General features: G+C 61.7%; 62 protein-coding genes (1 of these 62 running past the window's edge). 51 read left to right on the forward strand and 11 right to left on the reverse strand.

The genetic code is table 11. From position 1 onward, the window contains the following. From tuf to AC1D2G_RS32475, 38 genes are all read left to right on the forward strand, one after another. Positions 1-1,175: elongation factor Tu (gene tuf, locus AC1D2G_RS32290; protein WP_477419107.1), on the forward strand; the 1,175-nt coding region annotated here is incomplete at its 5' end. A 69-nt stretch (positions 1,176-1,244) separates the two neighbouring features. Beyond that, entirely contained in the window at positions 1,245-1,553 is a 309-nt protein-coding gene (gene rpsJ / locus AC1D2G_RS32295) for a 30S ribosomal protein S10 (protein WP_010909272.1), read from the forward strand. Positions 1,554-1,614: 61 nt separating this feature from the next. Next, positions 1,615-2,328 (forward strand): 50S ribosomal protein L3, encoded by a 714-nt coding sequence (gene rplC / locus AC1D2G_RS32300; RefSeq protein ID WP_095089677.1) that lies wholly within the window; start codon positions 1,615-1,617, stop codon positions 2,326-2,328. After that, entirely contained in the window at positions 2,328-2,948 is a 621-nt protein-coding gene (gene rplD / locus AC1D2G_RS32305) for a 50S ribosomal protein L4 (RefSeq protein ID WP_006333366.1), read from the forward strand. The genes rplC and rplD overlap by 1 nt, the downstream gene beginning before the upstream one ends. Further along, positions 2,945-3,238, forward strand: coding sequence for a 50S ribosomal protein L23 (locus AC1D2G_RS32310; RefSeq protein WP_010909275.1), 294 nt, complete (start codon positions 2,945-2,947; stop codon positions 3,236-3,238). The genes rplD and AC1D2G_RS32310 overlap by 4 nt, the downstream gene beginning before the upstream one ends. Before the next feature lie 22 nt (positions 3,239-3,260). Next, on the forward strand, positions 3,261-4,094 hold the full coding sequence (gene rplB, locus AC1D2G_RS32315; protein ID WP_095089679.1) for a 50S ribosomal protein L2: 834 nt from the start codon (positions 3,261-3,263) through the stop codon (positions 4,092-4,094). A gap of 16 nt (positions 4,095-4,110) precedes the next feature. Continuing rightward, complete coding sequence (rpsS, locus tag AC1D2G_RS32320) at positions 4,111-4,389, forward strand: 30S ribosomal protein S19 (protein WP_006205463.1); 279 nt, start codon at positions 4,111-4,113, stop codon at positions 4,387-4,389. A gap of 2 nt (positions 4,390-4,391) precedes the next feature. Further along, positions 4,392-4,781 (forward strand): 50S ribosomal protein L22, encoded by a 390-nt coding sequence (gene rplV, locus AC1D2G_RS32325; protein WP_006205462.1) that lies wholly within the window; start codon positions 4,392-4,394, stop codon positions 4,779-4,781. After that, a complete protein-coding gene (gene rpsC, locus AC1D2G_RS32330) occupies positions 4,781-5,506 on the forward strand; it encodes a 30S ribosomal protein S3 (RefSeq protein ID WP_013895697.1) in 726 nt (241 codons plus the stop codon). Before rplV ends, rpsC begins: the two co-directional genes overlap by 1 nt. A 27-nt stretch (positions 5,507-5,533) precedes the next feature. After that, entirely contained in the window at positions 5,534-5,947 is a 414-nt protein-coding gene (rplP, locus tag AC1D2G_RS32335; RefSeq protein WP_013531427.1) for a 50S ribosomal protein L16, read from the forward strand. Positions 5,948-5,960: 13 nt separating this feature from the next. Next, the gene (rpmC, locus tag AC1D2G_RS32340; protein ID WP_006205459.1) at positions 5,961-6,161 is read left to right on the forward strand and encodes a 50S ribosomal protein L29; all 201 of its coding nucleotides are present in this window, start codon (positions 5,961-5,963) and stop codon (positions 6,159-6,161) included. 11 nt (positions 6,162-6,172) lie between these two features. After that, positions 6,173-6,412, forward strand: a complete 240-nt coding sequence (rpsQ, locus tag AC1D2G_RS32345) for a 30S ribosomal protein S17 (RefSeq protein ID WP_010909280.1) — start codon at positions 6,173-6,175, stop codon at positions 6,410-6,412. 71 nt (positions 6,413-6,483) lie between these two features. Continuing rightward, positions 6,484-6,852 carry a 50S ribosomal protein L14 gene (gene rplN, locus AC1D2G_RS32350; protein ID WP_006205457.1) on the forward strand — a complete coding sequence of 123 codons (369 nt, stop codon included), beginning with the start codon at positions 6,484-6,486 and terminating at the stop codon, positions 6,850-6,852. Positions 6,853-6,864: 12 nt separating this feature from the next. Beyond that, on the forward strand, positions 6,865-7,179 hold the full coding sequence (gene rplX, locus AC1D2G_RS32355) for a 50S ribosomal protein L24 (RefSeq protein ID WP_013531428.1): 315 nt from the start codon (positions 6,865-6,867) through the stop codon (positions 7,177-7,179). Then, entirely contained in the window at positions 7,172-7,771 is a 600-nt protein-coding gene (rplE, locus tag AC1D2G_RS32360; protein ID WP_095089681.1) for a 50S ribosomal protein L5, read from the forward strand. The genes rplX and rplE overlap by 8 nt, the downstream gene beginning before the upstream one ends. Before the next feature lie 27 nt (positions 7,772-7,798). Beyond that, positions 7,799-8,104, forward strand: coding sequence for a 30S ribosomal protein S14 (gene rpsN, locus AC1D2G_RS32365; RefSeq protein WP_013895695.1), 306 nt, complete (start codon positions 7,799-7,801; stop codon positions 8,102-8,104). 12 nt (positions 8,105-8,116) lie between these two features. Further along, a complete protein-coding gene (rpsH, locus tag AC1D2G_RS32370; protein WP_006205453.1) occupies positions 8,117-8,515 on the forward strand; it encodes a 30S ribosomal protein S8 in 399 nt (132 codons plus the stop codon). A gap of 90 nt (positions 8,516-8,605) precedes the next feature. Beyond that, positions 8,606-9,139, forward strand: coding sequence for a 50S ribosomal protein L6 (gene rplF, locus AC1D2G_RS32375; protein ID WP_095089683.1), 534 nt, complete (start codon positions 8,606-8,608; stop codon positions 9,137-9,139). A gap of 140 nt (positions 9,140-9,279) precedes the next feature. Then, positions 9,280-9,639 carry a 50S ribosomal protein L18 gene (gene rplR / locus AC1D2G_RS32380; protein ID WP_477419109.1) on the forward strand — a complete coding sequence of 120 codons (360 nt, stop codon included), beginning with the start codon at positions 9,280-9,282 and terminating at the stop codon, positions 9,637-9,639. A gap of 86 nt (positions 9,640-9,725) precedes the next feature. Beyond that, positions 9,726-10,289, forward strand: coding sequence for a 30S ribosomal protein S5 (rpsE, locus tag AC1D2G_RS32385; RefSeq protein ID WP_006333394.1), 564 nt, complete (start codon positions 9,726-9,728; stop codon positions 10,287-10,289). 24 nt (positions 10,290-10,313) lie between these two features. Then, positions 10,314-10,511, forward strand: coding sequence for a 50S ribosomal protein L30 (gene rpmD / locus AC1D2G_RS32390; protein ID WP_023736690.1), 198 nt, complete (start codon positions 10,314-10,316; stop codon positions 10,509-10,511). A gap of 22 nt (positions 10,512-10,533) precedes the next feature. Next, entirely contained in the window at positions 10,534-11,007 is a 474-nt protein-coding gene (rplO, locus tag AC1D2G_RS32395; RefSeq protein WP_027028844.1) for a 50S ribosomal protein L15, read from the forward strand. A gap of 184 nt (positions 11,008-11,191) precedes the next feature. Further along, positions 11,192-12,532, forward strand: coding sequence for a preprotein translocase subunit SecY (gene secY / locus AC1D2G_RS32400; RefSeq protein ID WP_379097713.1), 1,341 nt, complete (start codon positions 11,192-11,194; stop codon positions 12,530-12,532). Then, a complete protein-coding gene (locus AC1D2G_RS32405) occupies positions 12,529-13,125 on the forward strand; it encodes an adenylate kinase (RefSeq protein ID WP_095089687.1) in 597 nt (198 codons plus the stop codon). Before secY ends, AC1D2G_RS32405 begins: the two co-directional genes overlap by 4 nt. A 192-nt stretch (positions 13,126-13,317) precedes the next feature. Next, a complete protein-coding gene (rpsM, locus tag AC1D2G_RS32410; RefSeq protein WP_006205445.1) occupies positions 13,318-13,686 on the forward strand; it encodes a 30S ribosomal protein S13 in 369 nt (122 codons plus the stop codon). A gap of 125 nt (positions 13,687-13,811) precedes the next feature. Then, complete coding sequence (rpsK, locus tag AC1D2G_RS32415) at positions 13,812-14,201, forward strand: 30S ribosomal protein S11 (protein WP_006205444.1); 390 nt, start codon at positions 13,812-13,814, stop codon at positions 14,199-14,201. A gap of 104 nt (positions 14,202-14,305) precedes the next feature. Further along, on the forward strand, positions 14,306-15,316 hold the full coding sequence (locus AC1D2G_RS32420; RefSeq protein ID WP_013531438.1) for a DNA-directed RNA polymerase subunit alpha: 1,011 nt from the start codon (positions 14,306-14,308) through the stop codon (positions 15,314-15,316). A 37-nt stretch (positions 15,317-15,353) separates the two neighbouring features. After that, positions 15,354-15,785, forward strand: a complete 432-nt coding sequence (gene rplQ, locus AC1D2G_RS32425) for a 50S ribosomal protein L17 (RefSeq protein WP_056588614.1) — start codon at positions 15,354-15,356, stop codon at positions 15,783-15,785. A 199-nt stretch (positions 15,786-15,984) separates the two neighbouring features. Further along, positions 15,985-17,472 (forward strand): DegQ family serine endoprotease, encoded by a 1,488-nt coding sequence (locus AC1D2G_RS32430; protein ID WP_477419111.1) that lies wholly within the window; start codon positions 15,985-15,987, stop codon positions 17,470-17,472. 42 nt (positions 17,473-17,514) lie between these two features. Further along, on the forward strand, positions 17,515-18,822 hold the full coding sequence (locus tag AC1D2G_RS32435) for a replication-associated recombination protein A (protein ID WP_457153433.1): 1,308 nt from the start codon (positions 17,515-17,517) through the stop codon (positions 18,820-18,822). 5 nt (positions 18,823-18,827) lie between these two features. Further along, positions 18,828-19,502: a DUF930 domain-containing protein gene (locus AC1D2G_RS32440; RefSeq protein WP_477419113.1), complete on the forward strand. Its 675-nt coding sequence runs from the start codon at positions 18,828-18,830 to the stop codon at positions 19,500-19,502. A 160-nt stretch (positions 19,503-19,662) separates the two neighbouring features. Beyond that, on the forward strand, positions 19,663-20,493 hold the full coding sequence (locus tag AC1D2G_RS32445; RefSeq protein WP_477419115.1) for an aspartyl/asparaginyl beta-hydroxylase domain-containing protein: 831 nt from the start codon (positions 19,663-19,665) through the stop codon (positions 20,491-20,493). Positions 20,494-20,777: 284 nt separating this feature from the next. Then, complete coding sequence (locus tag AC1D2G_RS32450; protein WP_477419117.1) at positions 20,778-22,436, forward strand: hypothetical protein; 1,659 nt, start codon at positions 20,778-20,780, stop codon at positions 22,434-22,436. Positions 22,437-22,576: 140 nt separating this feature from the next. Continuing rightward, the gene (gene crcB, locus AC1D2G_RS32455) at positions 22,577-22,951 is read left to right on the forward strand and encodes a fluoride efflux transporter CrcB (RefSeq protein WP_095091657.1); all 375 of its coding nucleotides are present in this window, start codon (positions 22,577-22,579) and stop codon (positions 22,949-22,951) included. A gap of 59 nt (positions 22,952-23,010) precedes the next feature. Further along, positions 23,011-23,991 carry an RluA family pseudouridine synthase gene (locus AC1D2G_RS32460; RefSeq protein ID WP_256753646.1) on the forward strand — a complete coding sequence of 327 codons (981 nt, stop codon included), beginning with the start codon at positions 23,011-23,013 and terminating at the stop codon, positions 23,989-23,991. A 47-nt stretch (positions 23,992-24,038) separates the two neighbouring features. Further along, a complete protein-coding gene (locus tag AC1D2G_RS32465; protein WP_477419162.1) occupies positions 24,039-24,911 on the forward strand; it encodes a DMT family transporter in 873 nt (290 codons plus the stop codon). Between the two features lie 12 nt (positions 24,912-24,923). Further along, entirely contained in the window at positions 24,924-25,715 is a 792-nt protein-coding gene (locus AC1D2G_RS32470; protein WP_477419119.1) for an ATP12 family chaperone protein, read from the forward strand. Between the two features lie 192 nt (positions 25,716-25,907). Further along, positions 25,908-27,797 carry an MFS transporter gene (locus AC1D2G_RS32475; protein ID WP_477419164.1) on the forward strand — a complete coding sequence of 630 codons (1,890 nt, stop codon included), beginning with the start codon at positions 25,908-25,910 and terminating at the stop codon, positions 27,795-27,797. Positions 27,798-27,881: 84 nt separating this feature from the next. Here AC1D2G_RS32475 and AC1D2G_RS32480 read toward each other — a convergent pair whose 3' ends face one another. Continuing rightward, positions 27,882-28,079: a DUF2735 domain-containing protein gene (locus tag AC1D2G_RS32480; RefSeq protein ID WP_477419121.1), complete on the reverse strand. Its 198-nt coding sequence runs from the start codon at positions 28,077-28,079 to the stop codon at positions 27,882-27,884. Positions 28,080-28,395: 316 nt separating this feature from the next. On the opposite strand from AC1D2G_RS32480, the gene AC1D2G_RS32485 reads away from it, so the two are divergent. Then, positions 28,396-29,436 (forward strand): glutamine synthetase beta-grasp domain-containing protein, encoded by a 1,041-nt coding sequence (locus tag AC1D2G_RS32485; RefSeq protein WP_477419123.1) that lies wholly within the window; start codon positions 28,396-28,398, stop codon positions 29,434-29,436. Between the two features lie 691 nt (positions 29,437-30,127). Here AC1D2G_RS32485 and glnA read toward each other — a convergent pair. Both glnA and AC1D2G_RS32495 read right to left on the reverse strand, forming a co-directional pair. Beyond that, positions 30,128-31,537: a type I glutamate--ammonia ligase gene (glnA, locus tag AC1D2G_RS32490; protein ID WP_095091650.1), complete on the reverse strand. Its 1,410-nt coding sequence runs from the start codon at positions 31,535-31,537 to the stop codon at positions 30,128-30,130. A 66-nt stretch (positions 31,538-31,603) separates the two neighbouring features. After that, on the reverse strand, positions 31,604-31,942 hold the full coding sequence (locus tag AC1D2G_RS32495) for a P-II family nitrogen regulator (RefSeq protein WP_006205430.1): 339 nt from the start codon (positions 31,940-31,942) through the stop codon (positions 31,604-31,606). A 359-nt stretch (positions 31,943-32,301) separates the two neighbouring features. Between AC1D2G_RS32495 and AC1D2G_RS32500 the strand changes: the two genes are divergently transcribed. Both AC1D2G_RS32500 and AC1D2G_RS32505 read left to right on the forward strand, forming a co-directional pair. Further along, positions 32,302-33,834, forward strand: coding sequence for an NAD(P)H-hydrate dehydratase (locus tag AC1D2G_RS32500; protein ID WP_477419125.1), 1,533 nt, complete (start codon positions 32,302-32,304; stop codon positions 33,832-33,834). Then, the gene (locus tag AC1D2G_RS32505; RefSeq protein ID WP_477419127.1) at positions 33,831-35,834 is read left to right on the forward strand and encodes a hypothetical protein; all 2,004 of its coding nucleotides are present in this window, start codon (positions 33,831-33,833) and stop codon (positions 35,832-35,834) included. The genes AC1D2G_RS32500 and AC1D2G_RS32505 overlap by 4 nt, the downstream gene beginning before the upstream one ends. 109 nt (positions 35,835-35,943) lie before the next feature. Here AC1D2G_RS32505 and AC1D2G_RS32510 read toward each other — a convergent pair whose 3' ends face one another. Continuing rightward, complete coding sequence (locus AC1D2G_RS32510) at positions 35,944-36,933, reverse strand: M48 family metallopeptidase (protein ID WP_477419128.1); 990 nt, start codon at positions 36,931-36,933, stop codon at positions 35,944-35,946. Positions 36,934-36,940: 7 nt separating this feature from the next. Next, positions 36,941-38,473 carry an acyl-CoA carboxylase subunit beta gene (locus AC1D2G_RS32515; RefSeq protein WP_095091646.1) on the reverse strand — a complete coding sequence of 511 codons (1,533 nt, stop codon included), beginning with the start codon at positions 38,471-38,473 and terminating at the stop codon, positions 36,941-36,943. 409 nt (positions 38,474-38,882) lie between these two features. Between AC1D2G_RS32515 and AC1D2G_RS32520 the strand changes: the two genes are divergently transcribed. Further along, the gene (locus AC1D2G_RS32520) at positions 38,883-40,304 is read left to right on the forward strand and encodes a DEAD/DEAH box helicase (RefSeq protein WP_457153882.1); all 1,422 of its coding nucleotides are present in this window, start codon (positions 38,883-38,885) and stop codon (positions 40,302-40,304) included. Between the two features lie 104 nt (positions 40,305-40,408). Here the strand turns inward: AC1D2G_RS32520 and AC1D2G_RS32525 are convergent, their stop codons facing one another. Then, entirely contained in the window at positions 40,409-41,383 is a 975-nt protein-coding gene (locus tag AC1D2G_RS32525) for an alpha/beta hydrolase (protein ID WP_477419130.1), read from the reverse strand. Between the two features lie 96 nt (positions 41,384-41,479). Then, positions 41,480-42,301: an SDR family oxidoreductase gene (locus tag AC1D2G_RS32530; RefSeq protein WP_477419132.1), complete on the reverse strand. Its 822-nt coding sequence runs from the start codon at positions 42,299-42,301 to the stop codon at positions 41,480-41,482. Positions 42,302-42,528: 227 nt separating this feature from the next. Here AC1D2G_RS32530 and AC1D2G_RS32535 point away from each other — a divergent pair, with 227 nt between their 5' ends. From AC1D2G_RS32535 to AC1D2G_RS32560, 6 genes are all read left to right on the forward strand, one after another. Next, positions 42,529-43,563 carry a cysteine synthase A gene (locus tag AC1D2G_RS32535; RefSeq protein ID WP_477419134.1) on the forward strand — a complete coding sequence of 345 codons (1,035 nt, stop codon included), beginning with the start codon at positions 42,529-42,531 and terminating at the stop codon, positions 43,561-43,563. Beyond that, positions 43,563-44,306: an alanyl-tRNA editing protein gene (locus tag AC1D2G_RS32540; protein ID WP_477419136.1), complete on the forward strand. Its 744-nt coding sequence runs from the start codon at positions 43,563-43,565 to the stop codon at positions 44,304-44,306. Before AC1D2G_RS32535 ends, AC1D2G_RS32540 begins: the two co-directional genes overlap by 1 nt. Positions 44,307-44,448: 142 nt before the next feature. Next, positions 44,449-45,300, forward strand: coding sequence for a 3-mercaptopyruvate sulfurtransferase (gene sseA, locus AC1D2G_RS32545; protein ID WP_477419138.1), 852 nt, complete (start codon positions 44,449-44,451; stop codon positions 45,298-45,300). Between the two features lie 5 nt (positions 45,301-45,305). Next, positions 45,306-45,869, forward strand: a complete 564-nt coding sequence (locus AC1D2G_RS32550) for a GNAT family N-acetyltransferase (RefSeq protein ID WP_095091816.1) — start codon at positions 45,306-45,308, stop codon at positions 45,867-45,869. Between the two features lie 101 nt (positions 45,870-45,970). After that, positions 45,971-46,438 (forward strand): DUF1203 domain-containing protein, encoded by a 468-nt coding sequence (locus AC1D2G_RS32555; RefSeq protein WP_477419140.1) that lies wholly within the window; start codon positions 45,971-45,973, stop codon positions 46,436-46,438. Positions 46,439-46,500: 62 nt separating this feature from the next. Further along, positions 46,501-46,710: a hypothetical protein gene (locus tag AC1D2G_RS32560; protein WP_477419142.1), complete on the forward strand. Its 210-nt coding sequence runs from the start codon at positions 46,501-46,503 to the stop codon at positions 46,708-46,710. Here AC1D2G_RS32560 and ald read toward each other — a convergent pair. Further along, a complete protein-coding gene (gene ald / locus AC1D2G_RS32565; RefSeq protein WP_095091638.1) occupies positions 46,671-47,786 on the reverse strand; it encodes an alanine dehydrogenase in 1,116 nt (371 codons plus the stop codon). The two genes, AC1D2G_RS32560 and ald, sit on opposite strands and share 40 nt — an antisense overlap. Positions 47,787-47,942: 156 nt before the next feature. Between ald and AC1D2G_RS32570 the strand changes: the two genes are divergently transcribed. After that, positions 47,943-48,416: an Lrp/AsnC family transcriptional regulator gene (locus AC1D2G_RS32570; protein WP_010909317.1), complete on the forward strand. Its 474-nt coding sequence runs from the start codon at positions 47,943-47,945 to the stop codon at positions 48,414-48,416. Here the strand turns inward: AC1D2G_RS32570 and AC1D2G_RS32575 are convergent. Continuing rightward, positions 48,413-48,826: a hypothetical protein gene (locus AC1D2G_RS32575; protein ID WP_477419144.1), complete on the reverse strand. Its 414-nt coding sequence runs from the start codon at positions 48,824-48,826 to the stop codon at positions 48,413-48,415. The genes AC1D2G_RS32570 and AC1D2G_RS32575 overlap by 4 nt on opposite strands. Before the next feature lie 202 nt (positions 48,827-49,028). Continuing rightward, the gene (locus tag AC1D2G_RS32580; protein ID WP_477419146.1) at positions 49,029-49,679 is read right to left on the reverse strand and encodes a 5-formyltetrahydrofolate cyclo-ligase; all 651 of its coding nucleotides are present in this window, start codon (positions 49,677-49,679) and stop codon (positions 49,029-49,031) included. 164 nt (positions 49,680-49,843) lie between these two features. Here AC1D2G_RS32580 and AC1D2G_RS32585 point away from each other — a divergent pair, with 164 nt between their 5' ends. Next, the gene (locus AC1D2G_RS32585; RefSeq protein WP_477419148.1) at positions 49,844-51,109 is read left to right on the forward strand and encodes an NAD(P)/FAD-dependent oxidoreductase; all 1,266 of its coding nucleotides are present in this window, start codon (positions 49,844-49,846) and stop codon (positions 51,107-51,109) included. Between the two features lie 148 nt (positions 51,110-51,257). Continuing rightward, complete coding sequence (locus AC1D2G_RS32590; RefSeq protein WP_477419150.1) at positions 51,258-53,237, forward strand: bifunctional 2',3'-cyclic-nucleotide 2'-phosphodiesterase/3'-nucleotidase; 1,980 nt, start codon at positions 51,258-51,260, stop codon at positions 53,235-53,237. Between the two features lie 38 nt (positions 53,238-53,275). Here AC1D2G_RS32590 and AC1D2G_RS32595 read toward each other — a convergent pair whose 3' ends face one another. After that, positions 53,276-54,194, reverse strand: the 3' portion of a protein-coding gene (locus AC1D2G_RS32595; RefSeq protein WP_477419166.1) for a class I SAM-dependent methyltransferase. It continues 338 nt past the right edge of the window; the window shows 919 of its 1,257 coding nt (coding positions 339-1,257); its start codon lies off the right edge, out of view; its stop codon occupies positions 53,276-53,278.

Below are 54,194 nucleotides of genomic sequence, written 5' to 3' on the forward strand. Positions count from 1 at the left end.
TGGCAAAAGGTAAATTCGAGCGTAACAAGCCTCATGTGAACATCGGCACGATTGGTCACGTTGACCATGGCAAGACGTCGCTGACGGCGGCGATCACGAAGTATTTTGGCGAATACAAGCGCTATGACCAGATCGACGCGGCACCTGAGGAGAAGGCGCGCGGCATCACGATCTCGACGGCGCATGTCGAATACGAGACGGCCAACCGCCACTACGCTCACGTCGACTGCCCCGGGCACGCCGACTATGTGAAGAACATGATCACCGGTGCCGCGCAGATGGACGGCGCGATCCTGGTTGTGTCGGCTGCCGACGGCCCGATGCCGCAGACCCGCGAGCACATCCTGCTTGCCCGTCAGGTCGGCGTGCCGTCGATCGTGGTGTTTTTGAACAAGGTCGACCAGGTCGACGATGCCGAGCTGCTCGAACTGGTCGAGCTCGAGGTTCGTGAGCTGCTGACCAAGAACGAGTTCCCCGGCGACGACATTCCGATCGTCAAGGGCTCGGCTCTGGCTGCTCTGGAAGATTCCGACAAGAAGATCGGCGAGGACGCGATCCGCGAGCTGATGGCTGCGGTCGACGCCTACATCCCGACGCCGGTTCGTCCGCTCGACAAGCCGTTCCTGATGCCGATCGAAGACGTGTTCTCGATCTCTGGCCGTGGCACGGTTGTGACCGGTCGCGTCGAGCGCGGCGTGGTCAAGGTCGGCGAGGAACTCGAGATCATCGGCATCCGTCCGACGACCAAGACGACCTGCACCGGCGTCGAGATGTTCCGCAAGCTGCTCGATCAGGGCCAGGCCGGCGACAACATCGGCGCGCTGCTGCGCGGCGTTGACCGTGAAGGTGTCGAGCGCGGCCAGGTTCTGGCCAAGCCGGGCACGGTGAAGCCGCACAAGAAGTTCGTGGCCGAAGCCTACATCCTGACCAAGGACGAAGGTGGCCGTCACACGCCGTTCTTCACCAACTACCGTCCGCAGTTCTATTTCCGCACSACGGACGTGACCGGYATCGTGTCGCTGCCGGAAGGCACCGAGATGGTGATGCCGGGCGACAACATCACGGTCGATGTCGAGCTGATCGTGCCGATCGCCATGGAAGAGAAGCTGCGCTTCGCTATCCGTGAAGGCGGCCGCACCGTCGGTGCCGGCATCGTCGTCACCATCAAAGAGTAATTTGGACTTAAACCGATCTGTCGCGGGCGCAGGAGTTGCCCGCGCCGCGCCAGAACAAGGAAGTGACGCATGAACGGACAGAATATCCGCATCCGCCTGAAGGCGTTTGATCACCGCGTGCTCGACGCCTCGACGAAGGAAATCGTGTCGACGGCCAAGCGCACCGGTGCCAACGTCCGCGGCCCCATTCCGCTGCCGACGCGGATCGAAAAGTTTACGGTCAACCGGTCGCCTCACGTCGACAAGAAGAGCCGCGAGCAGTTCGAGATGCGCACGCACAAGCGTCTGCTCGACATCGTCGATCCGACCCCGCAGACGGTCGATGCTTTGATGAAGCTCGATCTGGCCGCCGGTGTGGACGTCGAGATCAAGCTCTAAGGGAATGAGAGCGCGGTAAGGGGCGGTGCCCCTGGCCCGGAACTCTAAAGGAATTGAACCGATGCGTTCAGGTGTGATTGCAAAGAAGGTGGGAATGACCCGCATCTACAACGATGCCGGGGAACATGTTCCCGTCACCGTTCTCCAGATGGAGAACTGTCAGGTCGTGGCGCAGCGCACGCAGGAGAAGAATGGCTACACTGCCGTTCAGCTCGGCGTTGGCCTTGCCAAGGTGAAGAACACGTCGAAGGCGCTGCGCGGCCATTTCGCGACCGCTTCCGTCGAGCCGAAGGCGAAGGTCGCCGAGTTCCGCGTCTCCGCCGACAACATGATCGATGTCGGCGCCGAGATCACCGTCGAGCATTTCGTCCCCGGCCAGAAGGTCGATGTGACGGGCACGACGATCGGCAAGGGTTTTCAGGGCGTCATCAAGCGTCACCACATGGGTGGTGGCCGCGCGACGCACGGTAACTCGGTCTCGCACCGTACGCACGGTTCGACCGGCCAGCGCCAGGACCCGGGCAAGGTGTTCAAGGGCAAGCATATGGCTGGCCACATGGGCGACACCCGCGTCACCACGCAGAATGTCGAGATCGTTTCGACCGACGCCGACCGCGGCCTGATCCTGATCCGCGGTGCGGTTCCCGGATCGAAGGGCGCCTGGATCCTGGTCCGCGATGCGGCCAAGGTGGCATTGCCGGCCAACGCGCCGAAGCCTGCCGCGATCCGCGCCGTTGCTAAGAACGAGGCTCCGGCCACAGAGGGAGCGGAATAATGGATCTCAAGATCACAACGCTTGGCGGCAAGGACGCCGGCAAGGTGGAACTCTCCGAGGAGATTTTCGGCCTTGATCCGCGCGAGGACATCCTGCAGCGCGTCGTGCGCTGGCAGCTCGCCAAGAAGCAGCAGGGCACGCACAAGGCCAAGGGCCGCGCCGAGATCGCGCGCACCGGCGCCAAGATGTACAAGCAGAAGGGTACGGGCCGCGCCCGTCACCATTCGGCACGCGCTCCGCAGTTCCGCGGCGGCGGCAAGGCCCACGGCCCGGTCGTTCGCAGCCATGAGCACGAACTGCCGAAGAAGGTTCGCGCGCTTGGCCTCAAGCATGCTCTCTCGGCCAAAGCCAAGAGCGCGTCGATCATCATCATCGACGAGCTGAAGCTGACCGAGGCCAAGACCAAGGCGCTGATCGCGAATTTCGCGACGCTGGGCCTGACCAACGCTTTGGTGATCGGCGGTGCCGAGCTTGACAAGAACTTCAAGCTGGCGGCGACGAACATCCCCAACATCGACGTGCTGCCCATCCAGGGCATCAACGTCTACGACATTCTGCGCCGCGGCACGCTGGTCCTTTCGAAGGCCGCCGTCGAGGCTCTCGAGGAGCGCTTTAAATGACCGACCTTCGTCATTATGACGTGATCGTCTCGCCGGCGATCACCGAAAAGTCGACCATGGCCTCCGAGCAGAACCAGGTCGTCTTCAACGTCGCCAAGAAGGCGTCGAAGCCGGAAATCAAGGCCGCCGTCGAAGCGCTGTTCGGCGTCAAGGTGATGGCCGTGAACACACTTGTCCGCAAGGGCAAGATCAAGCGCTTCCGCGGCACGATCGGCCGCCAGAGCGACGTCAAGAAGGCGATTGTGACATTGGCCGACGGCCAGTCGATCGACGTCGCGACGGGTCTCTGAGCAAGGCCGCGAGGACAGAACAATGGCACTGAAAAAATTCAACCCGGTAACGCCGAGCACCCGCCAGCTGGTCATCGTCGACCGCTCGGGCCTCTACAAGGGCAAGCCCGTCAAGGGTCTGACCGAGGGCCTGACCAAGTCGGGCGGCCGCAACAACTACGGTCGCATCACCGCCCGCTTCATCGGTGGTGGCCACAAGCGTTCGTACCGCATCATCGACTTCAAGCGCCGCAAGTTCGACGTTGTCGGCACGGTCGAGCGCATCGAATACGATCCGAACCGCACCGCCTTCATCGCGCTCATCAAGTACGACGATGGCGAGCTGTCCTACATCATCGCTCCGCAGCGTCTGGCCCCCGGCGACAAGATCGTTTCCGGTGAAGCCGTCGACGTGAAGCCGGGCAATGCGATGCCGTTGGCCTCGATGCCAGTCGGCACCATCGTCCACAACATCGAGCTGAAGCCGGGCAAGGGCGCCCAGGTTGCCCGTTCGGCAGGTGGCTACGGCCAGCTGGTCGGCCGCGACCAGGGCATGGCGATCCTGCGCCTCAACTCGGGCGAGCAGCGTGTCGTGCACGGCTCCTGCATGGCCACCGTCGGTGCCGTGTCCAATCCGGACCATGGCAACATCAACGACGGCAAGGCTGGTCGTACGGTTTGGCGTGGCAAGCGTCCGCACAATCGCGGCGTGACCATGAACCCGGTCGACCATCCGCACGGCGGCGGCGAAGGCCGCACCTCGGGTGGCAGGCATCCGGTTTCGCCTTGGGGCAAGCCGACCAAGGGCAAGAAGACGCGGTCCAACAAGGCGACCGACAAGTTCATCCTGCGCTCGCGCCATCAGCGCAAGAGCTAAGAAGAGGTAACGCCAAGTGACTCGTTCTATTTGGAAAGGCCCCTTCATCGACGGCTACCTTCTCAAGAAGGTGGACAAGGTTCGTGAAGGTGGTCGCAATGAGGTGATCAAGATGTGGAGCCGTCGCTCCACCATCCTGCCGCAGTTCGTCGGCTTCACCTTCGGTGTTTACAACGGCCAGAAGCATGTTCCCGTCTCGGTGAACGAGGACATGGTCGGTCACAAGTTCGGTGAATTCGCTCCGACCCGGACCTATTACGGTCACGGCGCGGATAAGAAGGCGAAGAGGAAATAATCATGGGCAAGGCCAAAGCTCCGCGCAGGCTTGCTGACAACGAAGCGCGCGCCGTATTGCGCACGATCCGTATCAGCCCGCAGAAGCTGAACCTCGTTGCCGCGCTGATCCGCGGCAAGAAGGTCGCGACAGCGCTTTCCGATCTCGAATTTTCGGCCAAGCGGATTTCCGGCACGGTCAAGAAGACGCTGGAATCGGCAATCGCCAACGCGGAAAACAACCACGACCTCGACGTCGACGCACTGATCGTGGCGGAAGCCTATGTCGGCAAGTCGATCGTCATGAAGCGGTTCCATGCCCGTGGCCGTGGTCGCGCCAGCCGTATCGAGAAGCCGTTCTCGCACCTCACGATCGTCGTTCGTGAAGTCGAAGAAAAAGGGGAGGCCGCATAATGGGCCAGAAAGTCAATCCGATCGGTCTTCGCCTCGGCATCAACCGCACCTGGGATTCGCGCTGGTTCGCGAACACCGGCGAGTACGGCAAACTGCTGCATGAGGACATCAAGATCCGCAAGTATCTTGAGAAGGAACTCAAGCAGGCCGCGATCTCGAAGGTCGTCATCGAGCGTCCGCACAAGAAGTGCCGCGTCACCATCCACGCCGCGCGCCCGGGTCTGATCATCGGCAAGAAGGGCGCCGACATCGAGAAGCTTCGTAAGAAGCTGATGGAGATGACGAAGTCCGAGACGCACCTCAACATCGTTGAAGTGCGCAAGCCGGAAATCGATGCGACCCTGGTCGCCCAGTCGATCGCCCAGCAGCTCGAGCGTCGTATCGCGTTCCGTCGCGCCATGAAGCGCGCCGTGCAGTCGGCGATGCGCCTTGGTGCCGAAGGCATCCGCATCAACTGCGCCGGCCGTCTTGGCGGTGCTGAGATTGCGCGCATGGAATGGTACCGCGAAGGCCGCGTGCCGCTGCATACGCTGCGCGCCGATGTCGACTACGGCACGGCCGAGGCGAACACGGCGTACGGCATCTGCGGCGTCAAGGTCTGGGTGTTCAAGGGCGAGATCCTCGAGCACGACCCGATGGCTTCGGAACGTCGTGCGACCGAGGGTGATGCTGCACATGGCGGTGGTGGTGATCGCGAACGCGGTCGTCGTCGCGAAAACGCCTGAGACATTTAGGAATTTGGAGTTAGAACGATGCTGCAGCCAAAGCGCACAAAGTTCCGCAAGCAGTTCAAGGGCCGTATCCATGGTACCGCAAAGGGCGGCACCAACCTGGATTTCGGTGGTTTCGGGCTGAAGGCGCTTGAGCCGAACCGCGTCACCGCGCGTGAGATCGAGGCGGCCCGCCGCGCGATCACCCGTGAAATGAAGCGCGCCGGTCGCGTCTGGATCCGTATTTTCCCGGACGTGCCGGTCACTTCGAAGCCGACCGAAGTCCGCATGGGCAAGGGCAAGGGCGCTGTCGACTACTGGGCGGCGCGCGTCAAGCCGGGCCGCATCATGTTCGAGATCGACGGCGTCAATGAAGAAACCGCCCGTGAGGCACTGCGTCTCGGCGCGGCCAAGCTCTCGGTCAAGACGCGCTTCGTGCAGCGCATCGCAGAATAAGGACGGGCTGATCATGAAAGCCGAAGACATCCGGACCAAGACCCAGGACCAGCTGACCGACGACCTGGCCAGCCTGAAGAAGGAGCAGTTCAACCTGCGCTTCCAGAAGGCCACCGGCCAGCTCGAGAAGACCGCGCGCGTGAGACAGGTCCGTAAGGACATTGCGCGTATCAAGACCATCGCTGCGGAAAAGTCCGCGGCTAAGAAGGCTTAAGGACGAAAACCATGCCAAAGCGCATTCTGCAGGGCACCGTCGTCAGCGACAAGAACGAGAAGACGGTTGTCGTCAAGGTCGAACGGCGCTTCACGCATCCCGTGATGAAGAAGACCGTGCGCATGACCAAGAAGTACAAGGCGCACGACGAGAACAACGCCCACAAGGTTGGCGATCAGGTGTTCATCCAGGAATCGAAGCCGATTTCCAAGGACAAGCGCTGGATCGTCGTGTCTTCGGACCAGGCGTAAACAACGAACTTTGGACAGACCGGGGAGGGGCTTTGAGCTCGTCCCGTTAGAAAAGAAGAAGGCGGCCAGTCATGATTCAGATGCAAACAAACCTCGACGTCGCGGATAATTCCGGCGCCCGTCGTGTCATGTGCATCAAGGTGCTGGGCGGCTCGAAGCGGAAATACGCTTCCGTGGGCGACATCATCGTGGTGTCGATCAAGGAAGCCATCCCGCGCGGCCGCGTGAAGAAGGGCGATGTGATGAAGGCGGTCGTGGTTCGCACGGCCAAGGACATCCGCCGCCCGGACGGCAGCGTGATCCGTTTCGACAAGAACGCAGCCGTTCTCGTCGACAACAAGAAAGAGCCGATCGGCACGCGTATCTTCGGACCGGTTCCGCGCGAACTCCGCGCCAAGAACCACATGAAGATCATCTCGCTCGCGCCAGAAGTGCTGTAAGGAGCCGGACCAATGCAAAAGATTAGAAAAGGCGACAAGGTCGTCGTGCTGGCCGGCAAGGACAAGGGCCGTTCGGGCGAAGTCCTCTCGGTTCAGCCGAAGGAAGACACCGCGCTGGTGCGCGGCGTCAACATGATCCGTCGTCACCAGAAGCAGTCCCAGTCCCAAGAGGGCGGGATCATCACCAAGGAAGCGCCGATCCAGCTGTCGAACATCGCGCTGGCCGACCCCAAGGATGGCAAGCCGACCCGCGTCGGCTTCATCTTCCAGAAGGACGGCAAGAAGGTGCGCGTCGCCAAGCGCTCGGGAGAAGTCATCAATGGCTAAGGCTCAAACCACGAAGCCCAAGGCTGAAAGCAAGCAGTCCAAGGCCCAGAACACGCCGCGCCTCAAGCAGGTCTACAACGAGACCATCCGCAAGGCGCTGCAGGAGCAGTTCGGCTACGACAACGAGATGCAGGTTCCGCGCATCGACAAGATCGTGCTGAACATGGGCGTTGGCGAAGCGACCGGCGATTCGAAGAAGCCTTCGATCGCGGCCGAAGACCTGGCGATGATCGCCGGCCAGAAGGCCGTCGTCACCCGCGCCCGCAACTCCATCGCCGGCTTCAAGGTCCGCGAGAAGATGCCGATCGGCGCCAAGGTCACGCTGCGCAAGGAACGCATGTACGAGTTCCTCGACCGCCTCGTGAACATCGCACTGCCACGCGTCCGCGACTTCCGCGGACTCAATCCGAAGAGCTTCGATGGCCGTGGCAACTACGCCATGGGCATCAAGGAACACATCGTGTTCCCGGAGATCAACTACGACAAGGTTGATCAGATCTGGGGCATGGACGTCATCGTTTGTACGACTGCGAAGACGGACGACGAAGCCAGGGCTTTGCTCAAGGCTTTCAACTTCCCCTTCCGCCAGTAACGGCAGCGAGAAAAGGAAAAATCTGAAATGGCAAAGACCAGCTCAGTCGAGAAGAACAACAGGCGCCGCAAGCTTGCCGACCAATACGGTCCCAAGCGCGCTGCGCTGAAGGCGATCATCATGGATCAGTCCAAGCCGATGGAAGAGCGTTTCCGCGCTCAGCTCAAGCTTGCCGCCATGCCGCGCAACTCGGCCAAGATCCGCATCCGCAACCGCTGCGAAGTCACCGGCCGTCCGCGCGCCTACTATCGCAAGCTCAAAGTATCGCGCATCGCGCTCCGTGATCTCGGCAACAACGGCCAGATCCCGGGCCTGGTCAAGTCGAGCTGGTAAGGAGGACATAACATGTCATTGAGCGATCCTCTCGGCGATATGCTGACCCGCATCCGCAACGCCTACGGCCGCAAGAAGTCGAGCGTCTCGACGCCGGCCTCGCGCCTGCGTACCCGCGTCCTCGACGTGCTGAAGGCTGAAGGCTATATCCGCGATTACAGCCAGACCGACTTCGACAACGGCAAGTCCGAAATCGAGATCGAGCTGAAGTATTTCGACGGCGCACCCGTCGTGCGCGAAATCGCCCGCGTCTCGAAGCCCGGCCGCCGCGTCTACGTTTCGGCCAAGTCGATTCCGCACGTCGCCAACGGCCTCGGCATCGCCATCCTTTCGACACCGAAGGGCGTGATGGCCGACCACGAAGCGCGTGAACAGAACGTCGGTGGTGAAATCCTCTGCCAGATCTTCTGATCTGGCGTGATCGGAAAAATTGGAATCCGGTCTTCGGGGTCATGCCCGAAGACAGAGACCTGAAACAAGAGAAGTGACGAGGACAACAAAATGTCTCGTATTGGAAAGAAACCCGTTTCGCTGCCGCAGGGCGTGACCGCGACCGTCAACGGCCAGACCGTGACGGCGAAGGGCCCCAAGGGCGAGCTGAAGTTCGTGGTGAACGAAGAAGTGCTGGTCAAGATGGAAGGCAGCGAGATCGCTGTCCAGCCGCGCGACCAGACCAAGACGGCGCGCTCCAAGTGGGGCATGTCGCGCACGCAGATCGTCAACATCCTGCAGGGTGTGAAGGACGGCTTCGAGAAGAAGCTTGAGATCACCGGCGTCGGCTATCGCGCCGCCATGCAGGGCAAGAACCTGCAGCTGGCACTTGGCTTCAGCCATGACGTCGTCTACGAGACGCCGGCGGGCATCACGATCGCTGTGCCGAAGCCGACGGAAATCACCGTGACCGGCATCGACAAGCAGCAGGTCGGCCAGGTTGCCGCCGAGATCCGCGAATACCGTGGTCCCGAGCCCTACAAGGGCAAGGGTGTCCGCTACGCTGGCGAGAAGATCGTCCGCAAGGAAGGCAAGAAGAAGTAATGGGCTTGGCCCCGAAAAGTTGCAGACTTTTCGGAAGGGGCCAAGCCAAAGAAGTGTAACGCCGCGGGGAGCGGTCGCGGGAGGCGCTTTCGCCTACCGCATATGGCGGCCCCCGTTTTTTGAAGGCAAGGAAGACTATCATGGGTACCAAGGAATCCCCGCAGCGCCGTGCGCAGCGCGTCCGTCGTCAGATCAAGAAGGTCGCCGGCGAGCGTCCGCGTCTGTCGGTTCACCGCACGTCGAAGAACATCTATGTGCAGGTCATCGACGACGCCAAGGGCCATACCATCGTCGCTGCCTCGACGCTCGAGAAGGACCTCAAGGGTTCGCTCAAGACCGGCGCCGACACTGCCGCTGCCGCCGCGATCGGCAAGCTGATCGCCGAGCGCGCCACCAAGGCCGGCGTCAAGGAAGTCGTCTTCGACCGCGGCGCCTACATCTATCACGGCCGCGTCAAGGCGCTCGCCGAGGCCGCCCGTGAAGGTGGTCTGAGCTTCTAAATCCAAGGAATTTCGCCCCCGGTGACCCACAGAGGCGCCGGATCTTATCAGCAACCGTGCTTCCGGAAAAAAACAAGGAACAGGATATGGCACAGGAACGTAGGGATGGCGGCCGCGGCCGCGATCGTGAAGAACGCGATGACGGCATGGTGGACAAGCTCGTCCACATCAACCGCGTCGCCAAGGTCGTCAAGGGCGGCCGTCGCTTTGGTTTTGCAGCACTCGTCGTCGTCGGCGACCAGAAGGGCCGGGTCGGCTTTGGTCACGGCAAGGCGCGCGAAGTGCCGGAAGCTATCCGCAAGGCAACTGAATCGGCCAAGCGCGACATGATCTTCGTGCCGCTGCGCTCGGGTCGTACGCTGCACCACGACGTCGAAGGACGCTGGGGCGCGGGACGCGTTCTGCTGCGCGCTGCCAAGCAAGGTACCGGCATCATCGCCGGTGGCCCGATGCGCGCCGTCTTCGAGACGCTCGGCATGCATGACGTGGTTGCCAAGTCGATGGGTTCGTCGAACCCCTACAACATGGTTCGCGCCACCTTCGACGCGCTGAAGAGCCAGATGCATCCCAAGGATGTGGCTGCTGCTCGTGGCATAAAGTATTCGACCCTTCAGGCCCGCCGCGGCACCGCCGTTGCGGCTGAAGAATAGTCGATCTGACCAGGGATTTTGACCATGGCCAAGAAAGCAACAAAGACCGTCACCGTTGAGCAGATCGGCTCGCCGATCCGCCGCCCGAAGGAACAGCGCGCGACGCTGGTCGGGCTCGGCCTCAACAAGATGCACAAGCAGCGCACGCTGGAAGATACACCCTCCGTGCGCGGCATGATCGCTGCCGTCCAGCATCTCGTCCGCGTCGTGGACGAGGGCTGAGCCAGAGCGCAGGAGAACCCAGATGAAACTCAACGATCTGCGTGACAAGGACGGCGCGACGCACTCCAAGAAGCGTCTCGGCCGTGGCATCGGCTCCGGCTCCGGCAAGACCGGCGGTCGCGGCGTCAAGGGCCAGAAGGCGCGCTCCGGTGTCGCCATCAACGGCTTCGAGGGTGGCCAGATGCCGCTCTACAGGCGTCTGCCGAAGCGTGGCTTCAACAACATCTTCGCCAAGAGCTTCACCGTCGTCTCGCTGGCCCGTATCCAGGTGGCCATCGACGCCAAGAAGCTCGACGCCAAGGCAACCGTGACGGCTGAATCGCTGGTCGCTGCCGGCGTAATCCGCCGCGTCAAGGACGGCGTGCGCATCCTCTCGGACGGCGAGATCAAGGCGAAGCTCGCCTTTGACGTCGCCGGCGCCTCCAAGGCCGCGATCGAGAAGATCGAGAAGGCCGGCGGCTCGGTCAAGTTGCCGGAAAAGGCAGCTGCCGAGTAACGGCAATTTGAAGCGCGAGCGGGATCCGTTTTTGCTCACGATCGTGCTTTGATCTGCTCAATTAGGCGGCCGCGTCAACGCGGCCGCTTGCATGTTTAGAGCCCGGAGCTTATCTCGTGAGCTTCGGTGAAACGCGCCGCCTGAGCTCAAGGGCCATCAAGCGTTACCAAGCGGAGAATCAGGCATGGCTTCGGCTGCTGAACAACTAGCCTCGAATCTGAATTTCTCGGCCTTCGCCAAAGCGGAGGACCTGAAGAAACGCATCTGGTTCACCATCGGCGCGTTGCTTGTCTATCGCCTCGGCACCTATATTCCGCTTCCCGGCATCAATCCCGACGCCTTCGCCCAGGCCTTCTCATCGCAGAGCAAGGGCGTGCTCGGCATGTTCAACATGTTCGCCGGCGGCGCCGTGCAGCGCATGGCGATCTTTGCGCTTGGCATCATGCCTTACATCTCCGCCTCCATCATCATGCAGCTGATGACGTCGGTTATCCCGTCGCTGGAAGCGCTGAAGAAGGAAGGCGAACAGGGCCGCAAGGTCATCAACCAATACACGCGCTACGGCACCGTGCTGCTTGCGCTGGTTCAGGCCTATGGCATTTCGGTCGGCCTGGAGGGCGGCAACGGCATCGTCAGCGATCCCGGCATGTTCTTCCGTATCTCGACCGTCGTCACCCTGGTCGGCGGCACCATGTTCCTGATGTGGCTGGGCGAACAGATCACCGCCCGAGGCATCGGCAACGGCATCTCGCTGATCATCTTCTCCGGCATCGTCGCCGGCCTGCCGCATGCCATCTCCGGCACGCTGGAGCTTGGCCGCACCGGCGCGCTGTCGACCGGCCTGATCCTGGCGATCATCGTGCTGGCCGTTGTCGTCATCGCCTTGATCGTGTTCTTCGAGCGCGCCCAGCGCCGCTTGCTGATCCAGTATCCGAAGCGCCAGGTCGGCAACCGCATGTTCCAGGGCGATACCTCGCATCTGCCGCTGAAGCTCAACACGTCAGGCGTCATTCCGCCGATCTTCGCGTCGTCGCTGCTGTTGCTGCCGGCCACCGTCGCCGGCTTCTCGCAGACGACCAACATGCCGGCCTGGGCCAGCACCGTGCTGGCGTCGCTCGGCCACGGCCAGCCGCTCTACATGGCATTCTACGCGGCGATGATCGTGTTCTTCGCCTTCTTCTACACTGCGATTGTCTTCAACCCGAAGGACACCGCCGACCAGCTCAAGAAGCATTCGGGCTTCATCCCGGGCTATCGTCCGGGCGAGCGCACCGCCGATTACATCGATTACGTTCTCACCCGCATCACCGTCGTCGGCGCCATCTATCTGGTGCTGGTGTGCTTGCTGCCGGAGTTCCTGATCTCGGCGACTGGCGTACCATTCTACCTTGGTGGCACATCGCTTCTGATCGTGGTCAGTGTCACGCTCGATACGGTTGCGCAGATTCAGGGCCACCTGATCGCGCACCAGTATGAAGGCCTGATCAAGAAGTCGAAGCTGCGCGGGGGGAAGAAAGCCAGATGAGGTTGATATTGCTTGGGCCGCCAGGGGCGGGCAAGGGGACACAAGCACAAAGACTGGTAGAAAAACACGGCATACCCCAGCTCTCGACGGGCGACATGCTGCGTGCTGCAGTCCAGGCTGGCACCGAAGTCGGCAAACGCGCCAAGGCGGTGATGGATGCTGGTGAACTGGTTTCCGACGCCATCGTCAACGCCATCGTCGCCGAACGTATCGATCAGCCGGATTGCGCGAAGGGTTTCATCCTCGACGGATATCCGCGGACCCTGGTGCAGGCGGACGCGGTTGAGCAGATGCTTTCGGATCGCTCGCAGGGCCTCGATGCGGTCATTGAACTTGTCGTCGACGACAAGGCGCTGGTTGGTCGTATCGTCAAGCGGGCCAACGAAGCACAAGCCGCCGGCCAGCCCGTGCGCAAGGACGACAATCCGACCGTGTTCGAGGAGCGTCTGAGGGAATACTACAAGAAGACGGCGCCGCTGATTGGCTACTATTATGCCAAGGGCACGCTCCGCAGCGTCGACGGCATGGCCGATATCGACGCCGTGACGGGACAGATCGAAGCGGTGCTAAGGGACGCAACGCGGGGAATTTAAACGATTGCACTTGACGGGAGCGGTTCGCTGCGGTATGGCGGCCCGTCTTCCTATCAGGCATCGGCTTTGCTTGTCCGCAAGGGCAAGGCAGCCGCTTTGAACTGGAAACTCCCGCATGGGCCGGCCTCCACCGGACGCGGGGCAACTTAAGATAGCGCCGGTTCGTCCGGCCCACATGGAGAAGAGAAGAATATGGCTCGTATAGCCGGCGTCAACATTCCGACCAACAAGCGCGTCGTCATCGCGCTTCAGTACATTCACGGCATTGGCAAGAAGTTCGCCCAGGAGATCGTCGACAAGGTCGGCATCCCGGCCGAGCGTCGCGTCAACCAGCTCACCGACGCGGAAGTGCTGCAGATCCGCGAAACCATCGACCGCGACTACCAGGTCGAGGGCGACCTGCGCCGCGAAGTCTCGATGAACATCAAGCGGCTCATGGACCTCGGCTGCTATCGCGGCCTGCGTCACCGCCGCTCGCTGCCGGTTCGCGGCCAGCGCACGCATACCAATGCGCGCACCCGCAAGGGCCCGGCCAAGTCGATCGCCGGCAAGAAGAAGTAATTGAGCGAATAGCGATTAGCTCGTGGCGAACAGGTTTCTACCCACCATTCGCTACGCCCTACTCGCTTTTGCAAGGTGGAGCCGCTGGCATTACGGCGGTGTAGAGATCAACTGAAAGGACTATCATGGCCAAGGAAGCCGCTCGTGTTCGCCGTCGCGAACGCAAGAACATCTCGTCGGGCGTTGCCCACGTCAATTCGACCTTCAACAACACGATGATCACCATCACTGACGCACAGGGCAATTCGATTGCCTGGTCGTCGGCCGGTGCCCAGGGCTTCAAGGGTTCGCGCAAGTCGACCCCGTTCGCTGCCCAGATGGCTGCCGAGGACGTTGCCAAGAAGGCCCAGGAACACGGCATGCGCATGCTCGAAGTCGAGGTCTGCGGACCCGGCTCCGGTCGTGAATCGGCACTGCGCGCCCTGCAGGCGGCCGGCTTCACCATCACCTCGATCCGTGATGTGACGCCGATCCCGCACAATGGCTGCCGCCCGCGCAAGAAGCGCCGCGTCTAAAAAATTACCGAACGCCGCGCGAGCGCCCTTTGTGGCGCTCCTCCACGGCATTCCAGGTCGCCCGCCACGATTGGATGGTGGCGGGTCAACGGAAGGAAAGCATCATGATCCAGAAAAATTGGCAGGAACTGATCAAGCCGAACAAGATCGAGTTCTCGTCGAAGAAGAAGACGCTGACCACGCTGGTCGCCGAGCCGCTCGAGCGTGGCTTTGGCCTGACGCTCGGCAACGCGCTGCGCCGCGTGCTTCTGTCTTCGCTGCGCGGTGCGGCTGTTACCGCCGTGCAGATCGACGGCGTTCTGCATGAATTCTCGTCCATCGCCGGCGTGCGTGAGGACGTGACCGACATCGTCTTGAACATCAAGGAAATCGCCATCCGCATGGAAGGCGATGGCCCCAAGCGCATGGTCGTGCGCAAGCAGGGACCGGGTGCGGTTCTCGCCGGCGACATCCAGACGGTTGGCGATGTCGAAATCCTCAACCCCGACCACGTCATCTGCACGCTGGACGAAGGCGCTGAAATCCGCATGGAATTCACCGTCGACACCGGCAAGGGTTACGTGCCGGCCGACCGCAACCGCGCCGAAGACGCGCCGATCGGCCTGATCCCGGTCGACAGCCTGTATTCGCCGGTCAAGAAGGTCTCCTACAAGGTCGAGAACACCCGCGAGGGCCAGGTTCTCGATTATGACAAGCTGACCATGACGATCGAGACCGATGGTTCGATCACCGGCGAGGACGCGGTGGCTTTCGCTGCCCGCATCCTGCAGGACCAGCTCGGCCTGTTCGTGAACTTCGACGAGCCGCAGAAGGAAGTCGCCGCCGAAGCCGTCACCGAGCTCGCCTTCAACCCGGCGCTGCTCAAGAAGGTCGACGAGCTCGAGCTTTCGGTGCGTTCGGCCAACTGCCTGAAGAACGACAACATCGTCTATATCGGCGACCTGATCCAGAAGACCGAAGCCGAGATGCTGCGCACCCCGAACTTCGGCCGCAAGTCGCTGAACGAGATCAAGGAAGTCCTGGCGGCAATGGGCCTGCACCTCGGCATGGAAGTGCCGGACTGGCCGCCGGAAAACATCGAAGACCTCGCCAAGCGTTACGAAGATCAATATTGAGGCGTTGCCTCTGAACCCGCAATGAAGGAGAAGAGCCATGCGCCACGGATTTAAGGGCCGCCGGTTCGCCCGCAGCATAAGCCACCGCAAGTCGATGTTCGCCAACCTGGCCGTGTCGCTGCTCGAGCACGAGCAGATCGTCACCACCCTGCCGAAGGCGAAGGATCTGCGTCCGATCGTCGAGAAGCTGGTGACGCTCGGCAAGCGCGGCGACCTGCACGCCCGCCGCCAGGTGATCGCGCAGATCGGCAATGAAGGCGTCGTCAAGCGCCTGTTCGACACCATCGCCCCGCGCTACGCTACCCGCAACGGCGGCTATCTGCGCATCATGAAGGCGGGCTTCCGTCACGGCGACAATGCCGCGATGGCTGTCATCGAGTTCGTCGATCGCGACACCTCGGCCAAGGGCGCCGGCGACCGCGCCCGCATCGAAGCCGAAGGCACCGACGCGGACGCCGCAGCCGCATAAGGCTTGGTTCTCCGAAGTGAATGCAAAGGGGCCCACGGGCCCCTTTTTGTTTTCTGAAAGCAGGAGATTGCAGCCAAAGCCGATCTTCAGGCCGGAGCCGAGGCTCTTTGGCCAAAATAATCGGATTTCAGCGGCTTAGCCTTTCATTTTGCACAATCGTCGGGACAATGCCCCCGAACTCGCCTTGGAGGATTCGTGAATGCGCGCCAACCGACTGTCCCTTGTTCTGCTCTTCGCCATTATGGCGTTCGCAGCCGCACCGGTGGCCAGGCAGGCATTGGCCGAGGAGACCAAGACCGATCCCGGCCTGTCCGACGTGCTGACCGACCTCTTGCATGGCGTCGAAGGCGAGAACTCTACGTCCGGCCCCGACAAGCGCGTGCCGTTCGGCCGTGAAGAAGTGCAACTGTCGTTCGCCCCGCTGGTCAAGCAGACGGCGCCGGCCGTGGTCAATGTCTATGCCTCGCAGACCGCCAAGGTGACGTCGCCCTTCGACGGCGATCCGTTCTTCGAGGAGTTCTTTGGCCGTTCGCAGCCGCGCGCGCAATCTTCCCTGGGGTCCGGTGTGCTGGTCGACCCGACCGGCATCGTGGTCACCAATTACCACGTCATCAAGGACGCCGACCAAGTCAAGGTGGCGACCGCGGACGGGCGTGAGTTCGACAGCAAGGTGATGCTGAAGGACGAGACACTCGACCTTGCAGTGCTCAAGATAACCTCGGACAAACCGTTTCCGGTCATCGCCATCGGCGATTCCGACGCGCTCGAGGTCGGCGATCTGGTGCTGGCCATCGGCAATCCCTTCGGTGTCGGCCAGACCACCACCAGCGGCATCGTTTCGGCACTTGCCCGCAGCCATATTGGCGTCGCCGATTCAAGCTTCTTCATCCAGACGGACGCCGCCATCAATCCCGGCAATTCGGGAGGTGCGCTGATCAACATGGGCGGCCAGCTGGTCGGCATCAACACGGCGATCTACAGCCGCAGCGGCGGCTCGATCGGCATCGGCTTTGCCATCCCCGCAAACATGGTGCGCGCCTTCACCGATGCGGCCAAGGCCGGGCTCGACTTCTTCGAACGGCCCTATATCGGCGCCGAGTTCGAAGCGGTAACGCCGCAGATTGCCGAATCGCTCGGCATGGAGAAGCCGACCGGCGCTTTGGTCTCGTCGGTCGAGGCGACCGGCCCGGCCGCCAAGGCGGGGCTCAAGCCTGGCGACGTCGTGATGCAGCTCAACGGCAAGCCGGTCGAGAGCATCGAAGCGCTGGATTACCGGATGGCGACGCTGTCGATCGGCACCAACGCCAATTTCGCGGTTCTGACCAAAGGCCAGCAGGCGGCGATGGACATCGCGCTGGAGCGCGCTCCGGAAGGCATGAAGGCGGCTGAAGTGACGCTGCACGGCCGCAGCCCGTTCTCGGGCGCCAAGGTCGCCGAACTGTCGCCCCGGCTTGCCCAGAAGCTTGGCCTGCGCACCGACATCAAGGGCGTCACCGTGGTCGACATCAACCGCGACTCGCCGGCCGCCGATTTCGGCTTCCAGCCGGGCGATATCGTGCGCGAGGTGAACGGCACCACCATCGATACCGCGGCGACCCTGGAGCAGGCCGCCCAGGCGGATACGCGCTGGTGGCGCTTTACCGTCGAGCGCGGCGGGCAGATACTGCGTCAGGTATTGCGTTATTAAAGCACGTCCCTTCGGGTTCATGCTCCAACCAAAAAGAAGTGCATGGCCGATCTGTTCAGCGTCGATGAACCGGAAAAGGCGTCGCCCGGGCGGCCGCTCGCCGACAGGCTGCGGCCGAAAAACCTCGGCGAGGTCGTCGGCCAGGAGCATCTGACCGGCCCTGATGGCGCGCTGACCCGGCTGATTGGTTCCGGCTCACTCGGCTCCATGATCTTCTGGGGACCGCCCGGCACCGGCAAGACCACGGTGGCGCGGTTGCTGGCCGGCGAAACCAGCCTTGCTTTCGAGCAGATATCGGCGGTGTTCTCCGGCGTCGCCGACCTGAAAAAAGTGTTCGAAGCCGCCAAGCTGCGGCGCACCAACGGTCGCCAGACCTTGTTGTTCGTTGACGAGATCCATCGCTTCAACCGCGCCCAGCAGGATTCCTTTCTTCCAGTCATGGAGGACGGCACGGTCGTGCTCGTCGGTGCCACCACCGAAAACCCGTCCTTCGAACTGAACGCGGCCCTGTTGTCGCGCGCGCGTGTGCTGGTCTTCCACTCATTGGGCGAGGAGAGCATCGCCAAGCTGATGGCGCGAGCCGAGGAGACCGAGGGCAGGGCGTTGCCGCTCGACGACGAGGCAAGGGCGATGCTCATCCGCATGAGCGATGGCGACGGCCGCGCCTCGCTGACGCTTGCTGAAGAGGTGTGGCGCGCCGCCAAGCCAGGCGAGGTCTTCAACCCCGAGGGCTTGCAGCGCATCGTCCAGCGGCGCGCGCCGATCTACGACAAGGGCCAGGACGGCCACTACAATCTGATCTCGGCGCTGCACAAATCGGTGCGCGGTTCAGATCCCGACGCCGCGCTCTATTATCTGGCGCGCATGTTCGATGCCGGCGAGGACCCGCTCTATCTCGGCCGTCGGCTGGTGCGCATGGCCATGGAAGACATCGGCCTTGCCGACCCGCAGGCGCTTGTCGTGGCCAACGCCGCCAAGGACGCCTACGACTATCTCGGCTCGCCCGAGGGCGAACTCGCCTTTGCCGAGGCCACCGTTTATCTCGCCACCGCGCCCAAATCCAATGCCGTCTACACCGCCTTCAAGGCAGCCACGCGTGCGGCGAAGGAACATGGCTCGCTGCTGCCGCCGAAACACATCCTCAACGCGCCAACCAAGCTGATGAAAGAGGAGGATTACGGCGCTGGCTATCGCTACGACCACGACGAGCCGGATGCCTTTTCGGGCCAGGACTATTTTCCCGAGAAGATGGGCCGGCAGACCTTTTATGATCCGCCTGAGCGCGGCTTCGAGCGCGACATCAGAAAGCGGCTCGACTATTGGGCGAAGCTACGCAAAGAGCGGGAATAGCAGGCTTGCGTGCCCCGGTCGTCCTGACGCTTCCAAACCAGGCTTCGCCCTGGGGAATCTCCGCTTCGGTCGTTCTGCACACGCTGCTGGCTGCGACGCTGGCCCTGATGCCGTTGCCGAAGCGGCCCAAGCGGCTCGAGGAGGACCGGGTCTCGGTCGACATCTTGACGCCGCAACAATTCGAGGCATCGACCAGGCCACCGCCTGCTCCAATGACGCCGGCACTGCCTGAAGCGCCCGCCGCGGCGCCTTCGCCTGCTTCGATCCCGCCCGGACCGCAACCGCCCGCCGCGCCGGCCATGATCTGGCCGACCGAAATGCTGTCGGCCAAGACACTGGCCGATCCGCGCAGCCGGCAGGCCCGCGCCGATCTCGCCACCCTCGCTTCCGACGAGCGCATGGTTCAGCTGTGCAATCTCGAAGCCATGGATCAGATCCGCAAATGGCGCACGGATTTCAAGCCCGAGCGGGTCGTGCCCTACGCAACGGCGGAGGAAAAAATCACTGGAACCACCATCGCCGCGAATGGCGCGGCTTTCCGTAGTCGCAGAAACTGGTATAGCCTGAAGTTCAGATGCCAACTGGCTGGGGACGGCGAAAGCGTCGTCGGCTTTGAGTTCCTGGTTGGCGATCTGGTCCCCAGGGAAAAATGGGACGAGTTTGGCCTCCCGGCGCATTGACCGAAATGCGCCAGGTTTCACAAGGCAGCCAGCCGGCCGCGATACCAGGGCCGTTGTGTGGTGACCCAAAAAACCTTATCAAGGCGCACGGCCGGGCGGTGGTCGTTGCCATGATTTTGGCACCTCATTCGCAACAGGATCGCGCTTCGCGCGTGGAAAAATGACAAGAACCCTTCGCAAAACCCTTCGCAAATTCGCCATTGCCATCCCGCTTCTCGCCCTTGGCTTTTACTTCATCCCGATCCTGACATCGGTCTTTATCGTGCTCGGCCTCATCGATGTCCTGCGCAACGACCGCAAGGACCTGTCCCTGTTCTCCGGCTATTTCCTCGGCAACGGCCTGTTCACCTGGCTGCTTTCACCTTTCAACCTGCTGGTCGATCTCTTGTGCTACCGCAATCCCGGCGTCTGGAAGCTGGAACAGTTCCCCGCCGACTATCAGCGCGAGGTCAATGAGGTCCTGGACATCTTCAAGGCGCGCAAGGACGAGATCATCGCCGACATCGACGCCAATTTCGGCGCCGGCCGACGCGGCATGTATGTCTATCAGTGGTACGGCAAGCACAAGATCGACAACGTCGCCGAGTTCAACAAGGACTTCAAATACATCAAGACCATCGCCGTTTCCGTCTTCAGCAAGCGCGAATCGACCTCATGGCACTTCGGCCCGCTGCGGCTCAGCCTGCGCATTCTCTACAATCTGATCCCGGTGAAATCGGAGATTTTCGTCGAATGCGGCAACGTCAAGAACTACTGGTATGACAATCCGCTGTTCATCTTTGACGACACGCTGCTGCATCGCTCGGTCAACGAATATGATGGCCGCCGCTACTGCGTGTTCATGGACATTATCAGACCATCCCCGGTTCCCAGGCTAATCGCTGGCATGCTTGCCGTCGTCTCGGTGAGTGTCGAGCGCATCAACTCGATGTTCTACAAGAACTGGAAGATGATCGGTTCGACCAAGCCGAAGAAGGTCGGGACGACCTGAGCCCGAAATCGTCAATGCTGCCGGCCCTGCCGGCGGCAGTGAGGCGCTTTTAACGCGCCACTCATCCCACCGCCCCGTGCTCGCTGTTCCGCCCCGTGTCTTTTGAGGGCGTTCTGAATGCTTGCGATGGCCACGCGTTCAAGTATACATCCCGCCAAGCTCTCAACAGTTCCTGATACGAATCGCGTGGGGTTCCTGTTTGCCGAAACGGCTTCCTGGCTGCATCGGCGGGAGTCCCGGTTTGCCTCGACAGTCCTGCCTCTTCCCTTCCTTGGCGGCCTCAAGTGACGACGAACGAAACCCTCGGATTCTGGCTAAAAATCTACATATGTACCGCGTTGCTGGGCGTTGCTTTCGCCGCGATATACGTAAGGCTTGAGGAGCCCGTCTACTATTGGGATTTTGCCGCTTACTTCAATGGGTTTGACCAGTATGGCTCACTCCTGGCCGAGAGCCCGCTCCAGTGGCTGAGCCAATTGCGGGCTTCTGTCGCGAGGGATGACTACAGCGCGGCAATTCTGGTGCCGCTTATGCCGTTTCACATGTTTTTCGGCGGTTCAAGGCTTTCCTATATCGCTGGAATAGTCATCGTTTACCTGGTCCCGACCGCTCTTTTCATAGGACGAATGAGCTACCTGGAGGCGGTCTCCGACACTCCTTCGCCCCGAAGCTGGTTTGTCGTGTGGATTGCGGCCTTTCTCTACACGCCGTTCTGGTCGGCGACGCTTCGTGGATTGCCGGATATTGCCGGCTGCCTCGCGCTTTCTGCGGCAACTTATTTTCTCTGGAAATCGAGGTTCCTGACACGCCAACCGGTGATCAACGGGATACGCATCGGCATATGCCTGTGGTTGGCGTTCATGCTGCGCCGTTGGTATGCATTTGCCGTCATAGGGATCGCACTTTCTGCAGCCTTCTTTTGTTTGTTGCAGGTCGCAAAAGACCGCGACTTCGCGGCATTCCGGAACGCGGCGTTAGGGGGCATGTGCACGCTTTTCGTGATTGCCGGAGCCGCATTGGCCTTCCAGCAACCGCTGATCCTCAAGATTCTGGGAACGAGCTACGGTGACCTTTACAGCGGATACAAAACCAACTTCGTTTCGCAGATCGACCAGGTGGGATCGCGGCTGAGCTATGTGAACTGGCTGTTGATCGTCGTGGGCCTTTATATCTCCTTCATACGCCGCAACAGTTTCGCTTTGTTCTGTGCTCTCGCCTCGGCACTGACCTTCTTCCTCTTCACCCGGACGCAGGATCCGGACCGTCATCATTCGATGCCAATGTTTCTTTGGCTCTTTCCTGCATATGCCCAGGCAATTGTCGCGATCGTTTCGACGCCGGCGCTGAAATCTCGGTGGTCAACCGTCGTCTTAGCCGTTGTCGCCGGGTTTGCGTATTTGGGTACCTTTTTCCCAATCGGCCGCCAGTTGCTGTCACCGATCGGCTATGTTTTTGCCAGGGAAGATACGCTTCCTCTTCACCTCGACAATCTTCCCGAATACAGGCGCCTCATCGACGATCTTGTCAGGGAAATGCGGCCCGAGGACCGCTTCTCGGTGTTTGCCTCAGGCGCGGTCATGAATAGCTCGCTGTTGTTTGAAATGGATATGGACCTTTTCCCTCGTGTCGGATGGTCTTGCCAGGTTGATAGCCGCGATCAATTCGCACCGGAGGCATTGAAATCGAGATATGTCGTCGTAACCGATCCTCCTGTTACCCATTTGCAATCGGGTGCGCAGATCTGCGTCACGATACCGGACCAGGATATTGTCGAAGGGAAAGGTATCGGCGTCGCCTATGAGCGCATTGCGACATATCAGCTGTCCGACGGCGTCACGGGCTATCTCTACGAACAGGTGCGCCCGGTCAGCAAAACGGAACTCGATGCTCTTTACGGCGAGTTCAGGAAAAAATACCCAGGCTGGACAACGCCTGAGTGGTGACGATCAGGTTGACGACCTCTGAGCAACTCGACGATGGCCGCGAAAGGCGGTTCGCGCTCGATCGTCTGCGCGGTCCCAACCGCATCGTCGTCAGCTTCAGGGGATTGACCATGTCGCCCTTGTGGAGGCAGTAAACGGTCATGTTCAATCTGCTTCTCGTTGTGGTCGGCGGCGGCATCGGCGCCGGCATTCGTCACCTCACTAACATCGGCGCGCTGCGCCTTGTCGGCCCCAACTATCCCTGGGGGACGATGGCCATCAACATTGTCGGCTCGTTCGCCATGGGCCTGTTCATCGCCACCCTGGCGCGCCGCGGCGGATCGAACGAACTCAGACTGTTCGTCGCCACCGGCATATTTGGCGGCTTCACCACCTTTTCCGCGTTTTCGCTCGATTTCGCGACCTTGTGGGAGCGGGGAGCCACGCTGCCGGCGTTTGGATATGCCCTTGCCAGCGTCATTGGCGCCATTATCGCCTTGTTTCTGGGACTTTGGCTCGCAAGAACCGTTTCATAGTGTTATTGCCGCGCCAAGAGCGGGCCGAACCCTGCTCGGGAAACGGATAAGCGAAAAATATGGCAGGCGTTGAACAGATCACAGTGGAGGCCGGCGAGGCGGGCATGCGGCTCGATCGCTGGTTCAAGACCCATTTCCCGGGCCTGGGCTTCGGCCATCTGCAAAAGCTGCTGCGCTCCGGCCAGATCCGTGTCGATGGCGGCCGGGTCAAGGCCGACACCCGCGTCGAACCCGGCCAGATGGTGCGCGTTCCGCCGCTCGAGGTGGACAAGAAGGGCGAGAGCGCGCTGACCGGTCACTCGATCCGCAACCAGGGCGATGCCGACGTCCTGGCGAAAATGCTGATCCATGAAGATCCCAAGGTCTTCGTCTTCAACAAGCCGGCGGGCCTTGCAGTGCAGGGCGGATCGGGCGTCACCCGCAATGTCGACGACATGCTGGAAGCCTGGCGCAACCAGAAGGGCGAGAAGCCGCGGCTGGTCCACCGGCTCGACCGCGACACTTCGGGCGTGCTGGTCGTCGCCCGCACCCGGCTTGCCGCCATGAAGCTGTCGGAAGCGTTTCGCGCCCGCGAGACCAAGAAGACCTATTGGGCCCTGGTCAAGGGCGTGCCGCCCAAGCGTGAGGACAAGATCTCGACCTGGCTGATCAAGGAGCCGACGCCCGATGGCGATCGCGTGCGCGTCGCCGCGCATGGCGAAAAGGGCGCCGACCACGCCGTGTCGTACTATCGCATCATCGAGCAGGCGGCGCAGACGATGACCTGGCTGGAAATGGAACCTTATACCGGCCGCACGCACCAGCTTCGTGTTCATGCTGCCTATATCGGCTGCCCGATCATCGGCGACCCGAAATATTTCGAGGCAGACACCAATTGGGATTTCCCCGGTGGCATTCAGAACCGCCTGCATTTGCATGCGCGCCGCATCATCATTCCGCACCCGGACAAGGGCGTCATCGATGTCACCGCGCCGATGCCACCGCATATGCGCCAGAGCTGGAACCTGATCGGCTTCGACGACGCCAGCGCGGAGGACTGATTGTGAGCGGCGCGACCGATACGCTCGACCGGCGTGACACAGTCGACATGGCCGCCGCCGCAATCATGGTCGGCCTGACCTTTTCCTGGGGGCTGAACTACGTCGCCGCCAAGATTTCCTACGCCGGTTACGATCCAGTCTTCCTGTCGATCGCGCGCTCGGTCATCGGCGGCCTGTGTGTCTTCGCGTGGTGCCGCTGGCGCGGCATCGCGCTTTTCACGCGCGACGGGACATTGCTCGCCGGCATTGCGGTTGGCGCGCTGTTCGGCATCGAGTTCCTCTGCCTCTATGTCGGCCTGGAGCACACGACCGTCGCCCGCAACACGCTGCTGGTCAACACAATGCCGTTCTGGATGCTGATCGGCGGCCATTTCCTGCTTGGCGAGCAGATCACCTTGCGCAAGTTCCTTGGCCTGCTGCTGGCCTTTGCCGGTCTTGCCGCGGTGTTTTCCGACAAGCTTGGCGGCGGCGGGGACATGCTGTTCGGCGATCTCTTGAGCCTTGGCTCTGGATTTTTCTGGGCCTTGACCAACATCCTCATCAAGCGGTCGAAGCTGGTCGAGGCGAGTGCCGAGAAGCTGCTGCTCTATCAACTCGCCGGTGCGGCAATCGTCGGAATACTGGTGTTGCCTCTCGCCGGTGCGCCCATCCGCGACCCTGCCGTGCTGCCGACATTGGCTCTGCTTTTCCAGGCAGTCTACATCGTTGCCTTCACCTATGTGCTTTGGTTCTGGCTGCTGAGGCGCTATCCGGCTTCAGGCCTGTCCAGCTTCACCTTCTTGTCGCCGGTTTTCGGCGTGCTGTGCGGCGCGATGTTCTTGAATGAGCCGCTGACCATGCGCATCTTCCTGGCACTTGGCCTGATTGCCGCCGGCCTCATCATCGTCAACCGGCCGTCGCGCAAGCTCGTGCCGGTTTGAGAGAGCCTTTCAATGCGTGATATCCTCAACGACCTCGAAGCGGGCAAGCAGCTTTCCGATCCGGATCCGGTGCGCCGTGCCCAGATCCAGATGAAGGCGCCTTTGCCGAAGCGTTTCTACAAGACCGTCGCGGTGGCGCCGGTGGAAGACGGCTTTGCCGTGCATCTCGACGGCAAGCCGGTGCGCACGCCGGGCAAGGCGCTGCTGGCGCTGCCAACCGAGGCGGCGGCTGCACTCGTCGCCGACGAATTCGCAGCGCAGGGCGAAACCATCAACCCGGTGACGATGCCGGTGATGCGCCTCGTCAACACTGCTATCGACGGCGTCGCCAGCGATCCGCAGGCGGTGCTGGAAGACATTCTGCGCTTCGCTTCGTCCGATCTGCTCTGCTACCGCGCCGATGCGCCGCAAGGCTTGGTGGAGCGGCAGAACGAACATTGGGACCCGGTCCTTGATTGGGTGCGCGGCAGCCTCGGGGCTCGCTTCAATCTCGCCGAAGGCATCATCCATGTCGAGCAGCCGCGTGAGACGATCGCCGTGCTGGGAAGTCATCTTGCCCAGCGTGCCGAACCGCTGCGGCTCGCTGCCATCCATGTGATGACTTCGCTGACCGGTTCGGCGCTGCTGGCGCTGGCCGTCGATTTCGGCGAACTCGACGCCGAGGCGGCCTGGGCGGCCGGCCATGTCGACGAGGACTGGCAGATCGAGCATTGGGGACAGGACGCCGAAGCAGTCGCGCGCCGCTCGGCCCGCAAGTGCGACATGATGGCTGCCGCCGGGCTATTGGAAGCGCTCAAGGGCTGACGGCTCCGCCGCTGGCTCCGCTTCATCCCGCAGCGCACCTAATACCAAAGTCATAATCCCAAAGACGCCCTGACGTTGGCGCACGCTTTCTGTCATTTTTTCCGTGATCGCAGTGCATGAGTCCATGTTCGGAGGAGAACGCGGACAATGAGGCACAGCATCGAGGACAAGGTCTCACGGGAGGACAATTCTATGGCAATGGCATCGACTGCCGGCGGAGCAAGCCGCGGCATGACGCGGGAGGAAAAGAAGGTCATCTTCGCTTCCTCGCTGGGCACCGTTTTCGAATGGTATGATTTCTATCTCTACGGCTCGCTCGCGGTGTTCATTGGTTCGACCTTCTTCAGTCCAACCATTCCTGAAGCGACGCGCAATATCTTCGCGCTGCTGGCGTTCGCCGCCGGCTTCCTGGTACGACCGTTCGGCGCGCTGCTGTTCGGCCGCATCGGCGACCTTGTCGGCCGCAAGTATACGTTCCTTGTCACCATGACGATCATGGGCCTTTCGACCTTCCTGGTCGGCCTGCTGCCTGGATATGCGACTTTGGGCATCGCGGCTCCCGTGATCCTGATTGTCCTGCGCATGCTGCAAGGCCTGGCGCTGGGCGGCGAATATGGCGGCGCGGCCACCTATGTCGCCGAGCATGCACCCGACAACCGGCGCGGCTACTACACCTCGTGGATCCAGACGACGGCGACGCTCGGCCTGTTCCTGTCGCTGGTCGTCATCCTGATTGTCCAGGGTTCGATGAGCAAGGAAACCTACGCCTCATGGGGCTGGCGCATTCCGTTCATTGTCTCCTTCCTGCTGCTCGGCATCTCGATCTGGATCCGGCTTTCGCTCTCCGAATCGCCGACCTTCCAGCGCATGAAGGATGAGGGCAAGGGCTCCAAGGCCCCGCTTTCGGAAGCGTTTGGTCAATGGAAGAATGCCCGGATCGCGCTGCTGGCGCTGCTCGGCCTCACCGCCGGTCAGGCCGTGGTCTGGTACAATGGCCAGTTCTACGCGCTGTTCTTCCTGCAGAACGTGCTCAAGGTCGACGCGCAGTCGGTCAACATCATGATCGCCATAGCGCTCGCCCTCGGCTCGATCTTCTTCGTCGTCTTCGGCTGGCTCTCCGACAAGATCGGGCGCAAGCCGATCATCATGGCGGGCCTTGCCTTGGCGATCGTCTGCACCTTCCCGCTGTTCAAGGCATTGACCTGGGCCGCCAATCCGGCGCTCGCCACGGCCCAGCAGAACACACGTGCTACGGTGACGGCGGCACCCGGCGACTGCAAGTTCCAGTTCAATCCGGTCGGCACGGCGAAGTTCACGACGTCTTGTGACATCGCGACCTCGTTCCTGACCAAGAACTCGGTTCCCTATGACGTGGTGTCGACGGCCGCGGCCGGGACGGCCGCGTCGGTCAAGATCGGCAACGAGACGGTGGAATCCTACGATGCCATCGCCGCTGGCGATCAGGCGAAAGCCAAGGACGCCGCCTTCATCAAAGCCGTCAACATGTCGCTGCGGGACGGCGGCTATCCGCTGAAGCGCGCGGCGATCAAGATCCCGGACCAGAAGCTTGACGCGTTTGTCGCCGCCAACCCGGAACTGAAGCTCGATGCCGCCACCGTTCGCGCCGGCGAGAAGGCGACGGTCCCGACCGATCAGGCGATCAAGGACAAGCTGCTAACCGCCGACGAGGCGGCGGGTGCGCCCGAGGTCACCGTCTACAATATACCGGGCGGCGGCGCTTTCGCCATGTTCGCCGATCCGGCGGGAATCAACTGGCCGATGACGATCGGCATCCTGTTCATCCTGGTCCTGTTCGTGACCATGGTCTACGGCCCGATTGCCGCGATCCTGGTCGAGATGTTCCCGACCCGCATCCGCTACACCGGCATGTCGTTGCCCTATCACATCGGCAATGGCTGGTTCGGTGGCCTGCTGCCGGCGACGGTGTTCGCACTCAGTGCCTACAGGGGCGATATCTACTTTGGTCTGTGGTACCCGGTGGTCATCGCCGCGATGTCGCTGGTCATCGGCATGATCTTCGTCAGGGACACGCTGGGAACCGATCTGAACACCAAGCAGTAACGGACTGTTCGGTAGCCAACGAAAACCCGGCGCGAGCGATCGTGCCGGGTTTTTCAATGACAGTCATGCGATGAGGGTAGGGGCTTAGCTTTGACGGTCCTGCTTCGCGTCCTCTATCGCCGCATCGTGATACCAGCCTTCGCCGAAATCCGCCCGAACACCGCGCAGCGAGGCAAGCTCTGCCGCAAACTTAGCCTTGCCGCTCAAATTTGAGGCAGAGACGCGCGCTGCCGCCGGGAACATCAGAATTTTTGCCGACGGACGCGTGGAAATGATTTCCATTGTCGGGCTCCTTTCTTCTGTCGAACCTTGTCGATTCAACCTACCTCGAAGATAAGGTCTGCAATCAAGTTAGGCAATATGCCTACGAAAAGATCAGTATTTGCCTATTATTTGTGCGAATTGCGATTGTGATTGATCTCAACGCATTGCTTAGGCGGCTTGCCAACTTAAAGCGAATGCGGCGTCAATTTTGCCGCACCCTGCAGGTCGAGAGTGGCACACGAATTGCATTTTAGTGATCCGGCAGGCCGGCTGCTGGTGGCAGACGCATGTCGACGCCGTCCAGTGTTCGGTGATCAAGCAACGAGAGGCTAGAATGACGAAATACAAGCTCGAGTACATTTGGCTCGATGGATACACCCCGGTCCCCAACCTTCGCGGCAAGACGCAAGTCAAGGAATTCGCCGAATTCCCGACGCTCGAGCAGCTTCCGCTGTGGGGCTTTGATGGCTCGTCGACACAGCAGGCCGAAGGCCACAGCTCCGATTGCGTGCTGAAGCCGGTCGCTGTCTATCCGGATCCGGCCCGCAGCAACGGCGTGCTCGTCATGTGCGAAGTCATGATGCCAGACGGCGTTACGCCGCATGCCTCGAACAAGCGCGCCACCATCCTCGATGACGAGGGCGCCTGGTTCGGTTTCGAGCAGGAGTATTTCTTCTACAAGGACGGCCGTCCGCTGGGCTTCCCGGAAAGCGGCTATCCGGCACCGCAGGGCCCGTACTACACCGGCGTCGGCTATTCCAATGTCGGCTCCGTCGCGCGCCAGATCGTCGAAGAGCATCTCGATCTCTGCCTTGCGGCCGGCATCAACCACGAAGGCATCAACGCCGAAGTGGCCAAGGGCCAGTGGGAATTCCAGATTTTCGGCAAGGGCTCCAAGAAGGCCGCCGACCAGATGTGGATGGCCCGCTATTTGATGCAGCGCCTGACCGAGAAATACGGCATCGACATCGAATACCATTGCAAGCCGCTCGGCGACACCGACTGGAACGGCTCGGGCATGCACGCCAACTTCTCGACCGCCTATATGCGCGAAGTCGGCGGCAAGGCTTATTTCGAAGCGCTGATGGCGGCCTTCGACAAGAACCTGATGGATCACATCGCCGTCTATGGCCCGGACAACGACAAGCGCCTGACTGGCAAGCATGAGACCGCGCCGTGGAACAGGTTCAGCTATGGCATCGCCGATCGTGGTGCTTCGATCCGCGTCCCGCATTCCTTCATCAAGAACGACTACAAGGGCTATCTGGAAGATCGCCGTCCGAATTCCCAGGGCGACCCCTACCAGATCGCCTCGCAGATTCTGAAGACGATCGCCTCGGTGCCGGCGAGCGCTGAGGTTTCGGCAGCCGCATAGTCATTCGAATCGGGACTTCACGTCCATGCCGTGACAGTCTGAGATTCATCCAAGTCCATCCAAGAACCCCGGCGAAAGCTGGGGTTCTTTTTTGCCGTTGCCCGGCGGATCGGGCCTCGGGCAAAACATACCCAGAAAAAGTCAGGCAATGCAGGCGGTCGCGAATCCGGTCGAGCCCTTGGCTGCCACTGTTCCAGTTTCCGGCGGCAGCCCGCCAGAAAGCCCGGAAAACTGGCATTTTGAGCACTATCCGTGACCTCGCACCCTTCCATAACCATCTGTTCATGTTGCGGAATCGGCTGTCCGCAGCCGGTTTGGCGGCGTTGACAGATCGCAGTGCAGCATGCGTATTCGAAGCGCTTGGGGTTACGTCACGCGATGCTGTTCGGACGGGCGGGGTTTACTTGAACGGCAGCATAGGCGTGGGCGCCGGACGAGCGGTCACTGTAGCCTGAGGCAGTGCGCCGCTCGCTCCTGGCTTTCATGTTCACCATCGACCGAACTGTTTCTGCCAGCCCATGAAACGCGGGCTCAGCAACCCAGGCATTCACACACGCCGAAAAGCTCAATGGCAAAGGTGCGTCCATCGCGATGGGCGCGGACCTGTCGGTACAGGCGGGGGCCATCGGAGCGCAGCAAAAAGCCCTTGAAAAAGGGAACTCTTTCAAGGGCTTGAATAGTATATCGAATCTTAGACCGAGTAGTACATGTCGTACTCGACTGGATGCGGGGTCATTTCGAAGCGCATCACCTCAGCCATCTTCAGCTCGATGTAGCTGTCGATCTGATCGTCGTCGAAGACGCCGCCGGCTTTCAGGAAGCCGCGATCCTTGTCGAGGCTCTGCAGCGCTTCGCGCAGCGAACCGCAGACGGTCGGGATCTTCTTCAGCTCCTTCGGCGGCAGGTCGTAGAGATCCTTGTCCATCGGCTGGCCGGGATGGATCTTGTTCTTGATGCCGTCGAGACCGGCCATAAGCATGGCGGCGAAAGCGAGGTAAGGGTTCGCGCCCGGATCGGGGAAGCGGACCTCGACGCGCTTGGATTTGGGCGATGAGCCGAACGGGATGCGGCAGGATGCCGAGCGGTTGCGCGCCGAATAGGCGAGCAGCACCGGCGCTTCGTAGCCCGGCACCAGACGCTTGTAGGAGTTGGTCAGCGGGTTGGTGAACGCGTTGATCGCCTTGGCATGCTTGATGATGCCGCCAATGTAGAACAGGCAGCTTTCCGACAGGCCGGCATATTCATTGCCGGCGAAGGTCGGCTTGCCGTTCTTCCAGATCGACTGGTGGACGTGCATGCCCGAGCCATTGTCGCCGAAGATCGGCTTCGGCATGAACGTCGCCGTCTTGCCGTAGGCGTTGGCGACCTGGTGCACGACATACTTGTAGATCAGCATCTTGTCGGCGTTGCGCACGAGCGTATCGAACTTGATGCCGAGTTCGTGCTGGGCGGCCGCCACCTCGTGGTGGTGCTTTTCGACCCGCACGCCCATTTCGGCGAGCACAGTCAGCATTTCCGAGCGCATATCCTGCGCGGAATCGATCGGCGGCACCGGGAAATAGCCGCCCTTGATGCGCGGACGGTGGCCGAGATTGCCGGTCTCGTAGTCGGTGTCGTCGTTCGAGGGCAGTTCGGTGGAATCAAGCTTGAAGCCGGTGTTGTAAGGGTCGGCCTTGTATTTCACATCGTCGAAGACGAAGAATTCGGCTTCGGGGCCGACGAAGATCTGGTCGCCGATGCCTTCCGACTTCATGTAGGCCTCGGCCTTCTTGGCCGTGCCACGCGGATCGCGGTTGTAGGATTCACCCGAAACCGGATCGAGGATGTCGCACAGGATGACCATGGTCGACTGCGCGAAGAACGGGTCCATGTGGACCGTGTCCGCATCGGGCATCAGCACCATGTCGGACTCGTTGATGGCCTTCCAGCCGGCAATCGAGGAGCCGTCGAACATGACGCCATCAGCGAACATGTCTTCCTCGACCTCGATGACATCCATCGTCACGTGTTGCAGCTTGCCCTTCGGATCGGTGAAGCGCAGGTCGACGAATTTCACGTCGTTGTCCTTGATCTGCTTCATGATGTCTTTGGCTGTCGTCATGTCATGTATCCCTGTTTGATGACGTTTTTTGATGATGACGGTTTTCAGGCGGATGGCGGGGTCGGATCAGACCGCGTCCATGCCGGTTTCGCCAGTGCGGATTCGCACGACTTCCTCGATGTTGGAGACGAAGATCTTGCCGTCGCCGATACGGCCTGTCTGGGCCGCCTTGCGGATGGCTTCGATCGCACCTTCGACCGCGTCGTCGCCTAGCACGACCTCGATCTTCACCTTGGGCAGAAAATCGACGACATATTCGGCGCCGCGATAGAGTTCGGTATGGCCTTTCTGGCGCCCGAAGCCTTTGGCCTCGGTGACGGTGATGCCTTGCAGTCCGGCCTCCTGAAGCGCTTCCTTCACTTCGTCCAGCTTGAATGGCTTGATGATCGCTTCGATCTTTTTCATGTAAAAAGTGGCCTCCACTGCCAAAAAAACGGGTTGTGAACCCCCGCTTGCGCCTCCATCAAGCACGAACTGTGCCAATTGGACGGATTTGAAGCGGTCTCATACGATTTCAAAGCCGCGCCGCGCCGGGAAGCAAATTAGCGTCATTCACTGCATCAGGTGCGCCGTGGGCCGCTGGAGCCACGAAGGAGCCAGCATAGTGCGTCCGCACAACAATTAGGCATATTGCCTATTCGGTGGGCGGTTTTGTGCCTGCGACGCCCTCATTCCAACGATATGGCCGCAAATTTCGCCACTCCCCTTTGTTTGCTTCGGATCGAAAATTGGACAATGCTTGATCGAATGCGGATCGGCAATCCATGAGCAACGAACTTCTTTCCCCGGCCGAAATGAGCGAGGCCGATCGGCTAGCGATTGCCGCTGGTCCGCTCGATGGCTTCGGGCTGATGCGGCGTGCCGGCGAAGCGGTCGCGGCCGAGATCCTCAAGCGTTATCCCGCAGCCACGCGTGTCCATGTGCTGTGCGGCCCCGGCAACAATGGCGGCGATGGCTATGTCGTTGCCCGGTTGCTGGCCAGCAGCGGCGTCGGCACGACGATCTGGGCGAGCGGCACGCCGAGGCCGCAAAGCGATGCGGCGCTCGCCGCCGCGCAATGCCCGGTCAAGCCTCGGCCACTGTCGGATTTTGCCGCCGAGGCCGGCTCGATCGTCGTCGACGCGCTTTACGGGGCAGGGCTGTCCAAGCCGCTGGCCGGCGATGCCGCGAAAGCCGTCGACACTGCAACAGCTCTGCGCCTGCCTGTGGTCGCGGTCGACCTGCCGTCGGGTGTCTCAGGGGCCAGCGGCGCAATATTGGGCAGGGCGTTTCACGCCGAGGTCACCGTCACCTTCGCGCGGCAAAAGCCCGGCCACTTGCTGCTCCCGGGACGAGAGCAATGTGGTGAAATAGTGCTCGCTGATATCGGCATAGGCGACGGCATCATCGCCCAACTCGCCGTGTCGACTTTTGAGAATGTGCCAGACCTGTGGTCGCGGGAATTTCCCGTGCCGGCGGTGGACGCGCACAAATACAAGCGCGGCCATGTCGGCGTCTTTTCCGGCGGTCCGAGCGCCACCGGCGCGGCGCGGCTGTCGGCACTAGCCGCCGCGAGAAGCGGGGCAGGGGCGGTCACCGTGCTGTCGCCGGCCAATGCCATGCAGGTAAACGCTGCGCATCTCACCTCGATCATGCTGCTCAAGGCCGATGACAGCGTCGACATCGCCTCGTTCATCGGCGAACGCCGGCCGTCGGCTTTTGTTCTCGGGCCCGGTTTCGGCATTGGCGAAAAGACGCGGCAATTTGCACTCCCGCTGCTCAGCCCTGCCCAGCCTAGCGGCACGTCAACCCGGATTGACGGCCTTGTGTTCGATGCCGACGCGATCACCTCTTTTCGTGAGGCGCCGGACGTCCTGTTCGAAGCTTCTCGCCAACCGGGCGCGCCGGCCCTGGTGATGACGCCGCACGAAGGGGAGTTCGCCAGGCTGTTTCCCGATATCGCCGATGACGTTGCGTCCTCCAAGCTCGACAAGGCCCGCGCAGCCGCCGTGCGTGCCAATGCCGTGATCGTCTACAAGGGCGCCGACACCGTCATCGCCGCTCCTGACGGCAGGGCGGCGATCAACGCCAACGGCGCGCCGTGGCTGGCCACCGCAGGGTCGGGCGACGTGCTGTCAGGCGTCATCGCCGGGCTGCTGGCGCAAGGCATGCCCGCCTTCGAAGCGGCCTGCGCCGCGGTGTGGATTCATGCCGAAGCCGGCAGCCGGTTCGGACCGGGGCTGATCGCCGAGGATCTGCCGCCGGCGCTGGTGCCGGTGCTGCGCGACCTTGTCGAAGCACGTTCGGCCGCTCGATGAGCCGCGCCCTGGCTCTGCTGCTCGCCACCCTCCTTGCTGTCTTCGTGGCGCCGGCAGCGCGCGCCGAAGTTCCAGTGACGATCGTCGATGATCCGGCGGTACTCGCCGCACTTGATGCCAAGGGCTACGGCTTTGCCGATATTTTTGGCGCGGCGGGCGCGGGCGACCTGAAAGCTCTCTACGACAAGGCGCCGGCCTATCACGCTGTCGTCGACACTGTGGCGGCCGATGTCGCCGCGCTGCGCGCCGACATGAAGGCCGGCGGGCGGCCGCTCTACGAGGTCACCGACGGCAATGTCGGCCGCATCATGGACATGCGCTGGCTGAAGACCGATGCCGCGCGCTTCCGGCTGGTCGGCGTCGTCAACCGGCTCGACCGTCGCGACTTCGCGGCCCTGCTGGGTGACAAGAGCTGCGGCGAGGTGCGTTTCATCTACCGCCTTGCCTACAGTTTCCGCAAAAATGGCAAGCTGTTGGCGTCGCGTCTGCCGTTCAATTTCAACGCCGTCTACAGCGCGGCGCCCGATGCCGACGGCGGCTGCGTCGGCGTTGCCGGACGCTGGACGCCACAGCTTGACGAGACCGTCGATGCCGGCTGGCTGACCGGCGGACCGCTGGAGAAAGCCGGGCTGACCTTCAAGCAGCTGGAACTCAACGCCCAGGTGGTGCGCTTTCCCTCCGGGCAGGAAACCGAGTTCGGCGGCCAGGCTGCCTATCTCATGCGGATATTCGGCATCGATGGCGGCGCCGTCAGCGAGAAGCCGCTGGAGAACACGCCTGACTCCGCACGGCTTTCGCAAGACGCGGCCCTGAAAGCAAGGCTCGCCGCCTATGTCAGCGCCAATCTGCCGGCCGTCGACGAAGGCGTCTACGAAATCCCCGACGAATTCCTGGCCAGGAAGGTCATCTCGTGGTCGACCTTCGGCAGCGCGCGGCAGGCCAACCACCCGTTCACGCCACTGCTTAAGCCCGGGGAATTCGCATCGCTCGACTATTCCGGGCTCAAACTGCTGCGCACACCGGAAGCTCTCATCGAACGGCTGGACAATGGCGCCTGCCAGGGTTGCCATCAGGCTGGTTCCACCGCCGGTTTCCATTTCATCGGCCTCGACGACAAGACGACCTCGCCGCTCAACCGCATCGAGGTCGGCATTTCGCCGCATCTTCACGCCGAGATACCGCGCCGCCAGGCCTGGCTGCGCGCCATGGCGCAAGGCAAGGAGCCGAACCGCTTCCGCCCGCTCTCCTTTGCACCACCGGCTGCCTGGACGGACGCCGGCGCGATCGACTACGCGCCGGCAGAGATGGCAATGCCGTGCATGATGCCGGACGATGCCGCACGCTTCGGCAAGACCTGGCAGTGCGGCGGCGGCACCATCTGCACGCCGCTAGCCAGCGCTTCGGGTGTGCGGACGAAGCTGGCGCAATGCCTGCTGCCCAAGGACAGTCCCGACATGTTTTCCGGCCATCCCTGCCTGACCGGATCGATCGCCAGCAACGCAACGCAGCCTTTCAACGATCGCTTCAAAATATCAGGCCAGTTCGCGGCCTTTGCGCAGGATGTCTCGCGCACTGCCTACACCTGCCGTCCGCCGAAGATCGGCGTGCCTGGCGGTATCGCTTATCGCGGCTGCGACGACAAGGACCGCGCCTTCGCGGCCTTCAAATCCGGCAAGCCGATGCCGAACGAGATCTGCGGGCTGGTCGGCGGCAAGAAATTCGACATCTGCGTGGCCACCAACAATTTCGACCAATGCCTTGGCGGCGCCGTCAACCGCGGCAACCGCCCGGCCTGTTCGGCCGATCATTTCTGCCGCGAGGACTATATGTGCCAATCGCTGCCGCCCGATACGCCTGGCATCGGCAAGATCAAGGGTATCGGCTTCTGCTCGCCGACCTATTTCATCTTCCAGATGCGCATCGACAACCACGCGACGCCCTGGGGCAGTTCTGTCCGTGCCACCATGGGGGCAGGATTTGGCGCGGCGGAAGAGGAGTAGCCGCTCCCAGAAACAACCCGGGTGGCTACCTATCGATCAAGATGGTCGGCGACTTTCGATGTCCATTCACCATCGAAATGATGAACGCGCTCGGTAACAACTTCATTGCTCAAAAGGCTGGAAAGGCTGAAACCAAAACCGGCTCCATCGCAGGGACCGAGCTATATCCGAGCGCAGCCAGACGTTCGGACCATGGCGGATGATCGGCACTTTCGTTGTCTGGGGTATCCCAGGCCTTTTGAGCATACTCTTGCAGGATGGAGTGGCTCGTCAGTTCCTTGGCTGCCCTCAAAACTCTATCGAGCGGTGGAGGAGGTGGAACCATCGTGCCAAGCAATTCACGCTTGAGTGGATCATAAACCCGATGCTCGAAGAACGCGTCGGCTGCGCCGATCAGCAGCAGAGCACGCGCTGCCTGGTATGCATCGCCGGACGTCGCTGCATGACGATCAGCATCGATCTCCGCCCGTCGTGACAACCGTATTCCTTCGCGTTCCATGGCGGATGACAGTGGACTGAGCAACCAGTAAAACAAACTGCCGGAAACGGTCCTCCCCGGAGGGGCGTAGTCGAAGATCAAGTCGAAGCTTTTGTCGAGTTCGGCAAGATTGAGTCCGCCGTTTGTATCTCTGTTTCTCAGATGCGCGTCCTCATGGGCCAAGATCGCCGCAAACGCCTTGTCGTCGGTCACCGCAAGCAACGGAATACCGACCGTCAAGATCACCCGACGACCAAGCAGGCCGAGAAACGGACGCTCTTCCCCTATACTGGCGTTGAGGTTGTCGCTCAGCACGATCGTTGTTCGGCCGGCACGATGTTTGCCAGCAACACCTTCCCACACAGCCCATAATTTGGGAGCCGAGTGCTGGGAAATGCCTTGTACCTGGCTGGATCGAAAGCCGGCGAACAATGCTCCGATCAACAGAACAAAAGCCAGCATTGCGGCCGGTATGGCGATAACCCCGCCCGCGATAACCGCGAGCGGATTTCGGTCAAGCAACAACAGCCACAGCAGCACAGGGCAGAAAAGCGGCAGGGCAAAAAGCAGGATGGCAAACCTGCCGAATCTCGTTCCCATAGAAAGGACCAGGCGCGACATCAGCGCCTCACAGCGGGATGTTGTCGTGCTTCTTCCAGGGGTTTTGCATGTCCTTGTTGCGCAGCATCCGGAGCGCGCGCGCGATGCGGCGGCGGGTCGAGTGCGGCATGATCACCTCATCGACATAGCCGCGCTCGGCGGCGACGAAGGGCGACAGGAAGCGATCTTCGTAAGCCTTTGTATGGGCTGCGATCTTTTCGGCATCACCGATGTCCTTGCGGTAGATGATCTCGACCGCGCCCCTGGCGCCCATCACCGCGATCTGCGCCGTCGGCCAGGCGTAATTCATGTCGCCGCGCAGGTGCTTTGACGCCATCACGTCATAGGCGCCGCCATAGGCCTTGCGGGTGATGACGGTGATCTTCGGCACGGTCGCCTCGGCATAGGCGAACAGGAGCTTCGCACCGTGCTTGATCAGCCCGCCATATTCCTGCGCCGTACCGGGCAGGAAGCCCGGAACATCGACGAAGGTGACGATCGGGATCGAAAAGCAGTCGCAGAAGCGCACGAAACGAGCCGCCTTGCGGCTGGCGTCTGAATCGAGCACGCCGGCCAGCACCATCGGCTGGTTGGCGACGAAGCCGACGGTGCGGCCCTCGACCCGTCCGAACCCGGTGACGATGTTTTTCGCGAAATTCTGCTGGATCTCGAAGAAGTCGCCTTCGTCGGCGACTTTGAGGATCAACTCCTTGATGTCGTATGGCTTGTTGGCGTTGTCGGGAATCAGCCGGTCGAGCGACTGATCATGGTCGGTGACCGACTGATAGCATTCGATCTCCGGGAGCTCCGATGTGTTGGAGGCCGGCAGCAGGTCGACCAGCCGGCGCATCTGCAGCAGCGCCTCGACGTCATTGTCGTAAGCACCGTCGGCGATCGAGGATTTCGTCGTGTGGACGGAGGCGCCGCCGAGGCTCTCGGCGGTCACCGTCTCGTTGGTGACGGTCTTCACCACATCCGGTCCGGTGACGAACATGTAGGAGGTGTCGCGCACCATGAAGATGAAGTCGGTCATCGCCGGCGAGTAGACATCGCCGCCGGCGCAAGGGCCCATGATCAGCGAAATCTGCGGAATGACACCGGAGGCAAGCACGTTGCGCTGAAAGATCTCGGCATAGCCGCCCAGTGCCGCCACGCCTTCCTGGATACGCGCGCCGCCGGCATCATAGAGGCCGATGATCGGAGCGCGGTTGCGCAACGCCATCTCCTGCACCTTGATGACCTTTTCGGCATGCGCTTCCGACAGCGAGCCGCCGAACACGGTGAAGTCCTTGGCGAACAGGTAAACCGGGCGGCCGTTGACGGTGCCCCAGCCGGTGACCACACCGTCGCCGGCGATCTTGGTCTTCTCCATGCCGAAATCGGTCGAGCGGTGCTCGACATACATGTCGAATTCCTCGAACGAGCCCTCGTCGAGAAACACCTCGATGCGTTCGCGCGCGGTGAGTTTGCCCTTCTTGTGCTGTGCATCGATGCGGGCCTGGCCGCCGCCCATGCGGGCGATGTCACGGCGGCGCTCGAGTTCCTTCAGCACGTCCTTCATCGGTTACCTCCCAAGCCAGCGGCATTTCGTGGTAATCGTGCGGGCGAGCGAGCGCAAGGACCGCTTGCGCCGTGGTTTTGTTGCGCTGCAGCATGACGGCCCTTGCATTTGACCGCGAACTGGGCCATATGCGGCGACATAGGCGCTTGGGCCGGGAACAATCCGGCCTTCTCGACAAATGAGACTGGTTGCGTCTGTTTTCCCTCTTTCCGGTATATCGGCCCCTCTTTCCGGTACATCACAAAGTGGCGAAAAAGCCCCGTGGCATGATGCCTGCGGGCACGACAGCGCAGCCGAGTGGACGAAACCGTCCGCCCGCCTTGTCGTTCCATGACAATTTATCCGACGGCAGGTTGCGCCCTGCCGCCATTGATGTTTGCGGCCAGGGGCCGCGTGAAAGAAGAATATTTTGACCAACGAAAACACTTTGCTTGCTGATAAAACTGGGGAACTCTCCGGTTTCGCAGCACTGGGAATTACGGGTGCGCTGCTCAAGGCGACCCATGCCGCCGGCTTTACCGATCCGAAGCCGATCCAGGCGCAGGCGATCCCGCCGCAGATGGAAGGCCGTGACATTTTCGGCATCGCCCAGACCGGTTCCGGCAAGACGGCTGCCTTCGCGCTGCCCATCTTGTCGAAGATCATCGCTCTCGGCACCAAGCGCCGGCCGAAGACGGCGCGTGCGCTGATCCTGGCGCCGACGCGCGAACTTGCCGTGCAGATCGAGGACACCATCAAGATCCTCGCCAAGGGCGCGCATGTGTCGACCGCACTCGTGCTGGGCGGCGTCTCGCGCTTCAGCCAGGTAAAGAAGGTCGCGCCCGGCGTCGACATCCTGATCGCAACGCCCGGTCGGTTGACCGATCTGGTGCGCGAAGGCGACCTCATGCTTGCCGACACCAAATGGCTGGTGCTGGACGAGGGCGACCGCATGCTCGACATGGGCTTCATCAACGACGTCAAGCGCATCGCCAAGGCGACCGCGCCCGACCGTCAGACGGTGCTGTTCTCCGCGACCATGCCCAATGAAATCGCCGACCTGGCCAAGGGTCTGCTGAAGAACCCGATCCGCGTTGAAGTCGCGCCGCAAAGCACGGCGGCCGCCGAGATCGTGCAGGGCGTCGTCTTTGCCCGCACCAAGCAGAAGCGCCAGGTGCTGTCGACGATGCTCGCCGACGAGGCGATGAAGTCCGTCATCATCTTTTCGCGCACCAAGCACGGGGCCGACCGGGTGACCAAGGACCTCGAGCGCGACGGCTTCAAGGCCGCCGTCATCCACGGCAACAAGTCGCAGAACGCCCGTCAGAAGGCGCTGAACGATTTCCGTGAGGGCTCGGTGCGCATTCTGGTGGCGACCGACATTGCGGCGCGCGGCATCGATGTGCCCGGCATCAGCCATGTCGTGAATTTCGACCTGCCGGACGAAGCCGAAAGCTATGTCCACCGCATCGGCCGGACCGGCCGCAACGGCATGGACGGCATTGCCATCACGCTTTGCGATCCTTCGGAGAACAGCAAGCTGCGTCAGGTCGAGCGCATCATCCGCACCAAGCTGCCGATCGTTGCCGACCATCTCGGCAGCCCTGATCCGCTGCGCAATCCGGCCGAAAAGAACGAGCGCTTCGAGCCCGCCAATGACCGCAACGACCGCAATGGTCGTCGCGACGGCAGGCGGCCGGGTGGCGAGAACAAGGGCAACGGCTTCGGCAAGAAGCGCTTCGGCGACAAGCCGGCCTTCGCTGGCGAGCGCAAGCCGGAAGGCGCCAAGCCTTTCAAGGGCAACAACAAGCGCCGCTTCGGCGGCAAGCGTCCGGCGGCGCGGGCTGCGTAAGCCAGACCGCATTGTAATCGGTCAAGCCTGGGCTGGCTGATTGCCGTGACTGACAAGAAAAGGGCGGCCGAAGCGATGCTTCGGTCGCCCTTTTCGTCAGGAGGCTACTTGGCCACCGCCTCGACCCAGACGGCGATCCTTTGCGCGAGATAGGCCGTGGTCGAAGGCGACAGCGCGTCGCCGGCGATGACGTGGTGGTCGGGATCGCCAGTGTCGTCGACCGGCACCAGTTCATGCGGCGCGCCCCAGCGCCCGGCGATTTCTCGGGTGCGGTCTTCGCGCACCACCTTGTCGGAATCGGAAAAGATGAACAGGGCAGGGATGGTCGCCTTTTCCACCGGCGCTGCGTAGGCGAGCTCCGTCAGCGCCGCCATCGGCAGTGTCGCGGCTATCGGATATTTGTGCGTCCAGAATTTCTCGTGCAGGGCGTTGCGGGTCGGAAAGCTGCGTTCCTTGCCGCCGACAAGCTCGGCAATCTGCTTGCCCCAGGGCATGGTCAGCAGTTCGGCGCCGGACGCCCTGACGCCGAAATTCGGCGAGATGAACGCAATCGCCGCCACACCATCCGAAGCGCCCGGCTGCATCGCAGCCCACGTCGCCAGCGAGCCGCCTGTCGAGGTCGAGATGACGATCACCTTGTCGCCGATCGCCCTGCCGATGGCGAGCGCCTCCTCATAGTCGTTGATCCAGGCATTGACGCTGCCTTGCGTCATCGCCGCGCCGTCCTGCCCGTGACCGGTAAGGCGGGTGTAGAACAGATTGGCGTCGAGCTGGTCGGCGACCTCGTCCGACAGCGGTCGGACCTCGCCCTTCGATGCGGAAAAGCCATGGATATAGACGATCGACAGCGGCGTCCTGGCATGCACCATCGGATTGGCCCAGACGATCTCTTTCTCCAACCCATCACGGATTCCGGATATGGCGGCCTCGGTCTTCGCCACATAGGCCTGCGGATCGTCGCCGATGACCGAGGGGTCGAAACGGATCGTGGTGTCGACGGGTACGCGCGGGCCAAGCACGAAAGCCAGTGCGAGGACAACGACAAGGCCAAGCACAGCAAGCACGATCCGTCGCCCCATCGCAGACTCCAAAGAACAATTTCTCAACCTATGGCGGCGGTCACTATCGGGCAACGCCATGCCCCGGGGAGGGAGCCTGCCAATCTCGATGGCGTTCTATTCGCTTTGGGGCTTCCGGTCGTAGTGCAGCGGCCGCGCCTTCCAGTTGGTCATCAGGCCGATCACCCCTCTGCACAGCGGCCTCGGCAGCAGGCTGAGCACTTTCAGGGGCCAGCTCAGCCGGCGCGGGAAGGTGACTTCGAAGCCGCCGGACTTGATGCCCCGCGCCATGCGGCGCGTCGCGCGGCTGACTGGCATCAGCCCCGGCATCGGCAGCATGTTCTTCTCTGTAAGAGCGGTGTCGATGAAGCCCGGGTTGATCACCTGGACACGCACATTCATCTTGTCGAAGTCGTATCTCAGCGACTCGGCCAGGATGTTGATCGCCGCCTTGGTGCCGCCATAGGCGGCCGTGGTCGGCCAGCCGAAATAGGCGGTGACCGAGCCGACCAGCACGACATGGCCGCGTGCCCGCACACGCATGCGCTGGATGACCGGCACCAGGCCGTTGATGATGCCGAAATAGTTGACATCGAAGGACCGGCGAAAGTCGTTGACGACAAGATTCTCACCCGGCGTCGAAATGTAGTTCCCGGCATTGAAGACGGCGAGCACGATAGGCCCGAGTTCCTTCTCGATAGTGGCGACCGTCCTTGCCATGCGCGGCTCGTCGGTGACATCACAGGGAAAGGCCGTGACACTGCCCGGCATCTGCGCGGTTTCGACGACAAGCGTGTCGATCGGATCGTCGTCGAGCGCCGTCACCGCGACGGTATAGCCCTGGGCCGCAAGATCCCTGGCCAGCGAACGGCCAATGCCGCTGCTGCCGCCCGTGATCCAGGCGACGCCGTGCTTCGGATTGGCCCGATAGAGTGTCATGCTGCGCCCTGTCGACTTGCTCGTACCTTGCTCTAGCGATGAAGAAATCGAATGAAAAGAGTGCTTTCATCACAGTGAGGAAATGAACTGTGGCGCATGAAGGCGATATTGAGAAGCGTCGGCCGCGATAACAATGCCGCAAATGCGACTGGTCCAGACAAATTCTTGCCTTGAAACCGAAGCTTCGGGTTTCTACGGTTTCGGCACAGCTGCACAAGGAATCCTGAATGCCCCGTTCTGTGATCGACGCGATCGGCAACACGCCTCTGATCCGCCTCAACAAAGCGTCTGAACAAACCGGCTGCGAGATCCTGGGCAAGGCCGAGTTCATGAATCCAGGCCAGTCGGTCAAGGATCGCGCCGGCCTGTTCATCATCCGCGACGCCGAGCAGCGCGGGCTGCTGAGGCCCGGCGGTGTGATCGTCGAGGGAACGGCCGGCAACACTGGTATCGGGCTGACGCTGGTCGCCAAGGCGCTGGGATACCGCACGGTCATCGTCATTCCAGACACGCAAAGCCAGGAAAAGAAGGACACCATCAGACTGCTCGGCGCCGAGCTGATCGAGGTGCCCGCGGTGCCTTATAAGAATCCCAACAATTACGTGAAATTGTCGGGGCGGCTGGCCCAGCAGATGGCGCGGACGGAGCCGAACGGCGCCATCTGGGCCAACCAGTTCGACAATGTCGCCAACCGTGACGGCCATATCCGCACCACAGCGGAAGAGATCTGGAACCAGACCGGCGGCAAGGTCGACGGTTTTGTCTCGGCGGTCGGTTCGGGTGGAACGCTGGCCGGCGTCGCCTTCGGATTGAAGGCCAGGCGCAAGGACGTCAAGATCGCGCTGGCCGATCCGCTGGGAGCCGCGCTCTACAGTTTCTACACCAGCGGTGAGTTGAAGTCCGAAGGCAGCTCGATCACCGAAGGCATTGGGCAGGGGCGCATCACCGCCAATCTCGATGGCTTCACGCCGGATTTTTCGTTCCAGATCCCGGACGAGGATGCGCTGCCGATCGTCTTCGACTTGATCCAGGAAGAAGGACTTTGCGTCGGCGGTTCGACCGGCATCAACATTGCCGGCGCGATCCGGCTGGCGCGCGAACTGGGCCCCGGCCACACCATCGTGACTGTTCTTTGCGACTATGGCACGCGCTATCAATCGAAGCTGTTCAACCCGGAATTCCTGCGCGAGAAGAATCTGCCGATACCGGGCTGGATGGAGCAGCGGAGCACGATTTCTGTGCCGTTCGAAAAGGTCGCGTGATGGCGCACAGGACCGAAGCGCTGTTTCGCGACGACGCCTATCTGCGGACAGCGGACGCCACAATCATTGCCGTCAATGACCGCGGCGGCATCATTTTCGACAGGACGATCTTCTACGCCACATCGGGCGGCCAGCCGGGCGATATCGGTCATCTGGAGCGCGCCGACGGCAGCCGCATCGCCATCGCCGCCACCATTACGGGCGAGACCAAGGAAGAGATCATCCATGTCCCGGCGTTGGAGCAGAGGGTTCCAGAGGTCGGTGAACGCTTGAGCCTGGCGATCGACTGGGAGCGCCGGCATCTTTTGATGCGCATGCACGCGGCCTGCCACCTGCTCACTGTGGTCTGCCCGTTCCCGATCACCGGTGCGTCCGTTTCCGAGGATGACAGCCGCGTCGATTTCGATATTCCCGACGCCAGCTTCACCAGGGAAGACGTAACGGCGAGCCTGATGGATCTGGTGCGGGCCGATCACCCGATCTTCACCAGGCTGATCAGCGACGAAGAACTGGCCGCCAACCCGGGCCTGGTGAAATCCAAGAATGTCCGGCCGCCGGTTGGCACCGGCAAGATCCGCCTGGTTTGCATCGGTGACAACGCTTCGGTCGATAGTCAGCCCTGTGGCGGCACGCATGTCAAAAGCACTGGTGAGGTCGGCGAAATCCATATCGGCAAGATCGAGAAGAAGGGCCGTGAAAACAGACGCTTCCGCATCCGCTTCGGCCCGATGCCGGCGACCTGATGCATGTCGCCCAAGAAAGTGGCCTCGACGTTGGGTCAACGACATGCATGAGAACAAAGACTTAAAGCGCGTCGCTTGAATCCGCTTCAACGCGACGCACTTTAATCGGACAATCACCGCCAAACGGCGAGCAGGAGAGAAAATGGCCGAGGATAGTCCTTTCACTGTCGACGCGGATTGGCTGCAGCAGCGCCTCGGCGAGCCGGGCCTGACGATCATCGACGCATCCTGGTATCTGCCGGCGCAAAAGCGCGATGCGCGCGGCGAATACGGCGCGGCCCACATTCCGGGCGCACGATTTCTGGATCAGGTCGCGGTTTCGGACCCGGATTCGCCGCTGCCGCACACGCTGCCGTCACCGCAGCATTTTGCCCAGTATGTCGGATCGATGGGCGTTTCGGCCGACGACACCATCATCATCTATGATGGTCCGGGCTTCTTCTCGGCGCCTCGGGCGTGGTGGATGTTCCGAGTGATGGGCGTCTTCCAGACCTATATTCTGGACGGTGGCTTCGATGGCTGGAAAGCGGCCGGCCGGCCGGTAACGGCCCAACCGACCAGGATCGCGCCAAGTGTGTTTCATGCCGATTTCGACGCCGGTCGCGTTGCCAGCCTCGCCGACATGCGCCGGATCGTCGATACCGGGGAAAGCCAGATCGCCGACGCCCGTGGACCGGGCCGCTTTGCCGGCACGGAGCCAGAACCGCGCGCCGGTATCCGCTCCGGCCATATGCCTGGCGCGCGCAATCTGCCCTACTCGGCGCTGTCGGAAAATGGCAAGCTCTTGTCGAAGGACCGCTTGCGCAAGGTGATTGAGGCGGCCGGCATCGATCTGTCGAAACCCGTCATCACCTCGTGTGGTTCGGGCATTACAGCCGCGGTGGCGACGCTGGCTCTGGAAACGCTTGGCCATACCGACAACAGGCTTTACGACGGCTCATGGACGGAATGGGGTGGGCTCTCCGACACGCCGGTCGTGACCGGCAAGGAATGAAGACGATGGAAAACGGTGCGCTGGAAGACATCGATGTCACGGTCACGTTCCTCGAAATGCATGTGCCTCCAGCCTATTCGCCGCCGGTGCCCTACAACCGTCAGGTCGCCCTGCTGAAGACCAAGGACATTCCCCTGCATTTCTACCGCTATTTGATGGATCGGGTGGGACGCAAATGGCACTGGGTGAACGTGCTGAGGCTGGATGACGAGGAGCTTTCGGCCGGCATCCACCGCGAGGACCGCGACATCAGAGTGCTCTACCTCGACGGCGCGCCGGCCGGCTTCTTCGACCTCAAGCCGCATCTGCCGGAAGAAGTCGAGCTCGCCTATTTCGGCATGATGGAACATGCGACCGGGCAAGGCATCGGCCGCTGGTTCCTGGGGGCGGCGATCGCAGCGGCGTGGTCGTACGGGCCGAAGCGGGTGACAGTGCAGACCTGCACGCTCGATCATCCGGCGGCTTTGCCGCTCTACCAGAAGCTCGGCTTTGCGCCGGTGGCGCAAAAGAAGGAAATCGTGCATCCGCTGCCTTTCGGAGAACGCTCGGCCAGCGTCATGAGGCCGTGACATCAGCCAAAAATCCGAAGCATCCGCCACTGCGCAGGAATCGGGTGGGAAGCGTGAACTTGAGGGCATAATTTCCGGTGGACAACACCGGAGATCCCACCATGACCATTCAGTTCAAAGCGCTGCCGACCGAAAATGTCAGGGCATTGCAGCACGGCGGCTCGGATGCCTACGGCCAAACGCCCGAACGAAAGATTTCCGACGGCGATGGCATGCCTTGTCGGCACTGTCTGAAGAACATCGCCGCTGGCGACGTTTACCTCGTTCTGGCCTATCGGCCATTCCCGGAGCTTCAGCCTTATGCCGAAACCGGGCCGATCTTCTTGCATGCCGACGAATGCGACCGCGCCGCCGAGAGCGAGGTGCTACCCGAGATTCTCGAAAGCCCTGACTACATCGTGCGCGGCTACGGCAGGGATAATCGTATCGTCTACGGCAGCGGCGGTGTCATCCCGACCGGAAGAATTGCAGCGCGAGCCGAGGCCCTCTTCGAGCATGACGATATCGCCTACGTCCATGTCCGCTCGGCGCGCAACAATTGCTACCAGTGTCGCATCGAGCGCGTCTGAGGCATTGGAACGCTGGGCGAGGGCTTGTCGTACTCCCGTCGCACAATCGCGCTAGAAAGCCATTGTCGATCGATTTGCCGACCGCGGATGAACCGGCGGCAAATCTCGATATCGAGGAAGCGGGGCTTTGGCTCCGCTTTTTTGTTGCCCTCGCGCTCAAGAAAACCTTCGCGCCCAAGAAAAAACCCGCCGGCATGAACCGGCGGGCTGACGGAGGAATTCTGAAGGAGAATCAGGCCGCGAGAACGGCTTTCGGCTCAACCAACTCGTAGCCGAGCGCCTCGGCGACCGCGCGGTTGGTGATCTTGCCCTTGTGGACGTTGAGGCCATTGCGCAGATGGTGGTCATCGACTAGCGCCTTCAGGCCCTTGTCGGCAAGCTGCAGGCCATAGTGAAGCGTCGCGTTGTTGAGCGCGTGGGCCGACGTGACCGGCACCGCGCCAGGCATGTTGGCGACGCAGTAATGGATGACACCGTCGACCTCGTAGGTCGGCTCGGCATGGGTAGTGGCGTGCGAGGTCTCGAAGCAGCCGCCCTGGTCGATGGCGACGTCGACCAGCACGGAACCCTTCTTCATGCCGGACAGCATTTCGCGCGTGACGAGCTTCGGCGCCGCGGCGCCGGGTATCAGCACCGCGCCGACGACGATGTCGGCCGAGAAGCATTCCTCCTCGAGCGCCTCGACAGTCGAGTAACGGGTGTGCACGCGGCCGGTGAAGAGGTCGTCGAGCTGGCGCAGGCGCGGGATCGAGCGATCGATGATGGTGACGTCAGCGCCAAGCCCCACCGCCATCCTGGCAGCATGCAGGCCAACGACGCCGCCGCCGAGCACAGTGACCTTGCCGGGCAGCACGCCGGGCACGCCGCCGAGCAGCACGCCGCGGCCGCCATTGGCCTTCTGCAGCGCCGTTGCGCCGGCCTGGATCGACAGCCGACCGGCAACTTCCGACATCGGCGCCAGCAACGGCAGGCCGCCACGGTCGTCGGTGACGGTTTCGTAGGCGATTGCGGTGACACCGGAAGCGAGCAGGCCCTTGGTCTGCTCCGGATCCGGAGCCAGGTGGAGATAGGTGTACAGGATCTGGCCTTCGCGAAGCTGCGCCCATTCGTTGGGCTGCGGCTCCTTGACCTTGACGATCATGTCCGACTTGGCGAACACATCGGCAGCCGTCTTGGCGATTGTCGCACCGGCGGCGCGATAGGCATTGTCATCGGCGCCGATACCGGCGCCGGCGCCGGTCTCGACCAGCACTTCATGGCCGTGGGCGACATATTCGCGGACCGAGCCGGGCGTGAGGCCGACGCGATATTCGTGGTTCTTGATTTCCTTGGGGCAGCCGACGCGCATTTTCTTCTCCTGATCCGGCCCTTTTGGGCTCGTTCCCTGTATAGGTGGAGTGAACCACGAATCGCTGCGCAGGTGTTTGCGAATGCGCTTGCGCGAACGGCCCAGTTTCGATAATCGTTGCGCGAAACAGTGGGATATTCGCAGGATTCACGAAGAATGCCGCTCGACAGGATTGATATCGCCATTCTCGAGACTTTGCAGAAGGATGGCAGGATACCGAATGCAGCGCTGGCCGAGAAGGTTGGCCTGTCGCAATCGGCCTGTTCACGCCGGCTCGACAATCTGGAGAAATCCGGAACCATCCGGGGCTACCATGCCCGGCTTTCCAATGCCGCCCTTGGCCACCAGATGACCGCGATCGTGCATATTTCGCTGTCAGGACAGTTCGAGAAGACGCTGTCGGATTTCGAGGCGGCCATCAAGCGCTGCCCCAACGTGCTGTCATGCCACCTGATGTCGGGCGAATACGACTATATCCTGCGCATCGCGGCCAAGGATCTCGTCGACTACGAACGCATCCACAAGGAATGGCTGTCGGCGATGCCGCATGTGACCAAGATCAACTCGTCATTCGCCTTGCGTGAGATCGTCGACCGCACGGCGATGGGCATGAAGCCGGAAATGGCTTAACGCCAAAGGCATACCCGGACGTCCTTCCCAACATAGCACGCGCCTTCGCGGCGAAGGTCTTCCCAGCGTTCGTCACCGTGAGTTTCGGAAACGTCCGAGTTGCCATAGCCTTCCCAAAGATCACCGTCCTTGTATACAACTGCCCAGTAGTCTTTGGACATTTCACCAGCCCCACTCTGCGTATCAGGATAGTCAATACCTGCAAAAACTTGCCGAGGCCCCTGGATATTGAAATCGCCGCCCTTCTCGATTTGATAGTAGCATCTTCCGGATATGCGAGTCTGACCGTCAACAGTAAGCAGGCAGCGGCCCCATTTATAGCCGCTCGGTAAACGATGCTGTGGTTGCGCCTGCGAAGGCGAAACGGAAAACGCAATTGCAAGGGCAGCCGCTGTTGTTCGTCCGATCATCTTATCATCCGTTGTGACGCAGCCAATCCTAGGAGCTACCGGACACTGTTGGATCCGCCCGGAGCGCATGTCGAAACGCCGCGGCATGGTTCCCTTAAAGATCAGACTATTTATCGACCAAGTCGGATTTTTGTCACATGACATTTGCGCTGCTTCGCAGCGGAACAGAAATCCAGCTGGTCTCATTTTCCAAACAGGGGTGTTAGGCCTCGGTGACGATCCGATCCATCGGGATGTCGTGCGGCTGCGGGTAGATGGTGGCGATACGCTGCAACTCATAGCCGACGCCGATGACCAGCGGCTTGAACGGCATCGCCGCCAGCGTACGGTCGAAGAAGCCGCCGCCATAGCCCAGGCGGTAGTTTCTAGGATCGATGCCGACGATTGGCGCAATGACGATGTCCGGCAGCACCGGATCGCCCTCGGCCGGGATCGGGATGTTCCAGACACCTTTTTCCAGCCGGTCGCCCGGCGCGTAGGGGCGAAAGATCAGCGGCTGACCTTTCTCGATGACAACGGGCAGGGCGGTGCGGCCGCCGCGCGCATTGACGGACGCCATCCATGGGCGCAGGTCCGGTTCGCCGCGAAACGGCCAGTAGAGACTGACCATGCGGCCGGCGATCTCGCCGACGATTGCGTCGAGACCTTGCGCAATGCGCTGCGACATCACCGATCGCGCGTCGGCCGAAACGGCGAGACGCGCGGCGATCAGGCGTTCGCGCTCGGCCTTGCGCCAGCGCCGGACGTCGGTCCAGTCGGTTGGTGGTGTCTGAAACGCGGGATCGAGTTCATGCATGAAGCAGGGAGGAGAGGCATATTGCGCCGGACCTTGGTCGTCATGATTGTTAGCCATGCTTTTCCTCATCGCGTATTTGATCACGCTATACCTCGTAACACGATACGACATGTGCGTTCACGACATTGGACGACGAGTCTCAGGCACCACCCCGCGTTGCTGCGATGCACAAAAGTACCTACATCTAGGTTAGGCAATCTTGCCCGTTAGCGGTGAATGAGATGAACCAGGCCAGCCATCATGTCGTTGTTGTCGGCGCGGGTTTTGGCGGCCTCGAATTCACCCGAGCGCTTGCCGGTGCGCCGGTCCGCATCACCATGATCGACAAACGTAATCATCACCTTTTCMAGCCTCTGCTCTACCAGGTGGCTACCACGGCGCTGGCAACGTCCGAAATTGCATGGCCGGTCCGCCACCTCCTGCGCAAGCGCAAGGATGTGACGACGCTGCTTGCCAATGTCGTCGGCGTCGATCGCGCCGGCAAACGCGTGCTGCTCGATGATGGCAGTGCTGTCGCCTACGACACGCTGCTGCTCGCCACCGGCGCGCGCCACGCCTATTTCGGCCACGATGAATGGGAACCTTTCGCGCCCGGCCTGAAGACGCTGGAGGATGCCACCACGGTTCGGCGGCGCATTCTGCTGGCCTTCGAGAAGGCCGAGCGGGAGATCGATCCCGTCAAGCGCCAGGCGCTGCTGACCATTGCGATCGTCGGTGGCGGGCCGACCGGCGTCGAGCTTGCAGGCACCATCGTCGAACTGGCGCATGACACGCTGCGCGGTGAATTCCGCAACATCGATACACGGCAAACGCGTGTCGTGCTGATCGAGGCCGGTGACCGAATCCTGGCCAATTTCGCACCGAAACTTTCCGACTACGCGATGAAGGCGCTCGAGCGGCTCGGCGTGACCATCGAACTTGGTAGGGCGGTTACGCGGTGCGACGCCGAAGGCGTCGTTTTCGGCGACAAGAGCTTGTCGGCAGGCACAATCCTGTGGGCAGCGGGCGTCGCCGCCTCGCCGGCCGCCGAGTGGCTCGGCGCGGCGGCGGATCGGGCGGGCAGGGTACTCGTCGAGCCTGACTTGAGCGTGCCGGGCAGCCCGGAGATCTTCGTCGTCGGCGATGCCGCGCATGTGCTGCGGCCGGACGGGCGGCCCGTTCCCGGCGTGGCTCCGGCCGCCAAACAGCAGGGCCGCCATGTTGCCGCCACGCTAAAGGCGCGGCTTGCCGGCAACACCAGCCCACGGCCGTTCCGCTACCGGCATGACGGCGACCTCGCCACGATCGGCAAGCGCGCCGCCGTGATCGATTTCGGTTGGATCAAGCTGACCGGCTGGGCGGCATGGTGGCTGTGGGGCATAGCCCACATCTATTTCCTGATCGGCTTTCGCAACCGGCTTGCGGTTTCACTGAGCTGGCTATGGATCTACGCGACGGGCCAGCGCAGCGCGCGGCTGATCACCCAGGGCGACGACGACAAGGGCTGACTTCTTCTCCCCAGACCGTTCATCCGCACGTCATCTGTTGCTGATCGAGTGGCGGCGTCATGCGCTCGACTTGTTGAACGGACTCGGATGGGTTTCAGCGCGAAATTCGCTGCGGGGCAGGGCTTGTCACGTCGTCGAAGGAGAAAATATGTCTCGACTGCTCCATCCTGTCTCCCGCCGCGATCTCCTTGGCGGTGCCGCCGCAGCAGGAGCGATGATCATGTTGCATCCGTTCTCCGCCCGCGCCCAGGCCAACCAGGCCCATCTTCGGATCATGGAAACCACCGATATCCATGTGAACGTGCTGCCTTACGATTACTACGCCGACAAAGCGAACGACACGATGGGCCTGTCGCGCACGGCTTCCCTGATCGACGCAGTGCGCAAGGAAGCCGTCAATTCGATGCTCATCGACAATGGCGACCTGCTGCAGGGCAATCCGATGGGCGACTACATCGCCTATGAGAGGGGCATGAAGGACGGCGACCTGCATCCGATCATGAAGGCCATGAACCTGCTCGGCTACGAATGCTCGACGCTGGGCAACCACGAGTTTAATTACGGCCTGTCGTTCATGGACAAGGTGCTGGCTGGCGCCAATTTCCCCTTTGTCTGCGCCAATTTGATCCGCGGCACCGAGCTTGCCGCGAACCCGCGTGACGACAAGCTTTATCTCAAGCCCTATGTCATCCTCGACAAGAAGATCAGGGACGGGTCAGGCGCAGAGCAGCCGATCAGGATCGGCATCATCGGCTTCGTACCGCCGCAGATCATGGTCTGGGATCTCAAGAATCTGGAGGGCAACGTCAAGACGCGCGACATCGTCGAGGCGGCCAAGGCCTGGGTGCCGCAGATGAAGGAGGAAGGCGCCGACATCGTGATTGCGCTCTCACATTCCGGCATCGACGTGAAGCAGGGCGACATGATGGAGAATGCGTCGTTCTTCGTCGCCGGTGTCGACGGCATCGATGCGGTATTCACCGGCCACCAGCATCTTGTCTTCCCTGGCAAGAAGGACTTCCAGTCGCTTGACGGCGTCGACACGCAAAAAGGCACGCTGCAGGGCAAGCCCGCCGTGATGGGCGGCTTCTGGGGCTCGCATATGGGGCTGATCGACCTGATGCTGGAGCGCGACGGGTCGAAATGGAAGGTCGTTTTCGCCACCTCCGAGGCGCGGCCGATCTTCGAACGCGTCGACAACAAGGCCAAGCCGATCGTCCCCGACGACAAGCGCATCATCGCGGCACTCGAACAGGACCACCAGGCAACTCTGGCCTATGTGCGCCGTCCCGTCGGCAAGACCTCGGCGCCGCTCTATTCCTATTTCGCCCTGGTCGCCGACGATCCGTCGGTGCAGGTCGTCAGCCAGGCGCAGACCTGGTACCTGAAGGATATTCTCAAGAACACGCAATGGAAGGACGTGCCGCTGCTGTCGGCCGCCGCACCCTTCAAGGCCGGTGGACGCAGCGGCGCCGACTACTATACAGACGTGCCGGCAGGCGACATCGCCATCAAGAACGTCGCCGATCTCTACCTCTACCCGAACACTGTGCGGGCCGTCGAAATCACCGGCGCGCAGGTCAAGGAATGGCTGGAAATGTCGGCCGGCATCTTCAACCGGATCGAACCGGGCAAGGCCGACCAGGCCCTCATCAACACCGACTTCCCGTCCTACAATTTCGACGTCATCGACGGCGTGACCTACAAGATAGACCTGTCGCAGCCGCCGAAATACGATGCCAAGGGCGGACTGGCGAATGCCGGCGCCAATCGCATCGTTGACTTGATGTTTGACGGCAAGCCAATTGATCCCAAACAGAAATTCGTCGTTGCGACCAACAACTACCGTGCCGGCGGTGGTGGCAATTTCCCGGACATCAATGCCTCGAAGATCATCTACGAGGCGCCGGACACCAATCGCGACGTCATCGTTCGCTACATCGTCAGCGAGGGCACGATCAATCCGTCGGCGGACGGCAACTGGTCGTTCGCGCCGCTGCCTGGAACCAGCGTCGTGTTCGAAACCGGCACCAGGGCGAAGGATTTCATTGCCGAGGTGAAGTCGCTGAAGATCGAGCCGGTAGGAGAGGGCGAAGCGGGATTTGCGAAATACCGAATCCTTCTGTGACCGTCGGCGTAGGTCCGCGCCGCCAAGCCAGCGTGGACCTATGCCTTGTAGACCACCTGGCGCACGTCGATGTAGCTGGCACGGAAGCCGGCCTCGCAGTAATGCAGGTAGAATTCCCAGAGCTTCTTGAAGCGGTCGTCGAAGCCGAGCGGGACGATCTTTTCCCATGACGCCCAAAACCGCTGCCGCCATTCGGCGAGCGTGCGCGCATAGTCGTCCGGAAACACGCGCTCGCGCAGATGGGCAAGGCCGTGATCGTTGCCGAGTGCCTTCAGGATCGACGGCGTCGGCAGCATGCCACCCGGAAAAACATAGCGCTGGATGAAATCCGGCCTTGCGCGATACGTGTCGTAGGCGGCTTCGTTGATGGTGATGATCTGCAGGCCCGCAGTGCCGCCGGGCCTCAGGCAGGCTTTCATCTTGCCGAAGAACACCGGCCAGTACTTCTCGCCGACCGCCTCGAACATCTCGATCGAGGCGATGCGGTCATAGGTGCCTGTTTCGTCGCGATAGTCCTGCAGCTTGATGTCGACCTTGTCGGCAAGCCCGGCCTTGGCGACGCGCGCCTTGGCGAAGTCGTGCTGCTCGCGGCTGATCGTCAGCCCGGTCACACGGCAGCCGATCTCGCGTGCCGCGAATTCGGCGAAGCCGCCCCAGCCGCAGCCGATCTCCAGCACGTGATCCTTCGGTCCGATCCCCGTATCCTTGGCCAGTGCGCGATATTTGGCGGCCTGGGCGCTTTCGAGGTCGTTGGCACCGGTGGCATAGAGTGCCGAGGAATAGGTCATGCTCGGATCGAGCCATTCCTTGTAGAAGGCGTTGCCGAGATCGTAATGCGCCGAAATATTGCGCTTCGAGCCGGTGCGTGTGTTCTCGTTGAACCAGTGCCGGATGCGCTGGACGGTGTTGATGAGCCAGCTGGCGCCGCCAGCAACGCGTTCGCCGATGGCCGAATTG

This window comes from Mesorhizobium sp. P2_C7, assembly GCF_056404515.1.

What these genes read in the sequence shown, in the direction of transcription:
- rpsJ (WP_010909272.1), top strand. Translation starts at nt 1,245, where the DNA reads ATGAACGGACAGAATATCCGCATCCGCCTGAAGGCGTTTGATCACCGC.
- rplC (WP_095089677.1), top strand. Translation starts at nt 1,615, where the DNA reads ATGCGTTCAGGTGTGATTGCAAAGAAGGTGGGAATGACCCGCATCTAC.
- rplD (WP_006333366.1), top strand. Translation starts at nt 2,328, where the DNA reads ATGGATCTCAAGATCACAACGCTTGGCGGCAAGGACGCCGGCAAGGTG.
- AC1D2G_RS32310 (WP_010909275.1), top strand. Translation starts at nt 2,945, where the DNA reads ATGACCGACCTTCGTCATTATGACGTGATCGTCTCGCCGGCGATCACC.
- rplB (WP_095089679.1), top strand. Translation starts at nt 3,261, where the DNA reads ATGGCACTGAAAAAATTCAACCCGGTAACGCCGAGCACCCGCCAGCTG.
- rplV (WP_006205462.1), top strand. Translation starts at nt 4,392, where the DNA reads ATGGGCAAGGCCAAAGCTCCGCGCAGGCTTGCTGACAACGAAGCGCGC.
- rpsC (WP_013895697.1), top strand. Translation starts at nt 4,781, where the DNA reads ATGGGCCAGAAAGTCAATCCGATCGGTCTTCGCCTCGGCATCAACCGC.
- rplP (WP_013531427.1), top strand. Translation starts at nt 5,534, where the DNA reads ATGCTGCAGCCAAAGCGCACAAAGTTCCGCAAGCAGTTCAAGGGCCGT.
- rpmC (WP_006205459.1), top strand. Translation starts at nt 5,961, where the DNA reads ATGAAAGCCGAAGACATCCGGACCAAGACCCAGGACCAGCTGACCGAC.
- rpsQ (WP_010909280.1), top strand. Translation starts at nt 6,173, where the DNA reads ATGCCAAAGCGCATTCTGCAGGGCACCGTCGTCAGCGACAAGAACGAG.
- rplN (WP_006205457.1), top strand. Translation starts at nt 6,484, where the DNA reads ATGATTCAGATGCAAACAAACCTCGACGTCGCGGATAATTCCGGCGCC.
- rplX (WP_013531428.1), top strand. Translation starts at nt 6,865, where the DNA reads ATGCAAAAGATTAGAAAAGGCGACAAGGTCGTCGTGCTGGCCGGCAAG.
- rplE (WP_095089681.1), top strand. Translation starts at nt 7,172, where the DNA reads ATGGCTAAGGCTCAAACCACGAAGCCCAAGGCTGAAAGCAAGCAGTCC.
- rpsN (WP_013895695.1), top strand. Translation starts at nt 7,799, where the DNA reads ATGGCAAAGACCAGCTCAGTCGAGAAGAACAACAGGCGCCGCAAGCTT.
- rpsH (WP_006205453.1), top strand. Translation starts at nt 8,117, where the DNA reads ATGTCATTGAGCGATCCTCTCGGCGATATGCTGACCCGCATCCGCAAC.
- rplF (WP_095089683.1), top strand. Translation starts at nt 8,606, where the DNA reads ATGTCTCGTATTGGAAAGAAACCCGTTTCGCTGCCGCAGGGCGTGACC.
- rplR (WP_477419109.1), top strand. Translation starts at nt 9,280, where the DNA reads ATGGGTACCAAGGAATCCCCGCAGCGCCGTGCGCAGCGCGTCCGTCGT.
- rpsE (WP_006333394.1), top strand. Translation starts at nt 9,726, where the DNA reads ATGGCACAGGAACGTAGGGATGGCGGCCGCGGCCGCGATCGTGAAGAA.
- rpmD (WP_023736690.1), top strand. Translation starts at nt 10,314, where the DNA reads ATGGCCAAGAAAGCAACAAAGACCGTCACCGTTGAGCAGATCGGCTCG.
- rplO (WP_027028844.1), top strand. Translation starts at nt 10,534, where the DNA reads ATGAAACTCAACGATCTGCGTGACAAGGACGGCGCGACGCACTCCAAG.
- secY (WP_379097713.1), top strand. Translation starts at nt 11,192, where the DNA reads ATGGCTTCGGCTGCTGAACAACTAGCCTCGAATCTGAATTTCTCGGCC.
- AC1D2G_RS32405 (WP_095089687.1), top strand. Translation starts at nt 12,529, where the DNA reads ATGAGGTTGATATTGCTTGGGCCGCCAGGGGCGGGCAAGGGGACACAA.
- rpsM (WP_006205445.1), top strand. Translation starts at nt 13,318, where the DNA reads ATGGCTCGTATAGCCGGCGTCAACATTCCGACCAACAAGCGCGTCGTC.
- rpsK (WP_006205444.1), top strand. Translation starts at nt 13,812, where the DNA reads ATGGCCAAGGAAGCCGCTCGTGTTCGCCGTCGCGAACGCAAGAACATC.
- AC1D2G_RS32420 (WP_013531438.1), top strand. Translation starts at nt 14,306, where the DNA reads ATGATCCAGAAAAATTGGCAGGAACTGATCAAGCCGAACAAGATCGAG.
- rplQ (WP_056588614.1), top strand. Translation starts at nt 15,354, where the DNA reads ATGCGCCACGGATTTAAGGGCCGCCGGTTCGCCCGCAGCATAAGCCAC.
- AC1D2G_RS32430 (WP_477419111.1), top strand. Translation starts at nt 15,985, where the DNA reads ATGCGCGCCAACCGACTGTCCCTTGTTCTGCTCTTCGCCATTATGGCG.
- AC1D2G_RS32435 (WP_457153433.1), top strand. Translation starts at nt 17,515, where the DNA reads ATGGCCGATCTGTTCAGCGTCGATGAACCGGAAAAGGCGTCGCCCGGG.
- AC1D2G_RS32445 (WP_477419115.1), top strand. Translation starts at nt 19,663, where the DNA reads ATGACAAGAACCCTTCGCAAAACCCTTCGCAAATTCGCCATTGCCATC.
- crcB (WP_095091657.1), top strand. Translation starts at nt 22,577, where the DNA reads ATGTTCAATCTGCTTCTCGTTGTGGTCGGCGGCGGCATCGGCGCCGGC.
- AC1D2G_RS32460 (WP_256753646.1), top strand. Translation starts at nt 23,011, where the DNA reads ATGGCAGGCGTTGAACAGATCACAGTGGAGGCCGGCGAGGCGGGCATG.
- AC1D2G_RS32465 (WP_477419162.1), top strand. Translation starts at nt 24,039, where the DNA reads ATGGCCGCCGCCGCAATCATGGTCGGCCTGACCTTTTCCTGGGGGCTG.
- AC1D2G_RS32470 (WP_477419119.1), top strand. Translation starts at nt 24,924, where the DNA reads ATGCGTGATATCCTCAACGACCTCGAAGCGGGCAAGCAGCTTTCCGAT.
- AC1D2G_RS32475 (WP_477419164.1), top strand. Translation starts at nt 25,908, where the DNA reads ATGGCAATGGCATCGACTGCCGGCGGAGCAAGCCGCGGCATGACGCGG.
- AC1D2G_RS32480 (WP_477419121.1), bottom strand. Translation starts at nt 28,079, where the DNA reads ATGGAAATCATTTCCACGCGTCCGTCGGCAAAAATTCTGATGTTCCCG.
- AC1D2G_RS32485 (WP_477419123.1), top strand. Translation starts at nt 28,396, where the DNA reads ATGACGAAATACAAGCTCGAGTACATTTGGCTCGATGGATACACCCCG.
- glnA (WP_095091650.1), bottom strand. Translation starts at nt 31,537, where the DNA reads ATGACGACAGCCAAAGACATCATGAAGCAGATCAAGGACAACGACGTG.
- AC1D2G_RS32495 (WP_006205430.1), bottom strand. Translation starts at nt 31,942, where the DNA reads ATGAAAAAGATCGAAGCGATCATCAAGCCATTCAAGCTGGACGAAGTG.
- AC1D2G_RS32500 (WP_477419125.1), top strand. Translation starts at nt 32,302, where the DNA reads ATGAGCAACGAACTTCTTTCCCCGGCCGAAATGAGCGAGGCCGATCGG.
- AC1D2G_RS32505 (WP_477419127.1), top strand. Translation starts at nt 33,831, where the DNA reads ATGAGCCGCGCCCTGGCTCTGCTGCTCGCCACCCTCCTTGCTGTCTTC.
- AC1D2G_RS32510 (WP_477419128.1), bottom strand. Translation starts at nt 36,933, where the DNA reads ATGTCGCGCCTGGTCCTTTCTATGGGAACGAGATTCGGCAGGTTTGCC.
- AC1D2G_RS32515 (WP_095091646.1), bottom strand. Translation starts at nt 38,473, where the DNA reads ATGAAGGACGTGCTGAAGGAACTCGAGCGCCGCCGTGACATCGCCCGC.
- AC1D2G_RS32525 (WP_477419130.1), bottom strand. Translation starts at nt 41,383, where the DNA reads ATGGGGCGACGGATCGTGCTTGCTGTGCTTGGCCTTGTCGTTGTCCTC.
- AC1D2G_RS32530 (WP_477419132.1), bottom strand. Translation starts at nt 42,301, where the DNA reads ATGACACTCTATCGGGCCAATCCGAAGCACGGCGTCGCCTGGATCACG.
- AC1D2G_RS32535 (WP_477419134.1), top strand. Translation starts at nt 42,529, where the DNA reads ATGCCCCGTTCTGTGATCGACGCGATCGGCAACACGCCTCTGATCCGC.
- AC1D2G_RS32540 (WP_477419136.1), top strand. Translation starts at nt 43,563, where the DNA reads ATGGCGCACAGGACCGAAGCGCTGTTTCGCGACGACGCCTATCTGCGG.
- sseA (WP_477419138.1), top strand. Translation starts at nt 44,449, where the DNA reads ATGGCCGAGGATAGTCCTTTCACTGTCGACGCGGATTGGCTGCAGCAG.
- AC1D2G_RS32550 (WP_095091816.1), top strand. Translation starts at nt 45,306, where the DNA reads ATGGAAAACGGTGCGCTGGAAGACATCGATGTCACGGTCACGTTCCTC.
- AC1D2G_RS32555 (WP_477419140.1), top strand. Translation starts at nt 45,971, where the DNA reads ATGACCATTCAGTTCAAAGCGCTGCCGACCGAAAATGTCAGGGCATTG.
- ald (WP_095091638.1), bottom strand. Translation starts at nt 47,786, where the DNA reads ATGCGCGTCGGCTGCCCCAAGGAAATCAAGAACCACGAATATCGCGTC.
- AC1D2G_RS32570 (WP_010909317.1), top strand. Translation starts at nt 47,943, where the DNA reads ATGCCGCTCGACAGGATTGATATCGCCATTCTCGAGACTTTGCAGAAG.
- AC1D2G_RS32575 (WP_477419144.1), bottom strand. Translation starts at nt 48,826, where the DNA reads ATGATCGGACGAACAACAGCGGCTGCCCTTGCAATTGCGTTTTCCGTT.
- AC1D2G_RS32580 (WP_477419146.1), bottom strand. Translation starts at nt 49,679, where the DNA reads ATGGCTAACAATCATGACGACCAAGGTCCGGCGCAATATGCCTCTCCT.
- AC1D2G_RS32590 (WP_477419150.1), top strand. Translation starts at nt 51,258, where the DNA reads ATGTCTCGACTGCTCCATCCTGTCTCCCGCCGCGATCTCCTTGGCGGT.